Annotated in this window: 37 protein-coding genes, 2 tRNA genes, 3 rRNA genes, 1 pseudogene and 1 riboswitch (1 of these 44 running past the window's edge); of the genes and pseudogenes, 15 read left to right on the top strand and 28 right to left on the bottom strand. The window is 45.5% G+C overall.

Annotation, left to right across the window (positions count from 1 at the left end; translation table 11 throughout):
* The 13 genes from NQ518_RS00215 to NQ518_RS00155 all read left to right on the top strand — a co-directional run.
* A protein-coding gene (locus NQ518_RS00215; protein WP_227961405.1) for a M16 family metallopeptidase crosses the window boundary here: on the top strand, window positions 1-463 show its final stretch. It extends 2,381 nt beyond the left edge of the window; only the last 463 of its 2,844 coding nucleotides appear in the window; its start codon lies beyond the left edge, outside the window; the stop codon is at window positions 461-463.
* On the top strand, window positions 447-1,340 hold the full coding sequence (locus NQ518_RS00210) for a ChaN family lipoprotein (protein WP_227204825.1): 894 nt from the start codon (window positions 447-449) through the stop codon (window positions 1,338-1,340). The genes NQ518_RS00215 and NQ518_RS00210 overlap by 17 nt, the downstream gene beginning before the upstream one ends.
* Window positions 1,341-1,437: 97 nt before the next feature.
* Window positions 1,438-1,857 carry a hypothetical protein gene (locus NQ518_RS00205; RefSeq protein ID WP_227961407.1) on the top strand — a complete coding sequence of 140 codons (420 nt, stop codon included), beginning with the start codon at window positions 1,438-1,440 and terminating at the stop codon, window positions 1,855-1,857.
* A 40-nt stretch (window positions 1,858-1,897) separates the two neighbouring features.
* Window positions 1,898-2,830: a fibrobacter succinogenes major paralogous domain-containing protein gene (locus NQ518_RS00200; protein WP_227961409.1), complete on the top strand. Its 933-nt coding sequence runs from the start codon at window positions 1,898-1,900 to the stop codon at window positions 2,828-2,830.
* Between the two features lie 268 nt (window positions 2,831-3,098).
* Window positions 3,099-4,487, top strand: coding sequence for an MATE family efflux transporter (locus NQ518_RS00195; RefSeq protein ID WP_227961410.1), 1,389 nt, complete (start codon window positions 3,099-3,101; stop codon window positions 4,485-4,487).
* The gene (locus tag NQ518_RS00190; protein ID WP_227961412.1) at window positions 4,459-5,112 is read left to right on the top strand and encodes a cytidylate kinase-like family protein; all 654 of its coding nucleotides are present in this window, start codon (window positions 4,459-4,461) and stop codon (window positions 5,110-5,112) included. Before NQ518_RS00195 ends, NQ518_RS00190 begins: the two co-directional genes overlap by 29 nt.
* A complete protein-coding gene (locus NQ518_RS00185; protein WP_004349809.1) occupies window positions 5,109-5,615 on the top strand; it encodes a metallophosphoesterase family protein in 507 nt (168 codons plus the stop codon). Before NQ518_RS00190 ends, NQ518_RS00185 begins: the two co-directional genes overlap by 4 nt.
* Before the next feature lie 7 nt (window positions 5,616-5,622).
* Complete coding sequence (locus NQ518_RS00180) at window positions 5,623-5,889, top strand: hypothetical protein (RefSeq protein ID WP_227204815.1); 267 nt, start codon at window positions 5,623-5,625, stop codon at window positions 5,887-5,889.
* On the top strand, window positions 5,886-7,034 hold the full coding sequence (gene rfbB, locus NQ518_RS00175; protein WP_227204813.1) for a dTDP-glucose 4,6-dehydratase: 1,149 nt from the start codon (window positions 5,886-5,888) through the stop codon (window positions 7,032-7,034). The genes NQ518_RS00180 and rfbB overlap by 4 nt, the downstream gene beginning before the upstream one ends.
* 13 nt (window positions 7,035-7,047) lie before the next feature.
* The gene (locus tag NQ518_RS00170) at window positions 7,048-7,449 is read left to right on the top strand and encodes a sugar 3,4-ketoisomerase (protein WP_227204812.1); all 402 of its coding nucleotides are present in this window, start codon (window positions 7,048-7,050) and stop codon (window positions 7,447-7,449) included.
* 2 nt (window positions 7,450-7,451) lie between these two features.
* The gene (locus tag NQ518_RS00165) at window positions 7,452-8,390 is read left to right on the top strand and encodes a GNAT family N-acetyltransferase (RefSeq protein WP_227204810.1); all 939 of its coding nucleotides are present in this window, start codon (window positions 7,452-7,454) and stop codon (window positions 8,388-8,390) included.
* Window positions 8,387-9,496: a DegT/DnrJ/EryC1/StrS family aminotransferase gene (locus NQ518_RS00160; protein ID WP_227961414.1), complete on the top strand. Its 1,110-nt coding sequence runs from the start codon at window positions 8,387-8,389 to the stop codon at window positions 9,494-9,496. Before NQ518_RS00165 ends, NQ518_RS00160 begins: the two co-directional genes overlap by 4 nt.
* 185 nt (window positions 9,497-9,681) lie before the next feature.
* Window positions 9,682-10,305, top strand: coding sequence for an outer membrane beta-barrel protein (locus tag NQ518_RS00155; protein WP_227961416.1), 624 nt, complete (start codon window positions 9,682-9,684; stop codon window positions 10,303-10,305).
* A 42-nt stretch (window positions 10,306-10,347) separates the two neighbouring features.
* Here the strand turns inward: NQ518_RS00155 and NQ518_RS00150 are convergent, their stop codons facing one another.
* The 3 genes from NQ518_RS00150 to NQ518_RS00140 form a co-directional block, all read right to left on the bottom strand.
* Entirely contained in the window at window positions 10,348-10,983 is a 636-nt protein-coding gene (locus tag NQ518_RS00150; RefSeq protein ID WP_227961418.1) for a trimeric intracellular cation channel family protein, read from the bottom strand.
* A gap of 76 nt (window positions 10,984-11,059) precedes the next feature.
* A complete protein-coding gene (locus tag NQ518_RS00145) occupies window positions 11,060-12,049 on the bottom strand; it encodes a D-2-hydroxyacid dehydrogenase (RefSeq protein WP_227961420.1) in 990 nt (329 codons plus the stop codon).
* Between the two features lie 8 nt (window positions 12,050-12,057).
* Window positions 12,058-13,356: a replication-associated recombination protein A gene (locus NQ518_RS00140; RefSeq protein ID WP_227961422.1), complete on the bottom strand. Its 1,299-nt coding sequence runs from the start codon at window positions 13,354-13,356 to the stop codon at window positions 12,058-12,060.
* Between the two features lie 1,024 nt (window positions 13,357-14,380).
* Here NQ518_RS00140 and NQ518_RS00135 point away from each other — a divergent pair.
* Complete coding sequence (locus NQ518_RS00135; RefSeq protein ID WP_227961424.1) at window positions 14,381-15,181, top strand: hypothetical protein; 801 nt, start codon at window positions 14,381-14,383, stop codon at window positions 15,179-15,181.
* Between the two features lie 90 nt (window positions 15,182-15,271).
* Complete coding sequence (locus tag NQ518_RS00130; protein ID WP_227961426.1) at window positions 15,272-15,877, top strand: hypothetical protein; 606 nt, start codon at window positions 15,272-15,274, stop codon at window positions 15,875-15,877.
* 186 nt (window positions 15,878-16,063) lie between these two features.
* Here the strand turns inward: NQ518_RS00130 and rrf are convergent.
* The 25 genes and pseudogenes from rrf to dnaA form a co-directional block, all read right to left on the bottom strand.
* Window positions 16,064-16,176: ribosomal RNA gene (gene rrf / locus NQ518_RS00125) — 5S ribosomal RNA — on the bottom strand.
* A gap of 96 nt (window positions 16,177-16,272) precedes the next feature.
* Window positions 16,273-19,181 (bottom strand): 23S ribosomal RNA (locus NQ518_RS00120).
* A gap of 241 nt (window positions 19,182-19,422) precedes the next feature.
* Window positions 19,423-19,496 (bottom strand) — tRNA-Ala (locus NQ518_RS00115).
* Window positions 19,497-19,677: 181 nt separating this feature from the next.
* Window positions 19,678-19,751: transfer RNA gene (locus tag NQ518_RS00110), tRNA-Ile, on the bottom strand.
* 276 nt (window positions 19,752-20,027) lie between these two features.
* Window positions 20,028-21,559 (bottom strand): 16S ribosomal RNA (locus NQ518_RS00105).
* Together the 16S, 23S and 5S rRNA genes with 2 tRNA genes alongside form the textbook arrangement of a ribosomal RNA operon.
* A 989-nt stretch (window positions 21,560-22,548) precedes the next feature.
* Window positions 22,549-23,298: a hypothetical protein gene (locus NQ518_RS00100; RefSeq protein ID WP_227961428.1), complete on the bottom strand. Its 750-nt coding sequence runs from the start codon at window positions 23,296-23,298 to the stop codon at window positions 22,549-22,551.
* Window positions 23,299-24,049: 751 nt separating this feature from the next.
* Window positions 24,050-26,116, bottom strand: a complete 2,067-nt coding sequence (locus NQ518_RS00095; RefSeq protein WP_227961431.1) for a TonB-dependent receptor — start codon at window positions 26,114-26,116, stop codon at window positions 24,050-24,052.
* Window positions 26,117-26,376: 260 nt separating this feature from the next.
* Entirely contained in the window at window positions 26,377-27,945 is a 1,569-nt protein-coding gene (locus NQ518_RS00090) for a helicase HerA-like domain-containing protein (RefSeq protein ID WP_227961433.1), read from the bottom strand.
* A 151-nt stretch (window positions 27,946-28,096) separates the two neighbouring features.
* The gene (locus NQ518_RS00085) at window positions 28,097-29,299 is read right to left on the bottom strand and encodes an ROK family transcriptional regulator (RefSeq protein WP_227961435.1); all 1,203 of its coding nucleotides are present in this window, start codon (window positions 29,297-29,299) and stop codon (window positions 28,097-28,099) included.
* 953 nt (window positions 29,300-30,252) lie between these two features.
* Window positions 30,253-32,247, bottom strand: coding sequence for a family 20 glycosylhydrolase (locus tag NQ518_RS00080; RefSeq protein WP_227961437.1), 1,995 nt, complete (start codon window positions 32,245-32,247; stop codon window positions 30,253-30,255).
* A gap of 55 nt (window positions 32,248-32,302) precedes the next feature.
* Window positions 32,303-33,700, bottom strand: coding sequence for a sugar porter family MFS transporter (locus tag NQ518_RS00075; RefSeq protein WP_227207644.1), 1,398 nt, complete (start codon window positions 33,698-33,700; stop codon window positions 32,303-32,305).
* A gap of 18 nt (window positions 33,701-33,718) precedes the next feature.
* On the bottom strand, window positions 33,719-34,813 hold the full coding sequence (locus NQ518_RS00070; protein ID WP_004348674.1) for a DUF4434 domain-containing protein: 1,095 nt from the start codon (window positions 34,811-34,813) through the stop codon (window positions 33,719-33,721).
* A 76-nt stretch (window positions 34,814-34,889) separates the two neighbouring features.
* Window positions 34,890-36,314: pseudogene (locus NQ518_RS00065) on the bottom strand (sialate O-acetylesterase); the annotation flags it as partial.
* Entirely contained in the window at window positions 36,311-38,992 is a 2,682-nt protein-coding gene (locus NQ518_RS00060; RefSeq protein WP_227207648.1) for a calcineurin-like phosphoesterase C-terminal domain-containing protein, read from the bottom strand. The gene NQ518_RS00060 and the pseudogene NQ518_RS00065, both read right to left, overlap by 4 nt.
* Window positions 38,993-39,009: 17 nt before the next feature.
* Window positions 39,010-40,395 (bottom strand): alpha amylase family protein, encoded by a 1,386-nt coding sequence (locus tag NQ518_RS00055; RefSeq protein WP_227207650.1) that lies wholly within the window; start codon window positions 40,393-40,395, stop codon window positions 39,010-39,012.
* Between the two features lie 153 nt (window positions 40,396-40,548).
* Window positions 40,549-42,222, bottom strand: coding sequence for a DUF5018 domain-containing protein (locus NQ518_RS00050; protein ID WP_227207652.1), 1,674 nt, complete (start codon window positions 42,220-42,222; stop codon window positions 40,549-40,551).
* A gap of 22 nt (window positions 42,223-42,244) precedes the next feature.
* Entirely contained in the window at window positions 42,245-43,873 is a 1,629-nt protein-coding gene (locus NQ518_RS00045) for a RagB/SusD family nutrient uptake outer membrane protein (RefSeq protein WP_227961441.1), read from the bottom strand.
* A 13-nt stretch (window positions 43,874-43,886) separates the two neighbouring features.
* Window positions 43,887-47,027 (bottom strand): SusC/RagA family TonB-linked outer membrane protein, encoded by a 3,141-nt coding sequence (locus NQ518_RS00040; protein ID WP_227961443.1) that lies wholly within the window; start codon window positions 47,025-47,027, stop codon window positions 43,887-43,889.
* Between the two features lie 29 nt (window positions 47,028-47,056).
* Window positions 47,057-48,127 (bottom strand): DUF4434 domain-containing protein, encoded by a 1,071-nt coding sequence (locus NQ518_RS00035; RefSeq protein ID WP_227961445.1) that lies wholly within the window; start codon window positions 48,125-48,127, stop codon window positions 47,057-47,059.
* 8 nt (window positions 48,128-48,135) lie between these two features.
* Window positions 48,136-49,329, bottom strand: coding sequence for a n-acyl-d-glucosamine 2-epimerase (locus tag NQ518_RS00030; protein ID WP_227207660.1), 1,194 nt, complete (start codon window positions 49,327-49,329; stop codon window positions 48,136-48,138).
* 18 nt (window positions 49,330-49,347) lie between these two features.
* Window positions 49,348-51,228, bottom strand: coding sequence for an FAD-dependent oxidoreductase (locus NQ518_RS00025; RefSeq protein WP_227207662.1), 1,881 nt, complete (start codon window positions 51,226-51,228; stop codon window positions 49,348-49,350).
* Between the two features lie 840 nt (window positions 51,229-52,068).
* On the bottom strand, window positions 52,069-52,731 hold the full coding sequence (locus NQ518_RS00020; protein WP_227961447.1) for a thiamine diphosphokinase: 663 nt from the start codon (window positions 52,729-52,731) through the stop codon (window positions 52,069-52,071).
* Window positions 52,728-53,312, bottom strand: coding sequence for a nicotinamide riboside transporter PnuC (gene pnuC / locus NQ518_RS00015; RefSeq protein ID WP_036873419.1), 585 nt, complete (start codon window positions 53,310-53,312; stop codon window positions 52,728-52,730). The genes NQ518_RS00020 and pnuC overlap by 4 nt, the downstream gene beginning before the upstream one ends.
* A gap of 265 nt (window positions 53,313-53,577) precedes the next feature.
* Window positions 53,578-55,884: a TonB-dependent receptor gene (locus tag NQ518_RS00010; protein ID WP_227961448.1), complete on the bottom strand. Its 2,307-nt coding sequence runs from the start codon at window positions 55,882-55,884 to the stop codon at window positions 53,578-53,580.
* A 79-nt stretch (window positions 55,885-55,963) separates the two neighbouring features.
* Window positions 55,964-56,063, bottom strand: a riboswitch (TPP riboswitch).
* A 195-nt stretch (window positions 56,064-56,258) separates the two neighbouring features.
* The gene (gene dnaA / locus NQ518_RS00005; protein WP_102698127.1) at window positions 56,259-57,671 is read right to left on the bottom strand and encodes a chromosomal replication initiator protein DnaA; all 1,413 of its coding nucleotides are present in this window, start codon (window positions 57,669-57,671) and stop codon (window positions 56,259-56,261) included.

Genomic DNA, 57,671 nt, shown 5'->3' with positions numbered 1-57,671 from the left:
AATGCGTGACTTGTTGCAAGAACGCGTTATTGATATCCTGCGAGAAAAGCTTCACATCGTATATTCACCTTACGTCGACCTATTTTACGATGGATACCCACAACAACGAGCATATTTACAACTTACCATTGATGCAGAAAAGAACAATCTGGAAAAGGTTGAACAAACTCTCTGCAACATCGTCACACAATTTCAAGACACTGCAGTAAGCACAGCTAATCTTGAAAAAATGAAGCGATCGTTTTTGGTAGCTAAGCAGCAAGCTCTATCCAACGACACACCCATAGAGTGGAAAAATGCACTCACATTATTGATAAAAAATGATGAGAGCATTGCTGACTTCAACCATTACGAATCTATCTTGCAACAAATCACACCACAGGAAATACAACAAATGTTTAAGCAACATATCAAATTAAACAAACGAATAGTACTAATAAAGACAGATGAAACAAACAAATAAATTTCTATCCTTTCTACTTGTTATAGTAGCAGCAGGATCCATGTTCGCAAATGCGCAACAGAAAACTTATGATGCGTATCGATTATACGACAACAATGGCAAAACTATCGATTATCAACAAATGGTGCGACAACTATCAAAGGCAGACGTCGTATTTTTAGGCGAGATACATAATTGTGCCATTACTCACTGGTTAGAGTTACGCATTCTGCAATCACTCTATTTGGTACATGGAAAAAATTTGGCATTAGGTATGGAGATGTTCGAAGCCGACAATCAACTCATTCTTAATGAATATTTGCAAGGACTTATTTTCTCTGACAGATTCGAAGAAGAGGCGCGTATATGGCCCAATTACGTTACAGATTATGCGCCAATTGTCAACTTCGCTCGTGAAAACAAGATACCAACTGTGGCAACAAATGTACCAAGAAGATATGCGGCAATGGTTAAAGAACACGGGTTAGCATTCATTGATTCACTTTCTAAAGAAGCCAAGGAGTTTTTCCCTCCATTACCCATTCCCTACGAGCCAAACCCACAAGCCGAACAAGGATTTGCCATGATGAGAATGTTGGGTGGTGGAAAATCAAATAAAGATAACAGCCACCTTTCTGAAGCACAGGCACTCAAAGATGCAACAATGGCATGGCATATCGCACAAACCTCCACTCCTAAGATGTTGCATATAAATGGAAATATCCACACTGATGGCAACAGTGGCATTATCACCTACCTAAGGAAATATGCCCCCAAGAAAAAAATAATTACTCTGCGTACTGTGCGACAAGAAGATATTACATTTTTAGATGATACATACAAGGGATTAGCAGATTATTACCTTTGTGTGCCGGAGGATATGACAAATACATATTAGATAAACAATTATAATAAAATAAACAACGTATAAAATGAAAATCAATTACAAGCTCGTACTGTCATGCGTATTGTTCATGATTACGCCTTTCCGAACAATGGCAACAGAATATTTGATCGTTGAGTTTAAGGACAAAAGTTTTGTTACCTTTGGAATGGACAAACAACCCGTCATTTCTTTTAAGGGTGGAAATTTGGTGATTACTGACAATTTCAATGAAACAAAAGAAATTGTCACCAATCAAGTCGTACGCTATTATTTCTCAAAGCAGCAACCCACGACAAACATTGAAAAAGAACGAACAGTTGCACAGAAACCAATTGTTCTCAATGGTCATGTGATGTACCAAGGGCTCACAGCATCATCTGTCGTAAGAGTTTTTACCCTCAACGGAGTAGAAGTAGCACATTACAAAGCCGATTCGCAAGGTTCTGTGAATATTGATGTCTCAACCATGCCACATGGCGTTTACATTTTCCAATCAAATAAAAATGTAATTAAAATTGTAAATAAATAACTTTTATAGAAAACAATATAAACCATAATTCACAAGAAATATGAAAAGAAAAATCATTCTCTCGTTTGTTTTATCAGCTATTGCGGTAAGTATCAATGCTCAAGAATACAACATGAAGATAAACAAAGTAAACGGTGAAGTTCTTACTATTGCAACAAGCGAAATCAAAGATGTCATGTTTGAAGAGATAAAAGGCAAGGAGGAAGAGCCACAAGATGAACCACGCTTTATTACCATGGGCGATAAAAAATGGGCAATGGGGAACCTTGTTTATGATAATGGAAAGTGGCGAATTGCTGCCAACCAATGGGAGTACTTCAATGCTGTCTATGGAAAAGCTGGCGAAGGAAATACCAAATGTAAACTCAGTGATACGCAAGTAGATCATTTCAGATGGGGAGTATTAGGCAATGCAGCCATAACACAGGGAGCAGACGCTGTAAAGGCCTTTGGTAATGGGCCTTGGGATATTTACAACATCTCTGGAAAAATGTATAAAGATATTGATTGTAAAGATGAGACCAAGAACTTCGACGAAGCAAAATATGGTGATTTGGCATTTTGGGCTACGAAAGGTAAATGGCGCATGCCGTCTAAATCCGATTGGAATTACTTAAAAGATGGGTGCGATTGGCAGTTAGGTTATATTACATTAAATAACGGCAAGCAACTTTATGGCTGTCTGATTACAGAAGCGGCAGGAGATTTTGGCGAAACAAATACCATAGCTAAAGAGTTCTCGAAAGCTGAAGTAGAGAAAAATCTCTTTTTGCCATTAGCAGGGTATCGCTTTGAAAACAAGATAAAAAATGCTGGATATGGTGGTTATTATTGGACAAGCCAACTGTTCAATAAAACAGATAATTATGCTTTTGAAGTATCGTTCGACCGCGATGGATTCTACATTAATCAAAATGGTGGCGATGCTAATAATGGAAACTGTATCAGACCTATCTTGGTAGAAACCAAATAATAAAAGCTGTTTCAAATAATAATGAAACAACTCTTTATGGCCCCTTGGAAGTAAGAAACTTTCTGACGGAACGTTTCTTACTTTCATTTTATAATACCGACTCTCTTTATTCGGATAAACACACATCAATTTTTACATGATATCTATCGCCCTAACTGCTACGGTTTTGAAATGAAAGGACAACAGGTAGTTAGTTTTATCTTCATATTAACGTCTAAAGTATAGAATATTTTCGTACTTTTGCAAAGATAAACATGGAGATTTTTGAATGGGTAATAAAGCAGCAACATTAGAATTAGGAACCAAACCTGTTGGCGCTCTACTGATGCAATACGCCATGCCGGCCGTGATTGCCATGACGGCATCATCGTTATATAATATGATAGATCGCATTTTCATCGGTCAGGTGGTGGGTCCGTTAGCTATTTCAGGATTAGCTATTACCTTTCCACTCATGAACTTGTCTGCTGCTTTTGGTGCTGCTGTAGGTGTAGGATCGTCTACTGCTATTTCTGTGAAATTGGGACAGAAGGACTACGATATTGCCGAGAATGTATTGGGCAACTCTGTTACATTAAATATTATTATAGGACTTGCCTTCGGAATTATCTGCTTAATCTTTTTAGATCCCATCATTTTATTTTTCGGAGCCAGTGAAAACACCTTGCCTTATGCACGAGACTATATGCAAGTTATCTTAATTGGTAACATCATATCGCACATGTATTTTGGCATGAACAACGTGCTGCGGGCGGCCAGCAAGCCCAAGCACGCCATGTACGCCACCATGTTTACCGTGGTTATGAATATTATCCTCGATGCCATCTTTATCCTTTGGTGGGGCTGGGGTATTCGAGGAGCCGCTTTCGCAACGATTATTTCACAAGCCATGGCATTGGTTTGGCAGCTCAAGTTGTTTAGCAACCCCAATGAGTTGTTGCATCTTAAAAGAGGTATCTATCGCCTTAAGTCCGATTTGGTGAAAAATATCATCGGCATTGGCATCTCTCCTTTCTTGATGAACGCTTGCGCTTGCATCATTGTTATATTCATGAACAATCAGTTTGTGCGCTATGGAGGTGACATGGCAGTAGGAGCTTATGGCATCGCCAATAGTATCGCCGTAGTTTTCATCATGTTCGTTATGGGCATCAATCAAGGAATGCAGCCTATTGCTGGCTACAATTACGGTGCAATGCAGCTGGATCGGGTGATGAGGGTTTTACAGTTATCCATTATAGCTGCCACGGTTATCATGACAGTTGGCTGGGCTATCGCCATGTTCATACCCTATTACTGCGTGCGTCTCTTTACAAGCGACCCGACACTCATTGAGATGTCTATCAAAGGTGTGCGCATTGACCTGCTGATGTTCCCTGTTGTCGGGGCGCAGATGGTTATTACCAACTTTTTTCAGTGTATCGGAAAAGTAAAAATTAGCATTTTCTTGTCTTTATCCCGGCAGCTACTTTTCTTATTACCTCTGCTGGCTATCCTACCTCCCATGTTTGGAATAGATGGCGTATGGGCCTCACTACCTGCTTCAGACCTTGTTGCTGTCATCGTGGCTGTGACGATGATGACGATTTATATGAAGAAATTCAAAATACAACATAAAGAATCTACCAATGGAACACAAAAAGAAGATAATCATTAACATTGGCCGACAAGTGGGCAGTGGTGGACGCATTATCGCCAAACTGCTTGCCGATGAGTTTGGATGTCAGTTTTATGACAAAGAGATACTCAATTTAGCTGCTAAGGAAAGTGGGTTCAGCGAGAAGTTTTTTGAGCAGAATGATGAGCACAAAGGGTTTTTCCAAACCCTCTTTCACACGCATGCACCCTTATTAAGTGATAATAACTTCTACGACAATAAGTTCTCACAAGAGAGTCTTTTTCAGTTCCAAAGCGAAGCCATCATGAAGGCTGCCGATGAAGGTAGTTGTGTTTTTGTGGGACGAGCCGCCGACTATGTGCTGCGAACTTATCCAAACGTGGTGAACATCTTCATCACTGCTGACATGAAAGACCGCATCCAACTGGTTTGTGAACGGCAGAAATGTGACGAAGAGGCTGCCAGAAAACTGATTATCAACAAGGAGAGCGACAGGTCTTCGTACTACAATTATTACACGGGAAAGAAGTGGGGACATAGCAGTAGCTACGACCTTTGTGTGAACTCGAGCATCATGGGTCTGGAGAAAACAGCAGATATCATAGGCTGTTTCATTCGTCGGCGCTTTGAACTCGATAACACAGAAAAAGGAAGGAAGCCATGAAACGAATTGGTATCATCAGTGACACGCACGCCTATTGGGACGACAAGTACGAGAAATACTTTGCCGAATGTGATGAGATATGGCATGCTGGCGACATTGGCTCATTGGAAGTGGCACAAAAATTGGCTGCCATCAAGCCGTTAAGGGCTGTTTGTGGTAACTGTGACGGTGGTGACTTGCGACGAATGTACCGTGACAAACTGCGTTTCAAGTGCGAAGATGTGGATGTATTGCTGACGCACATCGGCGGCTATCCTGGCAATTACGCCCCACAAATACGCAGCTTGCTGTTTGCTTCGCCACCTCAATTATTCGTTTGTGGACACTCGCATATCCTGAAAGTGCAATACGACAAAACACTCAACTTGCTGCACATCAATCCCGGTGCGGCAGGCTTACAAGGCTGGCATCGTGAAAGAACGCTGATAAGATTGACCATAGAAGGCAATAAATTCACCGATTGTGAAGTTATTACATTAAGTGATAAGAACCATCATCCATAAAACACAGATGAAAAAAGCACATACCTATTTATTTCAATTTATTGTACTGACCGGCGTTTATTATGGTTTACAACACCTGTTCGATTGGGGTAGTGAATATCATTGGCAAAATTTTATGATTGAGAGTGCCTCGTTTGGATTTATCATGACGTTGCTCAACATCTATTCTGACTACAAAGAACAGAAAAAACGAAAGGAAAAGAATCAGGAATACAGGGAAACTTACGACAAAGTGGTTAAAGACAAAGATCATAAAAAACAACAAGAAATATGAAAACATACTTAGTGACAGGAGCCGCAGGCTTCATCGGAGCCAACTTCATCAAGTATCTTCTTGACAAAAAGTACAAGAACGAAGACATCAAGGTGATTATACTGGATGCACTGACCTACGCAGGCAATCTGGGTACTATCAAGAATGACATTGACAACAAACGTTGCTTCTTCGTAAAAGGCGACATCAGAGACAGGGCTTTGGCAGACAAGTTGTTTGCTGAACACGATATAGACTTTGTCGTAAACTTTGCCGCTGAGAGCCATGTGGACCGCAGTATCGAGGACCCACAATTGTTTCTTTCGGTGAACATACTTGGCACTCAAAACCTCATGGACGCTGCCCGAAGGGCTTGGGTCACGGGCAAAGATGCACAAGGTTATCCCACTTGGAAAGCTGGCAAACGCTATCATCAGGTTTCTACCGATGAGGTTTACGGCTCATTGGGCGCAGAAGGATTCTTTACAGAACAAACTCCGCTGTGTCCGCACAGTCCCTATAGTGCGTCAAAGACCAGTGCCGACATGATTGTCATGGCTTATCGCGACACCTACCGCATGCCCGTGAGCATCACGCGATGCTCTAATAACTACGGTCCTTATCACTTTCCAGAGAAGTTGATACCGCTCATTATCAAAAATATCCTTGAGGGTAAGCAACTTCCTGTATACGGCAAAGGCGACAATGTGCGCGACTGGCTCTATGTAGAAGACCACTGCAAAGCCATTGACATGGTGGTGCGAGAGGGTAAAGAAGGCGAGGTGTACAATGTAGGTGGGCATAACGAGATGAAAAACATCGATATTGTGAAGCTCACTATCAAGACCATTCACGACATGATGCAGCAGGATAAAGACCTGAGAAAGGTGCTGAAGAAGCAAGAGGTGGATGAACAAGGCAACATTAAGATTGATTGGATTAACGACAGCCTGATTACTTTTGTTGCTGATAGATTGGGACACGACCAGCGTTATGCTATTGATCCTACAAAGATAAAGAACGATTTGGGGTGGTATCCTGAAACTATGTTTGCCGATGGAATTGTGAAAACCATTAAATGGAACCTACAACATCAGGATTGGATCAACGAGGTAACCTCTGGAGACTACCAAAAATACTACGAACAAATGTACGGTAACCGATAAGAAACACGAGCAATTGGAAGCGAAAATCATTGACTTAGTCAAGATAATAGACCCCAGAGGAAACCTTACTGTTGCCGAAGGTTGCAAGGATGTACCCTTTGATGTGAAGCGGGTGTATTGGGTGTACGATGTTCCGGCTGGCGAAAACAGAGGTGGACACGCCCACAAACAATGCCAAGAGTTCATCATTGCTCTCAGCGGCAGCTTCCATGTAACGCTCGACAACGGTCGGGAGCAGGTGACGGTCTTGCTGAATCACCCCTATCAAGGGCTTTTTGTCGACACGAGTACCTGGCGAACACTCGACGATTTCTCGTCGGGTGCCGTGTGCTTGGTATTGGCTTCTGAGAGCTTTGACGAAGCTGATTATATAAGAGAATATGATGCTTTCTTGGAATACATCAAGCAAAAGTAAGCATGTTTGACATTCGTAGATACACCAAAGCTGATGAAGAACGATGGAACGGCTATGTAGCAAAGGCAAAAAATGCCACGTTCTTGTTCGACAGAAGCTACATGAGCTACCACGAAGACAGGTTCAATGACTATTCGTTGATGTTCTACAAAGACGAAAAGCTGTATGCCATGCTGCCCGCCCATCGTGTTGACGACACCCTGTATTCGCATTTTGGACTGACATACGGTGGTCTCATCATGGATCAACAAGTGAGAACCGCCGACATCCTCGTGCTGTTTGAAGAGCTTAACCAACACCTTCGCAATCATGGATTCAAGCAAGTGGTGTACCGTCCCACACCTTCTATCTATCACCTGATACCTGCCGAAGAGGATTTGTACGCACTCTTCAAAGTCTGCAACGCCCAATTAGTGGCACGAAGCATTTCTTCTGTCATTGATTTGACGCATCCCCTAAAATGGAGTGAGAACCGTAGACGCGGTGTTAAACAATGCATGAAAAATGGCATCGAAATCAAACTTAGCAACGATTTTGCCGCTTTTTGGCGGGTGTTGGATGACAATTTGATGAACAAATACGGTGCGAAACCCGTTCATAGCTTGCAGGAAATAGAACTGTTGCACCAGCGTCTCCCCCATCACATTCTGTTATATGTGGCATGCAAAGATAACATGGTGTTAGGAGGAACCGTTCTTTATCTCACGCCCAACGTGGTGCATACGCAATATATCTCGGCATCGCCCGAAGGAAAGCAACTGCGTGTCATCGATGGGCTGTTCCATTTCTTACTCCATCAGTCGTGGGACAAACGACAATATTTTGATTTTGGCACGTCTACCCTGCAAGATGGGCATCTGCTCAACGCCTCCCTCATTCATCAAAAAGAGGGGTTTGGCGGTCGTGCTATATGTTATGACACTTATCAATGGGATATATGATACCCTATTTATCTTTACAACGAGTAACCAATGAACACCTGGCAGTGATAAAACAAGCTGTCAATAAAGTAGTTGAGAGTGGTTGGTATCTGCAAGGTCAGGCGGTACAAACGTTTGAAAAACAATATGCCGAATACATTGGCACGCAACATTGCGTGAGTTGCGCCAACGGACTGGATGCGCTCACCCTCATACTCAGAGCTTACATGGAGCTGGGCGAGATGCATGAAGGCGATGAAATCATCGTTCCATCCAACACCTACATCGCCACCATTCTATCGATTACGGCCAACCATCTGGTACCCGTACTGGTGGAACCACGCATAGACACCCTTGAAATTGACGACAACTTGATAGAGCAGGCCATCACCGAACACACCAAAGGCATCATGCTGGTGCACCTGTATGGACGTTGTGCATACACAGAAAAGATAGGTAAGCTCTGTCAAAAACATCATCTGAAGCTGCTGGAAGATAACGCACAGGCACACGGTTGCCTGTACAGTGAGGGGCATCGCACCGGGTCGTTAGGAGATGCAGCGGCTCATAGCTTTTATCCCAGCAAGAACTTGGGCGCATTGGGCGATGCAGGAGCCGTGACAACCGATGATGCCAAACTGGCAAACGTCATCAGATCGCTGGGCAATTACGGCTCATCACGAAAATATGTCTTTGACTATAAAGGAAGAAACAGCAGGATGGACGAGCTGCAGGCTGCCGTATTGAGCGTAAAACTCAAGTATCTGGATGAGGAAAACACAAGAAGACAAGAGATAGCCCACTACTATCTCACGCACATTCACAACGCAGAAATCACGCTTCCTTCACACGATTCAACCGGAAACGTGTGGCATGTGTTCCCCGTGCTGACACAATATCCAGACGAACTGCAAAGACACTTAAACAGCATGGGCATACAAACCAATATCCACTACCCCATACCTCCCCACAAACAGCAGGCATACAAAGAGTGGAACGACCGCTCCTACCCCATTGCCGAAAAGATTCATCATCACGAAGTGAGCATTCCGTTGAACCAAACGCTCACGAATGATGAGGTAAAAACCATTGTCAACGCACTGAACACGTATCACTTGAAAAAATAATGGATAGTCCCAAGGCCGCCAATTGATACGGGTAAGAACCAATCATTGAATCAATCATACCACCAAACTTAACTACCCTCTATAAACAAAGAACATGCATTCCCGCTAATTTTTATGCTAAAATAACAAAACACTTTGTCATATCATAAAATAATTGTATTTTTACAGCACAATTGTAAAACGATATGAAAAAAGGTTTTTTGGCACTTTTTCTTGTAGCCTTTGCTGCTATCACCTGCTGGGGACAAAGCACTTTCAAGCCCAAATTCGAACGCCAACCATGGGATACCTACGTGGGAGTAAAAGGTGGCGCCATCTATTCTAATCTGACAGCTTTGCATGGTGAAGCCAAGATCACCGGGATGGGAGGAATATATACCGAAGCCTTCCTTACCAAATCGTTTGCCATCCAAACCGAATTGACCTTTTCTCACCATGGCAGCCACAATGCCATCTCCTTAGCTTCACCAGAGGCAGGGGCCACATTCGACTATCGATTGAACTATATCAATACCGACTTTTTATTCAAGCAATACATCGCAGACAGACTGGGACTATACACCGGTATTCATGCAGCATACGCCATCACGATGGAATGCAACGGAAAAAGCATCAAAAAAGAATTGTACAGGAGTGACGTGACCATCCCCGTGGGACTCTGCTTCGTATGGCACAACGTATGTCTGGATGCCCGTTACCAATATCCTTTCAGAAAACTTGCCAAGACTGACAAAGCAAAGGCCATCATGGGAAACAGCAGAAACTCCTCCATCATCCTCACGCTTGGCTACAGGTTCAGGGTTTTCTAACGGCAATTGTCAACCGTTCCCTGCTTGCCTGCACGCACACACCTATTCTTCTAAGCGCAAACGAGGCAAGGAAAGATGATACCTAACGGCCAAAAATCGGATGACACACACCACCAAGAACGAAGAAACTACCGTGATGCTCACATCAACGCCTAAACTGATGAGAACCCAATAAACCAAGCCCCCAAGGATACTGGCCATGGCATAAATCTCTTTTTGGAAGATAATGGGTACGTTATTTAGCAACACATCGCGTATCACGCCTCCGGCCGAACCTGTGATACACCCCATGATGATAGCTACCCAAAAAGGGAAATCATAGGCCAAAGACTTCTGGATGCCGGCAATAGTAAACAAGGCCAAGCCCAATGTATCAAAAACGAACCAGGTATTATCCAACCGCCTCAAAAACTTTGAAAAAACAATGACGAACAGTTGAGCCAATACTGTACAAATGATGTAAATGCTCGACGTCATCCAAAATGGCGTTACACCAATCATGACATCACGAATGGTTCCGCCACCGATGGCAACGGCGATACCACATACAAAACCACCGAACCAATCAAAATTCTTGGCTGCTGCGTGTCGAATGCCAGATATCGCAAAAGCAAACGTCCCAACAAACTCTATACCCTGCTGTATAGAGTGGACTATTTCCGGATTTTGATAGAACATATTCTTTTAAAACGCACTTAGATGCGATTTTTATTATACTCATCAAAAAGGATTGCAGCAATCTCTTGCGCACCCATCAACAGTTCACTACGTTTTGTGCAGCCCCTTCCAGAAAGCACTTCACGTTGTCCAAGGCAATGTTCATCAGTCTGCTGCGCGCTTCAACGGTAGCCCATGCAATATGAGGAGTGATGAAGGCATTGGGTTGTTTCAGTAATGGATTGTCGGCAGCGGGTGGCTCCGAGCACATCACATCAGCTCCGTAGGCGGCCAACTGACCGCTTTCCAAGGCTGCGGCAACATCAGCTTCGTTGACCAAGGGGCCTCTTCCGGTATTGATCAAGATGGCGCCATGCTTCATTTTGCGTAAGTTATCAGCCTTGATGAGTTCACGCGTGCGCTCTGACAAAGGACAATGTAAAGACAGGATGTCACTCACCGAGAACAAGCCGTCAAGGGTTGTCTTTTGGATGCCCGATGGAAGATCCACCGAATTCTTACTGGTATAGGCATATACCTCCATGCCAAACTCACGAGCGATGCGTGCGACCTTCATCCCGATGTTACCCAATCCGACAATTCCCATCGTCTTTCCAGCCAATTCAAGCAAAGGCGTGTCCCAGTAACAGAAATCACTACGCTTTGACCACTGCCCCTCGCGTGTCTGCTGGGCATAATGCTCTACCCGGTTCGTGATGGTAAAAATGCTGGCAAATACCATCTGAGCCACACTATATGTACTGTACGACGGAATGTTGCACACCATCACGCCATGTTCTTGGGCGGCCTTCACATCGATGTGATTGAAGCCTGTTGCTAACACACCGATATATTTCAGCTTGGGTAATTGCGCAATGATGTCGGCCTTCATGGACACCTTGTTAACCAAAACAATCTGCGCATCCTTCGCACGTTCTACAACTTCTTCGGCTTTCGTACGTTCGTAAACGGTGAGACGGCCCAGCTCTTTGAATCCATCCCACGACAAATCACCGGGATTGACACAATGTCCGTCCAGAACAACAATGTTGACAGTGGGTTTCTTCTCGTTTGTTTCCATAAACATTCTCCTTTCTATGATTCATTTTGCGACGTGGAAGTCTCGTCATAACGCGATCCCCAGCACTGACGCATCCATTGATATAATTTTTCTTCAGCCGCACTATGCTGCGCGTGCCACATACGCCTGTCCTTCACGGCATCAGGCAGATATTGTTGTTCAACAAAGTGTCCGGGATAATCATGACTGTACAAATAGCCGTCATGATAACCCAGTTGCTTCATCAACTGTGTGGGCGCATTGCGCAAGTGCAGGGGAACCGGCAAATTACCCGTCTCCTTGACCAACGCCAGCGCAGCGTCGATGCCCAAATAACTAGAATTGCTCTTCGGACTGGCAGCCAGATACACGGCCGCTTCGGCCAGCGGTATTCGGCCTTCGGGCCATCCCAACTTCATGACAGCGTCAAAAGCTGCATTAGCCAGCAACAGCGCATTGGGATTGGCCAGTCCCACATCTTCGGCCGCACTGATAACCAGTCGGCGGGCAATGAATTGTGGATCCTCGCCACCTTCAATCATCCTCGCCATCCAATAGAGCGCCGCATCAGGGTCGCTGCCACGGATGCTCTTGATGAAGGCCGAAATGATGTCATAGTGCATCTCGCCACCTTTGTCGTATGCCAGTGGGTTTTGTTGCAGCTGAGTCTTAACCAGTTCGTCGGTAATGACCACCTCTTCGGTAGCTGAAGCACCAATGACCAAATCCAAGATATTGAGTAATTTACGGGCATCACCTCCACTATATCGCAAAATGGCGCCCGTTTCTTTCAAAGTGATGTGACGCTGTTTGAGCACTACATCCTCATAGATGGCGCGATGAAGCAGTTCCAAGAGGTCATCTTTTTCCAAAGACTTGAGCACATACAGCTGACACCGCGACAACAAGGGGCGGATGACCTCGAAAGAGGGATTCTCAGTGGTGGCGCCGATGAGCGTGACAACGCCTTTTTCGACAGCACCCAACAGCGAGTCTTGTTGCGACTTGCTGAACCGATGAATCTCGTCGATGAACAAAATAGGCGATGCGGAATTGAAAAAACTGCTGTTTTTAGCCCGTTCAATCACCTCGCGCACATCTTTCACCCCGCTGGTAACGGCACTTAACGTATAAAACGGCGTTTGCAACATGTTGGCAATGATATGAGCCAAGGTGGTTTTTCCCACACCCGGTGGCCCCCACAAGATGAAAGAAGAAATCCTGCCAGCCTCAATCATCTTGCGCAACACAGCACCCTCTCCTACCAAGTGCTGCTGCCCCACATATTCGTCGAGCGTACGAGGACGCATTCTTTCTGCTAAAGGTTCACTCATAATCCATTGTCAACAAACACACAGGCTCGAAAATCGTCATTGGACTGTAAATTCAAAGCACTCTGTGTACATGCAAAGATAATAAAAGTTTCGTGAACCAACGGTGCACATGGTGTTTTTTTACAACTATTCTATCCGCCCTAAGAGCGTATCTATGTGGGAGGAACTAATGGCTGCTTGCGTAGGCAAGCCATCGAAGCGTCCATGTGTCACCTTACGTTTGTTTGTCCGAATAAATGACAAAAAATGGGCACTTGTAAAATGGTAAAATAGAAAAAAATAATAGGTAAATGAGGAGCATCACACCCTCATTAGAGAACGGAAATTGCACTGTCTGGACAAACACTATGAGTTAAGCGGTCAAAGAACATGCTTTTGCCGCCCAACAAACATGTAATTGAGCACTAAGGTCATATCAATAACAGCGTTAAAAGCATGCTTTTACCAAGAAAAGTTAAGTGAAACTGGCGTCATGAACTTGTATGAAACGCAGAACAACTTACACATCAACAAGATACGAACTTCACTGATGCTTGCGAAATTTGAAAAAATTGGAAGGTTGGTGGAGAATATGCGAAGGATAAAGAGTGGTTTGTCAAGAAAAATGTTTCATTATTTTTCGATGTTTTCTTGCCGATATACTGCTCACAAGTGAGGATGCTATGATGGGTAACCTAAATTTCTATCGTCCCTACACGCATTTACTTGTTGACAGAAAAATGACATCGACAGTCTGGTTTTGTATCATCTCCATAACTCGCAAAGTTTGTAATCCCCATGCGTGATTACCACGTTTTTTAGTTTACCTCAAATATTTGCAAAAAAGTTTGTCAATTAAGAATTAAGTATTTATTTTTGCAGCCAAACAAACAGGATAAGACAACACTGTTCTTTGACTGCTACAAACAGCCAACAAATGGATGAACGGCATCTCATAGAAATAGGCACTGGCATCCAAACTGTTGACGCTATTTGCGCAATCGCATGGCAATTCAATCAAAGATAAATGACCACTAAAAAAGATATGAAACAAAAAAACGCTTTGTCCCTCAAGACATTGACCAAGAGTAGTGTTTGGGAATTACAGGAAAATGATGTTTTCAGGCTATGGGAAGCGGCTCAGAAAGATGCTGACCTCAAGGATAACATGCGTCATTATCTTGACATTATTAAAAGTGCTTTCGAGACCGAGGAAATCAAAGTTGACAAACCTGAAGTCATTAAGAAATACGAAGAACGAGGCTTTAAGGTGGGTAAGCTGCGCACTGACGAAGCATCAAAGCAAAAGTGGGCTGTTAAGAAAAAGCCTATCGTACGCGTAACCGACCTTACATACGAGAACATCCGCCACATATCGGCAGCAAAACTCATTGAAGTACTGGACAGAAACTTTGGTGGTGGCTGGGACTCGCTGTCGCAGAGCATTAAAGACATCATTGAAAGCGGCTTCGACATCAGTACGACAACGCTTCCGCAAAACAGACTTCACAACCCCAGCGGCATGTATGAAAAGAAGGTCAACGATGGATTTGAAGTTCTTGAAATTCCAAAAGGATCATGGGTAGAGGCCATTTTTGCAAAGGAAAAGCCAAAGACGGAACTCAGTAAAAACAAGCTTTCCAGAGGAAAAGCTGCACTGGATGAAGACTTTAACGAGGAGGATGAAGACTTGCCAAAACTACAAAATGCAGATGATGACAAAGACGATGACGACTCTTACGATGACGACAAACTGACGGAAGAAAGCTATCGCACCACTTTCGAGACAAATCCGGAAGATTTAGACTTGGAAGCAGCAGACGTTTCGGATGAAGACGAATACTAATGCTGAAAATCCATATAGACAACAATGATAGAAAAGTGGGGCTACTGAACAAAGCCCCGCTAAACTCCTCTCCGGTTGGTAAAATAATGAATGAGAAAAGCCAAATTGCGCATAACAGGTATTGTCATCATTCCACTCTTGTTGTCTTTCTCGACTAACCACATCAATGCACAATCATCATTCGATGAAAAAGAAGGATGCCTCAATGTTGTCAACACAACGGTCACCAAAGGAACAGGCGAGTATGGAGACGATACCTTTAGCATGAACTACCAACACGAAAGGTTCATCAGCGAACAGTGGAGTATCGGAGCTGGCATTGGCTACAATTATCATCACCAATACAGATTGGCGATTGTGCCAGTATTCGTCAGTAGCACATTCTTTTTCACCAATACACGATGGGCACCCTTTGTCAACGTCCAGATGGGTTCCTTTGGGATCATAAGGAAAGGCAACATAGATACAAACACGAAATATTCTACAACTCTCAAAAACACAGATTTTAATCTGTTGATGTCGCCAAGCATCGGCATGAAACTCCACTTATCATCCCACATCGGACTCATGACCTCAATCACGAATGAGAATATCCTCCTTAAAGTCTACAATGACAAGCAAAAAGCATACACTAACAAGATTATCAGTAGCATAGGCATAAGCATCGGATTATACTTTCAAATCAACGGTTGGTAATGGCTAACTTCTAAGATGCAACAGAAGAATCAAAGTAAATATTGTATGGTATCATTAGGCCAATTAGCCTAATAAGCCATATTAGCCTAATAAGCCCAATAAGCCTTATTGGCCTTATTGGCCCAATTGGCCTAATATCAAAAAAAGCCTCCAAGACAATTTAGTCCTGAAGGCTCTTAGTTTGAAAAAAGGCGGCTACCTACTCTCCCGCATTGCATTGCAGTACCATCGGCGCAAGCAGGCTTAACTTCTCTGTTCGGAATGGGAAGAGGTGGAACCCTGCCGCCATAACCACCTGATAAGGGGATGACGTATCGATACAAGCGAATCTAAGGTCATGATTCAATCATGACAAGTAAAACTCAAAGCGCCCAGCTGAAAGAATGGGCCTTGCGGAAAGAAAGTTATTGGGCAATTAGTAGTGCTCGGCTTTGCCATCGCTGGCTTTACACCTGCACCCTATCAACGTCGTAGTCTACGACGACCCTTATGTGGAGTTCTAATCTTGCGGATGGCTTCGCACTTAGATGCTTTCAGCGCTTATCCTAACCAGACTCAGCTACCCAGCGGTGCGCCTGGCGGCACAACTGGTAAACCGGAGGTCTGTCCATCACGGTCCTCTCGTACTAGTGACGGCACCACGCAAAACTCCCGCGCCCACGATAGATAGAGACCGAACTGTCTCACGACGTTCTGAACCCAGCTCGCGTGCCACTTTAATGGGCGAACAGCCCAACCCTTGGGACCTTCTCCAGCCCCAGGATGTGACGAGCCGACATCGAGGTGCCAAACCACCCCGTCGATATGAGCTCTTGGGGGGGATCAGCCTGTTATCCCCGGAGTACCTTTTATCCTTTGAGCGATGCAGTTTCCATACACTTGCACCGGATCACTATGCCCCAGTTTCCTGCCTGCTCGGCATGTCTGCCTCCCAGTCAAGCGCCCTTATGCCATTGCACTCTAAAAGGTCGGTTACCAATCGACCTGAGGGCACCTTTGGAAGCCTCCGTTACGCTTTTGGAGGCGACCACCCCAGTCAAACTACCCACCAAGCAGTGTCCGCACTTACCGCGCGTTAGACCTCAGACAGCCAAAGGGCCGTATTTCAAGGATGGCTCCATCACCGCTGGCGCGGCAACTTCAAAGCCTCCGGCCTATCCTACACATCGGATGACCGAGGTCAATGCTAAGCTATAGTAAAGGTTCACGGGGTCTTTTCGTCCCATCGCGGGTAATCGGCATCTTCACCGATACTACAATTTCACTGAGATCATGATTGAGACAGTGTCCGGATCATTACACCATTCGTGCAGGTCGGAACTTACCCGACAAGGAATTTCGCTACCTTAGGACCGTTATAGTTACGGCCGCCGTTTACCGGGGCTTCAATTCAAGGCTTCTACTAATGTATGACCTCTCCTCTTAACCTTCCGGCACCGGGCAGGTGTCAGACTGTATACATCAACTTTCGTGTTAGCACAGCCCTGTGTTTTTGTTAAACAGTTGCCTGGACCTATTCTCTGCGCCTCGTCACGATGACGAGGACCCCTTCTCCCGAAGTTACGGGGTTAATTTGCCTAGTTCCTTAACCATGAATCTCTCAACGCCTTAGTATGTTCAACCCGACTACGTGTGTCCGTTTGCGGTACGGGTGCTGCATGACTGGAGCTTAGCGGATTTTCTCGGGAGCATGATTACCCACACTATTGCCCTTCCCCGAGGGGATGGGCATACTATCAAGATTCAGCTCTCATGGTGGATTTGCCTGCCATGATCAGCGCCTAATCTCTTCAACGGGCTATTCCGTCAGCCCGCGGCGGTGTCACTTCTCCGTCTCCGCAATCGCATCATGCAGCAGTCACGGAATATTAACCGTGTCTGCCATCGCCCTCGCCATTCGGCTGAGGCTTAGGACCCGACTGACCCCGGGCTGATTGGCATTGCCCGGGAAACCTTGGTCTTGCGGCGGGAGGGAATCTCACCCTCCTTATCGTTACTTATACCTACATTTGCTTTTCCATGCGCTCCAGCCAGGGTCGTCCCCCAACATTCGACGCACATGGAATGCTCCCCTACCGATACTTTTAATATACATTACTATCCCGCACCTTCGGTGCCTGCCTTATACCCGATTATTATCCACGCCCGGACCCTCGACTAGTGAGCTGTTACGCACTCTTTGAATGAATGGCTGCTTCCAAGCCAACATCCTAGCTGTCACGGGGACCGGACTTCGTTAGACTAACTCAGGCAGAACTTCGGGACCTTAGATGGCGGTCTGGATTCTTCTCCTCTCGGGGACGGACCTTAGCACCCGCCCCCTTACTGCAGGGCTGCAGTGCATGAGCATTCGGAGTTCGTCAGGTCGCGATAGGCGGTGAAGCCCTCTTGACCTATCGGTCGCTCTACCTCTCATGCAGATCACCCCACGCGGCACCTAAATGCCTTTCGGGGAGTACGAGCTATCTCCAAGTTTGATTGGCCTTTCACTCCTACACACACCTCATCCAGAAGCTTTTCAACGCTTATTGGTGCGGGCCTCCATTCCGTGTTACCGGAACTTCACCCTGGACATGTGTAGATCACTTGGTTTCGCGTCTACCCCCTCTGACTAGATGGCCTGTTCAGCCTCGCTTTCACTGCGGTTGCGTGGGTCATACCACTTAACCTCGCCAGAGATGGTAACTCGTAGGTTCATTATGCAAAAGGCACGCCGTCACTGCCAAAGGCAGCTCCGACCGCTTGTAGGCGCATGGTTTCAGGATCTGTTTCACTCCTCTCGTCGAGGTGCTTTTCACCTTTCCCTCACGGTACTGGTTCACTATCGGTCTCATGGGAGTATTTAGCCTTACCGGATGGTCCCGGCAGATTCGCGCAGAATTTCTCGTGCTCCGCGTTACTCAGGATACCATTATGCCCGGGAATGCTTCGTGTAAGGGGCTATCACCCGCTGTGGCCGCAATTTCCATTAACGTTCCACTCACATTCCAGGTACAATGACACGGTCCTACAACCCCGGCGCCGCATTGCTACGGCGACGGTTTGGGCTCTTCCCCGTTCGCTCGCCACTACTGGGGGAATCATTCATTTATTTTCTCTTCCTGGAGGTACTAAGATGTTTCAGTTCCCTCCGTTCGCCTCACTGATTGACAGTGATAACTGCCTTGTGGCAGCTGGGTTGTCCCATTCGGAAATCTCCGGATCAAAGGTTATTTGCACCTACCCGAAGCTTATCGCAGCTTATCACGTCCTTCATCGCCTCCATGAGCCAAGGCATCCGCCATGCGCCCTTGTCTACTTTCTTTCGCCACAACCGAGCCTTCTATCGTCAATGAGCGCAATGCTCACGTCGAAAGTGGCTGGTTGGTCACTCATACTTTCAGCTGTATTGCTTTGATTATCAAGTCTTACGACTTGTGTTCTACTTTACAGTTTCGCTTGTGTCAATATGTCAAAGATCGCTGGGAAACTTTGAACTTTGAGATTTGAACTTTGAACTTTTCAACTAGTGAAGTTCTTTGTTCCTCAAAGACCATTCCCGTGAGTGGAGAATAACGGATTCGAACCGTTGACCCCCTGCTTGCAAAGCAGGTGCTCTAGCCAGCTGAGCTAATCCCCCAGGTTTTTAATTCATAATTGTTAATTCATAATTCATAATTATCATTAAATCAACAATTGATTGAATTATTTTTCAGAGGCAGAAGTTAATCCACATCAAGTCATACCATTCTAACTAACTATTCTAATTAGTTTAATTATGAATTATGAATTATGAATTGAGAATTATGAATTAAAGACTGTAGTCCCAGGCAGACTTGAACTGCCGACCTCCACATTATCAGTGTGGCGCTCTAACCAACTGAGCTATAGGACTGTGGTTCCCGGTGTTCATTCAAGTCGCAGGGCCGCGTACTCTTCTTCGCCCGGCTTCCTTTTTCTCTCTTATATTAAAAAACAGATGTAGCAGTACAAGAAATACCTTGGGTCACCATGTGGTAACTCCAGGCAGGTTCCTTACAAACCTTGATAAGAAATTTCACCTTATAAATCCTTCGTGCAATCCCTCAACCTCTTAAGTTTAGTTGATTTAATCATAAATTATGAATTATGAATTCTTAATTATGAATCGCACTCATCGTTTCGTCTCCAGAAAGGAGGTGTTCCAGCCGCACCTTCCGGTACGGCTACCTTGTTACGACTTAGCCCCAATCACCAGTTTTGCCCTAGGCCGCTCCTTGACGGTTACGGACTTCAGGCACCCCCGGCTTTCATGGCTTGACGGGCGGTGTGTACAAGGCCCGGGAACGTATTCACCGCGCCATGGCTGATGCGCGATTACTAGCGAATCCAGCTTCGTGGGGTCGGGTTGCAGACCCCAGTCCGAACTGGGAGACACTTTGAAGATTAGACCAAACTTGCGTTAAGCCAACACTCTGTATGCCCCATTGTAACACGTGTGTAGCCCCGGACGTAAGGGCCGTGCTGATTTGACGTCATCCCCACCTTCCTCACACCTTGCGGTGGCAGTATCTCCAGAGTGCCCAGCATTACCTGATGGCAACTGAAAAAAGGGGTTGCGCTCGTTATGGCACTTAAGCCGACACCTCACGGCACGAGCTGACGACAACCATGCAGCACCTCCACCAGCGCCCCGAAGGGCCTCAACATCTCTGTATCGTTCACTGGCAGTTCAAGCCCGGGTAAGGTTCCTCGCGTATCATCGAATTAAACCACATGTTCCTCCGCTTGTGCGGGCCCCCGTCAATTCCTTTGAGTTTCACCGTTGCCGGCGTACTCCCCAGGTGGGATGCTTAACGCTTTCGCTTGGCCACCCGCCACAAAAGGGCGGACAGCGGGCATCCATCGTTTACCGTGCGGACTACCAGGGTATCTAATCCTGTTTGATACCCGCACCTTCGAGCATCAGCGTCAGTCGCACTGCAGCAAGCTGCCTTCGCAATCGGAGTTCTTCATGATATCTAAGCATTTCACCGCTACACCATGAATTCCGCCTGCTTACCGTGCACTCAAGCCAGACAGTTCGCGCTGCAATTCACCGGTTGAGCCGGTACATTTCACAACACGCTTACCTGGCGGCCTACGCTCCCTTTAAACCCAATAAATCCGGATAACGCCCGGACCTTCCGTATTACCGCGGCTGCTGGCACGGAATTAGCCGGTCCTTATTCATGCGGTACCTGCAATGCACGACACGTCGCGCACTTTATCCCCGCATAAAAGCAGTTTACAACCCATAGGGCCGTCATCCTGCACGCTACTTGGCTGGTTCAGGCTCTCGCCCATTGACCAATATTCCTCACTGCTGCCTCCCGTAGGAGTTTGGACCGTGTCTCAGTTCCAATGTGGGGGACCTTCCTCTCAGAACCCCTACTGATCGTCGCCTTGGTGGGCCGTTACCCCGCCAACAAGCTAATCAGACGCATCCCCATCCATCACCGCTAAACCTTTAATCGTTATTTGATGTCAGCAAACGACGTCATACGGTATTAGTCCGTCTTTCAACGGGTTATCCCGTGGTCATGGGAAGGTTGGATACGCGTTACTCACCCGTGCGCCAGTCGTCGTCAAGGGAAGCAAGCTTCCCTCACGTTACCCTGCGACTTGCATGTGTTAAGCCTGTAGCTAGCGTTCATCCTGAGCCAGGATCAAACTCTACATTGTAAAATATAGTTGAAATGGATGATAGTATAATGTATAAGGCTCGCGCCAAAACACACATATCAATCCAACTTCGTTTTCTCTGTTCAGAACGAAACTCCAGAATTTAAAAGTATTCTCACCTTTGTTCGTTTCTAGTAAGAATTGAACGGTTCGTAAATGTTCACCCATGAGCATCTTTAACAATACTCATGCTTCTTGTACTACTTCTGTCTTTATGTAAATCTTTTCAAAGATCGCTTCTTTGTGTCGCTAACGCAACTTTTAGTGCGAAAGCGAGTGCAAAGGTAATACGAAAAGTAATACCTTCCAAACAAATGAGCAAAAAAGTTTGAAAAACAACAAGGATTTAACGTTTGTTTGTAATTTCACCTTTTATATATTATCATTTATGAGAATATTAGAGTGAAACGTAATGTATTACGAACCGAGGGAATTATGTACAAAATGTACATTTTTTATCATAAAAACAGCCCTAAAAACGGCTCTTCAAAACTGACAATATAGAAAAAATCAATAGGCAAAGAGGGAGCAAACAAGAGATGAGCAGGTAAGAAAAAAACAGTTTTTGATGTAAAAGCAATGAGTTATTCATTCCATCTACATCCTTTTGACGAGCAATTTACAGGCAATTACCAGTCAAAAGCATGGATATTACAGGCTTAACTCAATGCTTTTGGCTTCAAATAGTGAAGAAATGAGAGGGAAAACGACAAAATAAGACTGTAATTACCTGTGAATGAATGATATACAAAACTTGCTCATATTTGGCTTGTTTGCACACAGCATCGTGTCTGTTTGTCTACAAGCCAAGGATTCAACATCTTGCTGTTAAATAAAAATCATATTCAATCAGCACTTCTACTTCATGACGGCAAAAGGATATTACAATTGTAACAAACCCAAAACCAGCAAGAAAAGAAGCGGCTACCCCATTTGATCTGCAGAAAAAATTGAATGGCACGCCAGCCTGACATGTCGTCCGAGCCTCATTATTCGTCGCTGGTTTTAAATAAAAGGGCATCTTCGGCCATGACCTTCTGTAACTGCTTAGCATTCGGTTTGAACGACACATAGGTTAAATAGCCAGCCACAGCACCACCCACCACGGGGACAACCTTGCTCAAACGCTTGGTCAAAGAGCCTTTGGTAACTTTCCCACGCACCCATTTCGACATGCTTTTTACAAAGGGAAGCCAAACATTGGTAGGCACATTGACCTGTGGTAAATGAGACGCCATGTCCTCAGAAAGTGCGCGTGCAACCTCCTTGACAGCTTGATTAGCAACATCCGACCCCAGCATCGCTCCTAAGAAGATGGTCAATAAATCGTAAGCCGAATCCTTCATCTTTCCGTCTCGCTCTCTCAGGTCTGGATAGCCGTATAGATAGGCCAACTTTTGAGCAATAATCAAAGTGTGATAATAATACTGCACCAGGTCAATGGGTATGGCAACAAACACCGCTGCCCCACCAGGTATGCCTGTTACCGTGGAAACAAGGGTTACTCTCTTGGCCTCTTTGTCGATGTAATCACCAGCAATCTTTGCGATTAATTTTTCCGAAACGACATCAATCGGCCGTTGCAAAGCAGCCTTTTTGATTTCTTCGTCGGTGCAATGTGGGCGCAAAGCCTCCACTAAAAATTCAACTCTATCAACCTTAGCACCGGGTATGTTCAAGATGGCAAACATGAGTTTGTTCCACCTTGTCACTTCATTAGTTTCCTGATTTTCCATCATTCAATCGTTTTTTGCCACACTTTGACTCATCAAACCTACGCTAAACTTTAGGCCAACCGAATCATAGCGGCGAACATCGTTCAGCTACAAAGATAACAAAAAAACGATAAGCAGATACACCTATTAGCATAAATATTCGCAACTGTGCATCCTGTGAAGGTCATTTTGGCCCAAATGCCCATCTTGCACAACCGCCTATTACACTTGCTCAGTCGAACCTTATATTAATATGTGACTATCATGCTTTAACATGTTTTCATCTTGGTCATCATCAGGGTAAAGTTTTCTCATAAAGTATGAATGTTCCTTACTCGAGAGGTTGCGCAAGTATCCCCTAACCACGCCAATTCCAGAGAAATGAGCACTCTCTATTATGAAGTTGAATCTATTAAAATAAAAAAAATGTTTTTTTCTATGGTTTTCTAGAAAACTTTACTATATTTGCAAGCGACTATATGGGGATTTGTGAAAATCTCTAATTAGTTTAGTTAAGTCTAGTTTAGTTTTTGTGTTGGTTGGGGGTTACCGATTGGTAGCCCCCAAGTTTTTAATTGTCCTCGCAAGAGTTGTGTTTTATGGTTGAATGTCCCGAATATGGGCTAAAAGCGAGAATGATAGAAGGTTCATTCATTTACTTTCAACATACAATCTCGCAGCGTGGATAACACATCTGCGAGATTGTAGATATTGGTAGTGCGGTCTTTATACCATCGGTAGCGATGGCCATATTGATGATTACAGCCGTTAAAGTCTACAGCGTGATGGCAGCACCAGCCACCAGCCAGATTCCCGGTTGTGGCACATTGCCTGCATCCATGTATGTCTTGTTCAAGACGTTGTTGGCATTGAGGTACGCCTTCCAATTACTTTCGTTCCACGACAGACGTGCGTCCACCACGCTATAAGGCTTGTACGAGTGAGCTACTCCCTCTCTGTCCTTGTAGCTTCCCATACGGTCGAGATAGCGGCAAGACACGCCTAAATCCAATTTACCAATGAGATGTAACTGTGCATCAGCCACCAACTTGTGCTTGAGATATTCTAAGACATATTTGCTGACAATGCCTTTTTCCTCCTGATGGTCTTGATGGATAAACGAATATCCCAAAGACACGTTCTTCAAGAAACGCTGTGATGGCAAAATGCGCAAGAAATTAAAGTCGAAACTACTCTCAACACCCAACGAATTGATAACGCCAAAGTTGACACTTTTCCACACCAATTCATTTTTTTCATTGCGTGTACCGTCTTGTATCCAGTCTATCAGGTTTTTGTGATGATTGTAATACACGGCTGCCTTGGCGTTGATGTAAGGATTGTCATACTTGACACCTCCCTCAAGGGCGGACAGTTCCTCTGGTTTGAGGTGCTTGTCTGCCTTGTGACCACCTACAGAATAGAACAATTCCGTCATGGATGGCATGCGCAGTGAGGTGTTATACGAGGCATAAAGCTTAAAGGCATCACCGATGCGATAGCTCATATCTACCCCTGGATACACACGCATGTTCATGTTCGCCTGACTGTTTTTCACGGCAATCAAGCCCGCCGAAAGGGTAAACCTATTGAGTAGCACGTTATGTTCAAATACAAATTGTGTATTGGTGCGTTGCAATCCGTTGGTGTACTGACGGTCAGTGCCATGAATGTGCTGTGGGTTCTCGAGCTTCTCCCCAAGGTTTCCACTCATCAAGTCTTCATGTCTCAGTTCAGCACCAAAGGCAGTTCTACCTCCAACCCAATCAAAGTAGGCATTCAGATTGACGCCATACACGTCGGTTCGGTGGTAGTTGAACGGATATTTGTCAGGCTCGCCGCGAAACAACTCAAACCTATCCATGCCTCGGTTCCAATAAACAGAAGGGCGAAGATGGAATTTACCTTGCTTGTTTTCGGCTTGTATGGCTGTGAACGTCTTGAAAGTATGCTCAAACTGGTTGTCCCATTTCACGCCATAAAACGTGTTTGAGCCAAAATCTTTCAAGCTCATGCCTGCATGCCACTTCACATCAACCCAACTATCTTGATAGCTTCCTTGATAAAATGACTTGAGCGTACGGTAATCAGCGTTCAGGTTTCCTGCCTTACTGCGTGAATAACCATCGCTTCGAGTAGCCGAGAGAGAAAGCTGGTTGTTCCAGTTATTACGGGCGATATTGCCCCTTAGACCTGTGGAGAGATAGCCATACGAGCCACTTTCCATGCGAGCTGTGAGTGAAGTGCGGGCTGCCGCTTTGGTGACAATGTTAATGGCACCTAACAAAGAAGATGTGCCATAAACCCTACCAGCTGGACCTTCCAAGACTTCTATGCGTTCAATTTCACTCAAATCAACAGGAATGTCGAACGCATTGTGCGCGGTTTGCGCATCGCAGATATTGATACCATTCAACAGAATAGTGACCTGCTCCGAGTTTCCGCCACGGATACCCACGTCGGTCAATGCGCCCAATGGGCCTTTCTGGCGGACATCTACCCCTATTGCCAATTTCAATAGGTCATTAACACTTTGTACCGGAGCCGATTCAATATCCTTTCGGCTCAGTACAGTTACCATTCTCGATTGCTGACTGACGGTCAGCGGAGCGCGCGAGCCGGTGACAACCACCTCTTCGAGCTTCACTTCCTGGCGTGCGAGGCTGTCCCCTTCCAAGTCGTGGCGCACACTTACGCCATCGGCCTTCGCGTAAGTCAAGGTGCTTACGCTGAGGACACTAATCAAAACTTCTTTGCCAAGAGCAGCGAAGAGCGAATATCCTTTGCGGTTAAAATGCTTGAACCACAGCGGATTGCGCTTGTTAAACTGTTCTTTTACCATGTTTGTAAATTAAAAATCACGGCAAAGTTAATGAAAAAGGAACACAGCCCCACTTTTCAAAGGGTACAAAATAGGCGAAAAGTGGGACTTTTGTTGTTAGCTCCTTTCAAGATAATTGAATCAAATCTCAAATCATCTTTCAAGCCATTGTTCGCATAACACCTCGAATCCAGACATAACATAACCTGACCATCACATGTCAGAATCATGACAATCACATTGAAACTTAGTGATGAGCAAACTGAAAGAGCTACCTCAACCTACTTTACAATATTGCCCAAGATGCTGCGAGTAATCTCACGCGTCATGGTGCGAGTAGCAGCCGACGTGGCATTTTTAACAGCACGCTCAGTGGCTGTCTTGCGAGAACGCGATTTCTTACCCGTCACCTGGTTAGAAACTGCCGTTCCTAATACCGAGGCAAAAGTGGCTGTGAGGGCGGTGATGACCGATTTCAACACCTTGCTGATCAGGCTGCTGCCCTTACTTGTTGCGGCTTTCGGTGCTGATTTTTCTTCTTCTACAGGTGTTTCTTGCTGTGCCTGCTGTTCCATTTTGAGGAGTTGTTCGTAAGCACTTTCACGATCAATGGGCTGGTCGTATTTTCTTCCCAAGCTCGATTGAGCGATAATAGCTTTGCGCTGTTCGTCCGTGATGGCCCCAATTTGACTCAATGGAAACAGCATTTTGGCCCTTTCAACCATCTGTGGTGCCCCTTTCTCATCCAAGAACGACACCAAGGCCTCGCCGGTTTCAAGGTTTGTAATAGCCTCTTCGGTTTTAAAGGCAGGGTTCGTGCGGAATGTTTCCGCAGCACTTTTCACCGCTTTCTGATCTTTTGGCGTGTAAGCACGAAGCGCATGCTGCACCCGATTGCCCAACTGTCCAAGAATGTTGAGTGGGATGTCCGTAGGACTTTGGGTGATTAAGTAGATGCCCACGCCCTTGCTTCGGATGAGGCGTATCACCTGTTCAATCTTATCAATCAAGGCTTTTGACGTACCCTCAAACAACATGTGTGCCTCATCGAAGAAGAATACCAGCTTGGGCAGTGGCTGATCGCCCACTTCGGGCAACGTCGCATAGAGTTCAGAGATTAACCAGAGCAGAAAAGTGGAATAGAGTTTGGGTTGCATCATCAGTTTATCGGCGGCCAACACATTCATGATTCCTTTCCCTCCTTCGGTCTGCAACAGGTCATGAATATCGAAAGATGGTTCGCCAAAGAACAAGTCGGCGCCCTGACTTTCCAACTGGAGCAGGGCACGTTGGATGGCTCCGATGGAAGCAGAGGAGATGTTTCCATACCTCGTGGTGTACTCTTTGGCATGCTGCCCTACATAGTCGAGCATGGAACGCAAGTCCTTCATGTCTATAATCAGCAATCCACGGTCGTCAGCCACACGGAACACGATGTTGAGAATACCTGCCTGCGTGTCGTTGAGTTCAAGGAGACGCGTCAGCAGTTCAGGTCCCATCCCCGAAATGGTGGCACGCATGGGATGCCCTTGCTCGCCATAAACATCGAAGAACCGCACCGGACAAGACTGGAACTGCGGATTGGCGATTCCAAATTCTGCCATTCGTTTCTCAATAAAACCTGTGAGATGGCCCGTCTGACTGATACCCGACAAATCGCCTTTCATGTCAGCCATGAAGCAGGGAACGCCCGCCTGACAGAACGATTCTGCCATCACCTGCAGGCTAACGGTTTTTCCTGTTCCCGTTGCTCCAGCCACCAATCCGTGTCGATTAGCCATTTTGCCATTCATCACAATAGGGCCTTGTTGCCCATGTGCAATATATAATCCTTGTTCTTGCGTATACATGATGTGTTACTGATAAAATTATTCCGGGTAAAGAGTTCACTTTTTATTTGAAAGATAGATGGAAACACTCAAAACACGAGCGAATCACTATCGTGATTTCAGAACCAATATGTTGATGATTCAGATGATGAAGAGGCATCCATCAAGCACATTAATCTCTAACAACTTGATACCTGGCGACCATACAAGCACCTACGACGCCTGCTCTCTCTCGCAATATTGAGGTTACAACTTCCGAATCTTCATTTACGATGTTCAGTGAATATTTCTTGATAGCCATCTGAACCGGCTGTGTAATGTAATCTCCGGTCTGCGACAAGTCGCCACCGATAATCAACATGTCTGGGTTGAAGATGTTAATCATGCCTGCCAAATTGCGCCCTAACTGGTCAGCTATCTTCTGCAAAGTTTCGATACACAGCGTGTCCTCCTTCTGAATTGCATACAGAACATCTGATAGTGTGAGTTCTTTATTCTCTTTGAGCACTTTGTCTGAAAGGATGGAACGCTTGCCCTTCAACACGTTTTTCACTGTTTCGCGTAACAGAGCCATACCTGAAACCTCTGTCTCCAGGCAGCCTTTCTTCCCACAGCGACACAACACTTCATTATCATAAGCTTTCACATGACCGAACTCACCCGAGAAGCCTGATTTCCCATAATATATTTTGCCACCTACAATAATGCCGATTGCTATGCCCCAACTCGCATTGACAAACAGCACATTCTTGGCACTTTTGCAGCAACCTACCAAATATTCGCCAAAAGTCATGGCTCTGGTATCATTCTCAATGCACGTTGGAATGCCAATCTGATCTGAAATATACTTGGCTAAAGGCTGATCCAAGAAATCGAATATACTGTGACTAACACCGGTGAACGGATTCACTCTGCCCGACACGTTCATAGAAGCATGCAAGATAGATTCCTTTTGTATGTCAAGAGAGCCAATATATTCATTCACAAGATCGAGCAAGGTGTCAAGGCATTGCTGTGTATTTTCTAATTGAAAGGGAATCTTGTTTTTCTCAAAGACAATGTTTCCACTGAAATCACAAAGAGCCATAGCTAAAGAGTTATAACTGGGGTCGATGCCTAAAAAGTAGCCAGAATCGGTAGACAGACCATAAACCGTAGGAAGCCTACCGTGCGTCTGATCACGTTTTCCTTTTGAAGCCACAAACCCCTTGCTCATCAGATCTGTAATGATCTTTGTTGTAGTTGGAACGCTGATACCTATATGTTTCGAGATTTCCGGTATCGTACAGCCATCATGCAGCATCAGATACTTGAGAATTGTTTTATAATTGTCAGGCTTTCGGTGCAAGTATTCTAATTTTAGTATGGTCTTCATTTTTGATGTTGATTTAACCTATATAAATGACAGCAAAGATGTGTTGAGTTTCAAATCAAAGCACTTTATAAGGCAAAGATACAAATTAAAATCGAAAACTTGAAACATTTTTGTAGTATATTCTGCTTTAAAGTAAATACAAAAAAATGCAGACGTGTGCGGCTTGATGTCATGACAGTAATATGACCATTCGTAGAGAAACGATCTACAACAAATATAGCAGGTATGTGCGTAGCCTACTGGCCACATATAAGAGCATTATTGCGGATGATTTCGTTTGAAAAGAACCTATCATTTTTCTTGACAAACACCTCGTTATATTTCGCTTATTTGCCACTATGTCTCGAAGTTCTCGCAAATTTTGAAAATATGAGCAATCACAATATCTTCCTGCTTCTCAATACGTTAAGCGTTTCACGTCCAATATTTAAGCCTTTGTTTCGTGTTTTTACACGATTAAAGCATGCTTTTAACCGCATAATTGGTATGCTTTAAACGTGTAATTGCATGTTACTTGTGCACGAATAGCATATCTTTTAACTTCACAACTCAATGCTATTGGAGCTTCAGGCCTGTTTTCTGAATCCAGAAAGAGATAAATGTACCGCATTTACCTATCGATTTTCTCTATTCTGCACTTTTGCAAGTAGCTTTTTATTGTCATTTATACGAACAATTGTCCCAACTGACCAACGCAACAGACCATCTCCCACCCTATATACTTTGCTCCACATCTATAAGTCCAACCGCGGTGTGGGCAAAGCCAAGGAGATGAACTAACATTATCAGGCACTAAAAGAAAGAAGGCAAACACCCCATGACAGATGCTTGCCTCCGTTGTTGACTAATGTTGTTCAATGTGTCTACTCAGCCTTGCTGTTACCCAGCTTATATGTAAAACATAGTTCCAAACAATTTGGTGACTTGTGGGATACACATGGTCATGAATATTTTCATGGCTTTGAAGATGCAGCCATAGTCTGGGGTTTGGTTGGTAAGGGTTGGCTAGTTACCAACAGATTGGTTACCTTGCTTTTAAAAGAGCTTCCCGCTTTCATCAACGGAAAGACTAAGGTACGGAAATAATGCATCTGGTTGTAATCCACATTTCTCAATTTCAGCACGTTGAGCCTGCTCACCATTTGCCCGTTAACCCACAGTGAGGTCTCGGTGCGGTCGCCTCGAATTTTCATGTTGACCTTCTCGCCTGGCAATAGTTGGTAGTCGAAGTTGTAGAGATAGCCGTCCCTGCTGAACCCGATTAGTCCGTTGATGGGGTCTGACAGGTAGAAAGTGGCATCATCGGAGCTGAACAATATGGTTCCCTTTTCCTCGGATGCGTAGTCAATGTCGAACGCCACCTCGTAATCCCAGCCCACTTGGTCTATGGGCATGTGGTCTCCACGGTTCACTTGCGCCTGTTTCAAGATGGTGCCCTGTGGATAGTGGCCGGCCACGTTCAGTCCTGGGGCTTCATCTAAGGTCTTGCGCAGAGAGTCAAATTGCTCAAACGAGAACGAGGTGCTTATACCCGACCACGTTTTAGTGGAAAGCGTTTGCAAAGCGGGGAAGAACCTGTAGTGCACGTCTTGCGCGCTGATGCCGTTGCCGATGTGGTCGTTCCAAACGGCAAACATTCCACCTTTGATGCTTCGATGACCTTCGGGGAACACCACGTCGCCTATATGAGCGGGCGTCCAATTCTGGTATAATTTCTTGATGTCAAGATAATCCTGGTAGTAACCAGCCTTGGGTACAATGTACACTTGCCAGTCGGGGATGCTGATGATATCGTACCCCAAGCTGTCCATGGAGTGAGGATTGGCGTAGTTGTTGTTCCAAATCTGCATGGTGACATCTTTTACTTTGATGGGCGTGGTGCCTTTGGCATGTGTCTGCTGGCCCCATATCATAGCCTTCTTGCCGAATTTTTCCACATATTTAATGTATCGATCCGTGAGATACCTAAACTTCTCCACCACTTGCTTGTCCTCGTTGGCATATTCATCGGTGCCAATGTGCATGTATTTTCCGCTGAAAACTGGTTCGTCACCACTTAGATACTCTTTGAGCAATGCGTCCAAAAAAGTGTATGTTTCGGGATTGAACAAATCCAAATGGTCTTTCCCGTATTTCTTGCTGGCTAATTCAGGCTTGTAACGAGTAAAGGCGAGCGAGTGTGCAGGGAAATCAATCTCGGATATAATCTCCACCCCAAGACTGTCGGCATATCGTTGCAAGCTTCTAAATTCTTCTTTAGTATAGTGTCCGTCGCGCGCCGTCAAGCCTGGATAGGTGTCGCATTCCAACCTGAACGCCGCTGGCGTGCTGTCGAAATCGTCGTTGAAAAATTGGCGGTGTCCATTATCATTTAGATGAATATGCAGTGTGTTCATTTTGTAATAAGACAATATTTGCACGTATTGTCTAAGCACACGCATGGTGAAAAACTTTCGACCGCAGTCGAGCATGAACCCTCGGGTGGGATAGGCAGGAGCGTCTATGATGGTGCCTTGAGGCATGGTACATCCCTTGTTCTGCCTGCACAGTTGCAGAATGGTACGCGTGGCCCATTGGATGCCTTGGGGCGTGGCAGCTTCCACACGGGCGACACGCCCGATATTAATTTTGTAAGCCTCGTCGCCTGTGTTTGCCTTGGCCCCCTTTTTGGTGCTAACGGCAAATGCGAAATCACCTGCCCGCGCCTTGTCTTTCACGATGGGCAGCGAGGTATTGAACATCTTCTGGTAGTCAGCGGCAAACACTTCGAGAGCCATTGCCACACGCTTGTCATTCCCAGTATAAACGATGCGCGATGCTTTTGTAGGCACAAAAGAGCCTTTGCCACCGTACCAAGTCTTGAGTTCGGGAATCGTGAAAGGCTTAGGGTTGGCTGCATGCATCGAAAGCGAGCACGACAACAGTAACAGTAACAATATCTTTTTCATGTTGCTATGATACATTATTTGGGTATTATCCGTGAGTTTCACTTGAACAAACTGGTTATTTGCGTTTGGTCCAGTAGCGTTCTATTTCTTCCAATGACATGCCAGCGGTTTCCGGAATGTATTTCCACATGATGAACATGTAAGGCAGACACATGATGGCAAAGAATATAAACGTACCGGCAGGTGTCAGCGATGTGAGCATCCATGGTGTGAGCTGTCCCACAAGATAGGTTCCTATCCATAATGCGAAACCGGCGATAGACATGGCAACGCCTCTGACACTGTTGGGATACATCTCAGAAAGTAGCACCCAAACCACCGCACTGATAGAGATGGCGCAGCAAAACACATAGAAGAGAAAGAATGAAAGCATGAAATAGACCGAAAGGTTCATCGTCTCTGTGAATGCGAAATAGAAAGCGATCATCAGTAGCGACAGTATCATGCCAGACACGCCATAATAGATGAGCTTTTTTCTTCCTACCTTATCGATAATGCTCATAGCCAGAATAGTGGTGACACAATTGACGATGCCCACCAGAACTTGGCAGAACAAGGGATCGGTCATGCCTGCATCCTTGAAGATAGAAGGGCCATAATACAACACGGCATTTACACCCATGAACTGTCCGAGAATGGCGATGCACACTCCGACAACGACAGCAGTGAATATTCCCGGGCGCAGAAGTTGATGCCAGTCGGTCTTAACTTGCGAGGCCAGATTGGACTGTACCTGACTGACAACAGCATCCGCTTCTTTCTTTTCAGAAAAGAATTTTTCAAGAATGCGGGTAGCTTGAACGCTTTTGTTACGAACAACCAGCCACCTCGGACTCTCTGGAATGAAAAACAAAAGGATGAAAAAGAACAATGCTGGTATCGTTTCCATGCCCAACATCCCTCGCCACACCTCATCCACAAATATCAGTTGGAACTGTGAAGATGCGAAAGAATGGCTTTGAGATACACCCAAGAGCAAGAAGTTGACCAGATAGGCAGCCAGGAAACCAACTGTTATGGCCAACTGGTAGAGGGACACCATCCTGCCTCGGTATTGAGAAACAGAAACCTCTGATATGTACATGGGTGCAACTATTGATACCACGCCGATGCCAACGCCGCCCACAATACGATAAATCACTAACCAATTGAACGTAGGGGTGATGGCACACCCGATGGCTGAAACGGTGAACAAGATGGCGGACAGGAACATGGCAGGCTTGCGTCCAATCTCGTCACTTAACCAACCTGCGAAAGCCACGCCTATGATAGAACCAATCAAGGCACAACCTACATACCAGCCCTGCTGTAAAACGCTGAGCGAAAACTGACTCGTGACCTGGTCTATGGTGCCTGATATGACGGCCGTGTCATACCCAAAGAGCAGTCCGCCCAATGCCGCAGCCAGCGCCAGATAAAACACATATCCCAGTTTTACGGAAGAATCATTCATAATATGGAAAACTATTGATTACCTGATATTGAAATATTCTTTATAACGGTCGTACAGGTGATGTGCCTGGATATAGGCTGACTGTGGACTCATAAAGTGGGAGAATTCGAACGTAATGGCTTTGTCGTAATGACACCGCTTGGCAGCTTCTAGCTTCATTCGCAGCTTGTCGAATTTAATCGGCAAGAACCTGATGGGCATGTCACGGTCGAACGATTCGGCATTGGTCCAACATTGCATACCATACCTGTCGGCCAACTTTTTGTTCACTGAGAAGAAAGCATCCAGCTCATCATAGTCGATGTGCCCATCTTGGAAAGCACAGGCATCAACCACGTCGTGTATACCATCGAAGATCTCGTTCCATTCACGCTCATGTTCCTCCACGGAAACCGCTTGGGCTTTGCTGAGCTGCTGTGTACCCATCACCGCTTTCTTTCCGTCAATCCATGGAGAGATAAATACAGGTAAGCCATCAGAAACATCCTTACACTGCTTGCCAAGCGCATGGAACGTGGGAATGGCGCCTTTGGTCTGTCTACTAATCTCGGTGCTGATATACCACCCTTTAAAACTCTTGTGGTGACCGTATCGCTTCCATACTTCATCGATGACATATTTGTTGTCCTCAATCTCCCAAGACATATCGCCCGTGTCCCAGTATCGACCAGAATCGTAAAGGCCAAAGTAGAACTTCATGCCATATCGATCGGCCAGGCGGAGATACATGTCTATCAAATCGACAGACGGCATATAACATCCATGCTTCTTAACAAGATACTCAGAGGGATAGGTCATAAATTTACGGTATCCACAACGAATGACAATCACGGTATCAATGCCGATGGCCTTCATGTACTTGAAATCCTGATCCCACTCTTTTTCTCCCCAGTTTTGGTGAGGAATGTCATGGGATATCTCATCCAAAAAAGTACCGGTTATCTTCAGTCCGTTGTTCTTCGGAACGATGAGAGAGCCACTAACGCCTTTTCCTTGCGTATTGAGCAGATTCTCTGTTTTTGTCAGTTGGTTGGCTCCCTTTGCTATCGGGGCCATCGTTATAGCTGCTCCTGCGAGTGCCGTCTTTTTGATAAATTCTCTTCTATTGACCATTGTTATTTGATTTTTTATGAATATAAGGCAAAGTTAATGAATGATGCCGAACCACTGGCACCTTGATTTCGGATTATTTTATTTCAGCTCTGAAGGGAGAGGCCGGAAGTCCTGCATTGTTGCACAAATCAGCCTGCATATAGTTGCGGAAACAATAACGTACCTCAGTAGGCTGACGCACAGAGTCGTTCCACACTTTAACTTTGGCAGTACTATTGATGATTCTTGCATTGGCAGGATATATTTTTCCACCTGCGTCAACAAGCTCGAAGCCACGTATTTCTTGATTTTCAGGAATCATACCCTCTTGTCCGTGCTCAAATGTAACTTCCACAACGCCATCTTTAAGCGTACACGATTTGTAAATCGGCCCAGAATAAAGAAAACCACTGCGACCGTATGTCTTTGTCAACGCCCAATAGGCGAGACGCTCGCCTACCTTTATTTTATATGGTGGGTGTATAAACAGCTCACTGCCGGCATCGGTTGTGGTCACCATACCTACGTTGGGTACCTCGCTCATCAGCTCCAATTGGCACTGGCGAAACCATGCCCATTCGAGTTTATCCTTGCCGCCAGCCTGATAGGGCGCAATCTGCACGTAATAGATGGGCATGTCTTTATTTTCAAAAAAGGTTCTCCATTGTTGCACCATCGCTGGAAAAAGGCGTTTGTATAGGGCTGGATTGGAAACGTTGGCCTCACCTTGATACCATATCACGCCTCGTACGGGGAATCCTTTCCAAGGGTTTACCATGGCATTCCACAGCAGTGTAGGTGTACCAGCTTCCCATCCAAACTTGGACTGGTTGACATCAGGCAATTTTACCTCATTGAATTGCTGTAGCGTTTGTCGGCTCATCCACGCCTCGATTTTGGATGCGCTCCACGAGCTGTGAATCAATCCTACCGGTACGTTGATGGAGCGTTGCAACAAATCTCCGAAGAAATAGGCCGTTGCGCTGAAGTCGCCTACCGCCTGTGATGACAATTCCATCCATTGTCCTTTCACACCCTCGGTCTTGGGTGTGGTACTCCAATCGCGCTGAACGGTGTAGAGTCGCAGCTGCCTACGTGGGTTAGCCGATACAATGTAAGGCTGGCAACCATAAACCGGCTGCCCCCTGAATCCGCGCACGGGCATTTCCATGTTAGACTGTCCGGAACAAAACCAAACCTCGCCAAGGAGGATATTTCTCAGGGTTAACACCTCGCCATCAGAGAATGTGATGGAGTATGGGCCTCCCGCCGAGATGGTATGCAGTGTGGCTTGCCAACGGCCGTTACTGTCGCTTTGCGTCATGATGCGTTTGTCACTCCACGATGCTTTAATCGTTATTTTACTGTTTTTCTTGGCAGTGCCTGTGAACCTGACATCCGCCTGTTGTTGCAGCACCATGTTGTCTCCCCATATTGAGGTCAAGGTCACCTTGGCAGTAGTGTTGCTTGGTGTTACACAAGCTACAAGGAGTGCGGCACAAGATAAAAAGAATTGTTTCATTTTCGTGTTATTTCTTCTTGGTAAACATTTCCGAAACGGTCGGTCACTCGCACGGCCAATTTAGATTTGGAATTGCGAGGCGTGGCACGGAACATGTGTTTGGTGGGCAGGGGCGCAATCCAGCTTTGCATGGTCTTGCGATGGTCCTTAACCATTTTTACGGCTGCTGGGTCCAGACCGGTGTATTGCGTCATCACACCCATCGGCTTACCGTTTTCCAGCCATTCTACTTTCCATTGGTCGTCATAATTCCACACATTGGCGATGATATCCTTAGGATATTCTTTCACCGTTCCAGGTGCATACGCCCTGAATTGGTATGTCTTGGGATAGCCCGTACTCTTGTAATACCAACTTACCTTCTTGCCATCCACCTCAAAGACCTGACATCCCTGTGGCGTACCGTCAAGGCACAATGGGACGTGCCACCATGTTCCACATACGGCTCCGATGTTGTGTTCCATCTGATGGTTGTTGAAGATGACGTTCGAATTGGTATGCATGTGTCCTGTGAGGAAATGCGATTCGTAGCCTTCAAGCAGTTTGAAGAGCGACTCTGCGTTGATGGTTTCGCCCCCTAAGTATTCGTAGGTGTAAACAAACGGTTGTTCTTTCACCGTGGATCTAAAAGGAATATGCGCCGCTACAAACACTACGGTGCCTTTGGGAACGTATGAAAGATCTTGTTCCAACCACTTGAAGGTATTCTCATCGATGTATCCTACATAGAAGTATTGTCGTCCAACGTAAAAGCAATTATTGATAACGATATAGTGTGCGTTGCCTTTGTTGAAAGAATAGCATGATGGTCCGAAATGTGTTTCAAACGATCGGTAGGATGTTTCGTGCGTTCGGCCATTGTAGTCCATGTCGTGATTTCCAATCACTCGATAAAAAGGAAGGTCGATGCGCTGTGCCTGTCGCATGTAATCCTCAAAGAATGTTGTCGGCGTGTCCCAACAGATGTCACCGCATGACAACCCAAACGCATCTTTGTCAGGGGTTGAGGCCAACAACTTGCGATAGTCGTCCACTACTGGGCCGTATTTCAACCAGTGCTCTTTGGAGTTGGCTTGCACGTCGGCCTCTACGATGGCGATATGTCTTGTGTCGTCCTTGGGATTTTTCTTGAGCCTGAAATTGTATTCCAGCTGTTGTTTCTGATGGTCAATTTCTTGATAAAACAGTGGTATTCCCCTGTTTGTTTCGGTGAGAAACCCGGCAGGTGTGGATATGTACACAAACCGTGTGTCACCCACGTTTGGTATGCGATATACCCCGTTCTTGTCTGTCGTTACACAGCGTTTCCCATCTGTCACCACAACATTGGGTACGCCCTTGCCTTCGCAAGTGACCGATCCATACAGCTCGTGTGGATTAGGCACATGGTCTTCGTCCAACGCTTCTTTCAGCTCTTTCCACCAATCATAGAGGATGATGTGCACGATGTCGAATATCATGACACCGTCAGACTCTTGGAGGTTCATGCGGACAGCTTTCTGAAACTGCAAGGGGTTTTTCCGGTAGTCTTCTACATATAGGCCTCCATAGAATGGCTTGGCACCCTGCAACAGCTGCCTTGTGTACTTGCATCCGCCTTCCACGCAGAGGTATTCACCAGACGAGGCTTCGCTGTCGGTCTCGTTCTTGTACAATCCTGACGACTTGTAATAATCGTCTATGGTTACATTTTTATAATAATTACCGTTGGTGTAGAAGTCTATCAGTTCTGCATAGCCATATTTGCGATACTCAGGCGTGGCCCATGGGAAATCCTTTGAGGGGTCATACTTGTTGCTTGCCCAGTTCACACCCACCTCATAATAGGTAGGGTACCATGCCCCCGTGTATGAGGCTAGTATACATTGGGAATCTATTTTTTTTATAGCGGATCTGACATCATTTATAAAACCATAGATGACAGAGGCACGCCACTCTATCCATTTCTTGTAATACGGACCGGGAACCCTGTCGAACGAGCCCTTGTCGTTGGCTTTCCATTCGTATATGTCTTCTGGATACTTGTTTAGTTTTTCACCGATGTATTTTTCAAACAAGGTGCGCGATGCTTCCGAAAAGTCTGATTCGATGCAATCATAGCGCGCCCTGTCCAACATGATACCGTCAAACTTAAAACGTTTTACCACTTCTTTCACGATGTTGATTTCATGACGTTGCACGTCTTTCAAGGCAGGGTTTAAGAACATGGACGTTTTTCCATTTAATTCTGTCACGGGAATGAGTCCTTTTCCGGGAACGTAATTGATGGATTGCCATTTCTTGTTTTTCCCAAAGACAGCTCCTCTTAACTGACCGTGCGCCTTGCTTCCGTCAGCGAAGATGTTCATGCCGGCAAATATAACCATGCCACGCTTGTGAGCTTCAGAGATGAACGTATTGATAAAGTCAAAATCAGGACGTGTAAATCCCTTCCACGTTCTTTTCCTCGATGTGTACTTACTGTCGTAAAGCACCTCACCGGTGTTATCCTTGATGTCTAATACTAAATGCGTGATACCAGCCTCATGGCATTTGCCAACGTAATACCTGATGGAGTCAGGATAGCTGAATCGCTCGAAGTTGGCCGAACAATCCAACCACATGACCTTAGGTTTGGTCGTGGCAAAAGTCAGTAAGGTGGTGCACAATAGGAGTAGTGTGAGACAGGCTCTTTTCATAAGTCGTATATTATTTGTTATTGATTTGTTTTTTCGATGGCTTTAGCGATGCCTTCCTTGGCATATTTCCATTGATTGGCTTTCTTAAGATGAATCATGTCGAACAGAAAATAGCCGTTACAAGCATCCATGCATGCCTTGACAGATTGCACGATGGCTTGGTTTTCCTGCTCTTGGGTGGCTTTATTGGCCGTGTCCCAATTACCGACATCAGGTCCTCCCACTACTTTGGGGCAAGAACCTTTTATCTTTGACATGGCCTGTAAACAGAATCCCTGCATGGTCCATTCCGTATTGCCATAAACAAGCAATGGCGAGGCGTAAGCACCAATGAGCATTTGATCCATCAAGTCAGCGTATCCGAAGGAGTGATAGTTTTTAGTTGCCCATCTATAATAATCAGAGGTTTTAAAATTAGGGGAGCCCCAATTCACACCCACAGTGTAATAGGTGGAGTACCAACCACCGACATACACGCCAAATTGTATGTTGGAGTTGACGCTCTTGACAGCGTTTCGTGCCTTTTCCATAAAGTCGCGAATGGTTTTGGCCCTAAACTCCAACCATTTCTTTGTGTAATCAGAAGATTTCCCCGATAGCTTTGTCGCGCCTTTGGGAAGAATGTCTTCCGGGAAATTGGAGATTTTACTTCCCATATACGTTTCAAATTTTTTGCGGGACAGATCAGAGAAGTCAGCGCGCAAATCCAAATATCTGCCTCGATCCAACACAATACCGTCAAGGTCATATTTCGCAAGATCTCGCAACAAGTTGCAAAGAAAAGTTTGCACTTCCGGATTGGCTGGATTTAGAAACTTGGTAGGCTCAGCCTCTTCCATGATACTGACAATACCCTGAGCTGTACTCATCTGTGTTGTCCATGCCCTCTTGTTCTCGTCACGATACACCATACCCGTTCCGTTGTTCATGGTGTTTCCTCCCACAAAGGTGTTAATGCCTGCGTGAACTTTCAAATCCAATTTTCGTGCAGCATCTATAAATGCTTGCAAATAGTCCCACGTAGCCGTGCGGTCTATCTTTGTATAGCCTGTAGATGTCCATGCGTATTGATATTTCACTTGTTCTACTGTGGAAGTCTTGAACAATACGTCTCCGCATGTTGGGCGCACGTCTACCACGATATCCGTGAAACCTGCGTCTTTGGCCAGGGTCAAATCTCGTGTTATGGCCTCTTTGCTATTGGCGAAATCTGGAAAATTCGCTGCTGCGTCAATCCAGATATATCTTGGTTTGTCGGTCTTATTTTCTATTTCTTTGTTATTTTCCTTTTCTTCCTTTTGTTTGTTTTGTCCCCAATAATCTATTGGATCTTTTGATCCACATGCTACAAAAACAAGTAGAGTCAGGAATAAAAGGCTGATAGTACAATGTCGTTGTTTCATTCGTTGTCCCTTATTATTTTATTCTTTCCATTAAATATACGGTTCTTTTTTCATCATCCAACAAGATGAATCTGTTTTTTTATCAACCGTGAACGATAAAAGCCATCTCAATGCAGTGACATGGTCAAAGCATTGAGATGGTTGAATGAAAGATTACAAATCCAAACAGTCGCAGCGCACGCAACCAACATATCCGTTGGTAAACATGAAGTAGATGTACAGATAGTATCCGTCGTTCGATACTCTCAGTGCGACGTCGCCTGTTCCATTTGCGTTTTGTTTTCCTAATGCCTTGCCTCCATACTTGCCATTGATATCCAAGCCTTTTGAAGAGAAGTCAAGCACCTGCGTGTCCAAATTGCCACCACCTGTGTCGAACAAGTAGATGCAATCGTCTGTACCCCATGTCCAAAGGTTCACAGAGTTAGAAATGAAGTAGTGTGCTTTGTTAAATATGGTATAGTCTACCGCATTCTGAAGCCAATTAGATGTAATTTCAGGTCCCTTGGCCTTGATGGAATTGGTTTTGCCGTCAAACAATGAGGCATGCCTTGGTGCGGCATAATATGCAGCAAAATAGTCACTTGTGGGGTCAGTTGGATCGCTGTATATTACGTCTGCGTTAGTACCCCAGTTACCTAAGCCTTGGGCTTGAACCATGACTGGCGTGGTAGAAACCAGCTTTCCGGCTTTCACCTGCCAGCGTGCGAATTGTCCTGCAGTAGCATATATAGGTGCAGTAATAATAGCATCACCGTCCAAGCTACCAATAACAGATAGTTTACGTCCCATTTGTGCGCTTGTGGTATATTCTAAATACTTTTCAGGCTTGCCCTTGACACCCTTTACTCTCCAGATAACGAACTTACCATTTTTCTGGTTATTGAGGTTACAGAACAATATATTGTCGTTATCATCGGCCGTGGCATACATGTTTGTCACGCTTCCAGCAAATTCGCTGATGTCGATATGGCCAGCTATCTCTCCAGTTTTGGCGTTGAGATATACAGCTTGTCCATTGCCTCTCTCGTTCACAACAACATAGTTGTTAAGAGCAGCGATACCGGTGGTCATGTGGTTTTGGGTTAGTCCGATGTCCACAAGTTTCTTTACCCACAACAGTTGGGCGCTGCTGGCGCGCAATCCATTGTTGATTTTTTGTGGAATTTCTTTTTTCACAGTGTACACCATCGAGGTAACGCCATCTTGCGCCGTAACCTTGATTTGTTGCTCCTGGTCATAGTCAAGAGCTACGACTGTTGGGTCAGGAGAAATGGTGGCTCCGTGAGAGATGCTCACCGTAGCAAGTTGTTTGCCAATCTCGTCAGCAGAGACAAGGGAGATTACCTTGTCTGCTTCCTTCACAAGGCCACTTAAGTTAGCATTCGGGAGGTCAAACTTAGTGATGGCACATTCGTTGCTTTTTCTTATTTCGGCCACAACTTTATAGTCTGCCTTCCCGCCGTTCTGGTCGGTTACGGTAATCGTGTTCTCCTTCGTCAGATCCATAAAGTACAGCTTAGGTGTCACATACACGTTGTTTTCAAGACTTGCGAACACCCGCATCTTTTTGAGCGACGATTTGTCGAGAACATTGTCAGACAGCCGTGGGTAGTTATAAGGAAACACGACGGTAATCACTTTGTTTTGATAGTCTATCTCACTTGTGAAGTTGTTTTCATCCCTGTCGTCATCAATAAATCGTGCTGTGAGATTCGTGATGCCGTTTCGCTCTATATTAGGGTGAAACTCCTCGGGCTCTTGGCAACCTACCCATGTAAAAATAAGCAGCAGGTTGCAGGCTAATGTCAATATTTTGGTTTTCATATTTGTCAATACTTAAAGGTTGTTATTTCCATTCATCAAACTGTTTGGCCAACTTATTGTTCTTCAATTCGGATGTAGGAACAGGCAGCCTGTAGAGTTTTGACGAGAACTTACGGTCTTGACCGTCACAATCAACATACTCGTATGTGCCGTTGGTAATCTTCATACCGTGACAGCGGTAGTTGTTATACTCAATATGAGCCAGTTTCCACCTGCGCATATCCCAGAACAGATGTCCTTCGTAAGCTAATTCCACTTTACGCTCGTTGCGGTAATCCTTAAACCAAGCGTCACCGGTAGAGGTTTTCGCAGGCAGTCCAACACGTGCCCGCACGCGGTTCATGAGCGTCTGTGCCTCACTGGTTTTGCCCAATCTGAAGGCAGCCTCGGCTTTGTTCAACAACACCTCGGCAAAGCGTATTTCTACCCATGGTTGCGAGCTATGTTGTCCCTTGATATCCGTCAGCTTTTCGTCGAGCAGCTTACGAAGAAAATATCCTGTGGTGGTTTTGCCGAAAGAGTAGGCCTGCTCACGATAAGCCATGAACTCACCGTTCTTTCCTCCTACGCTGCAATCCATCTTGCGTCCCTTCCATTCGCATCCCGCATATATGATAGTTGCGGCAAATCGGGGTTCAAGCTGGTCGTAAGGAGGCTTTTGGTTGGTCGTTTCATGCCATGGTGTCCAATCCACAGTTTTACCTTCCTTGGTTTCATAGCACTCCACCATTTCCTGCGTGGGTGTTCCCGTAGCACCAAAATCGTATCCGTCGCACTGTGGCACATAGTATTGGTCAAAACTGTGGTAGGGTCCACTGTCCTTGTTGTACCTGAACGCCAAAATGCATTCGTTGTTGTTGCCACTCCATGCGTCAGCGTAATTGGATGCCAAATCGTAAAGCCCGAGCTTCTCTACCTTGTCGGCTGCGTCGTATGCAGCCTGCCATTGTTCTGCGTAAAGCATGGCTCGTGACTTCAGCGCATAGGCTGCTCCTTGAGTTACCCTGCCTTTTGCATTGGGATCTGCCCACTCCGCAGGAAGGTTAGCTGCCGCAAAGTCAAGATCATCACCGATAAATTTCCAAGTTTCTTCAGCCGAACTTAGTGCTTTGTCGTTGCTTTCTGGCAAGTTATCGTAGATAATGACGCTACCATGCCGTTTAGCCAACTGGAAGTATAGGTATGCGCGGAAGAAGCGAGCCTGAGCCTCCCAGCGTGCGTTTTGCTCCTCAGAAAACTTCGAATATTGTTTTTGCATGGCTAAAAACTGGTTTATCTGCCTGATACTTCCGTAAGCAGCTCCCTCGCTCCATACATTATATAGACAGCCATCGGGTGTCACTACTGATGGGTCGGTAACGTAAACATTGGGATGCCCTGCGCGATGACCCAATGATACCGAGCCATATTTGAAGGCGTCTGTAAGGCTTTCGGTCAAGCTACCGCCAAACTGCGTCTCTCCAAACTGGCCGTATCTGTGCAAAGCGGTGTAAAAAGCATTCACGTTTTTATCAACGTGCTTTGCGTCTTGCCAAACAATCTCATCACTTACGGTCGCTGTTTGAGTAACGCCATCCAGCCAATCGTTACACGATGTCAAGGGCAAGACTGCGCAAAATGCCACCGCTATATTAAAACATATATTTTTCATACTGTCAAATCTTTTAGAATGTTAGTTTTATTCCCATGGTATACGTCCTCTGTTGCGGGTAGTAACCGTTGTTTACAGAAGGAGACTCAGGGTCTATGTTGTATTTGGTTAGACTGCTGAATGTCAACAGGTTGAAACCTTCCACATATATTCTTGCACCCTCAATGCCTATGTTAGTTAGCCATTGCTTGGGGAAGTTGTAGCCAATTTGCGCTGTCTTTAACCGCATGTAATTGCCCGAACGATACCAGAACGTGGAAGAGAAACCGTTGTTATTGCTTGGTCCTGAAATCTCAAGACGCGGGAACTCTGCGTTGGGGTTGTCGGGTGTCCACGATTTCTCTACCAAATAAGTTGGTGAGTTACCACCGTGGTAGAATGGCTTTGTATAGGACGTGTTGTCTTGGATGCCCGAACCACTATACAGTCCAGTCAACGCCACAACATTGTCCAAGCCCCAAGAGAACAGCAAGTCAAAGTCGAATCCCTTCCAATCGCCAAACAAGTTGAACGATCCTGTGTGTGTTGGGGTTGAGCTTTTTCCTACATAGCCTTGGTCTTGGGCAGCGGTTATCACACCATCTCCATTCCGGTCCACATATTTTATATAGCCCGGCAGTGCTTTATAACCAACGACAGTCGGCGAATTGGCTATATCTGCCTCGTCCTTGAACAGTCCTGCGTCCATGAAACCATATTTGGCACCGATTTGTTTACCTGTGATGCGTTGGTATTCAGGAGCATTGTCAGTATCGCCTGCGTATTTCAGCCAACGTCCATAAGCGTACGACCATATCAATTTTCCACCATAATTAAAATTCCCAATGTGGTTGCGATGGGTTAGAGCCACCTCAAATCCCTTGTAATCAGCTTTGTTTATATTGGCTGAGTTGTGATAGTATCCACCTCGTGATGGTGGGAACGCACCCACGACAGACGAAATTTTGTCATACTCATATTTATAGAACACGTCAAACTCGATGCCTAAAAGGCCATTCCATAAGGTTGCGTCTACACCGAGGTTGTAGTTCATACATTGTGCCCATCGTAGGTCAGGATTTCCTAAAACGCTGGCATACATCATCGACTGACTTCCGCCTCCCAGCACCAATGCGTTTTTCACCAATGTCATCGCGTTGCGCCATTGAAATGCGTTCAATCCGCTACTTGTTCCTGTTTTACCAACACCTGCACGCAGTTTCAGGTTGTTCACCCAGTCTGCGTCAAACCATTTTTCGTTATTGATACGCCAACCCAATGACAAACTGGGTAAGAACACCCATCGGTTGTTCATGCCACCAAAAAGGTAGCTACCATCATAACGTGCCGAAGCCTCCAAGTAGTACTTGTCATCATAGTTGTAATTGAGCCTACCGACAAATCCAGCCACCCGCGTAAATCCGCTATAACCACCAATCGTAGGCATCTTTTCTTTGCCATCACCGGTCAAGTTGGTAATCTTGCTAAGCTCGTCAAGCTGCAAGAAGTCCAATCCTGTACCAGTTGCACTCAGGGCGTTGCTCTTGTTTTCGCGCGTCTCGGCCAATAACAACACGCCCACGGTGTGCTTGTCAAACCTGTTGTCGTATGTCACACTGGTTTGTGTGGTAAAGTTGTAACCCTTGCTGGCGGCCTCACTCAGTGACACGCTGTTTCCTTGGGCATCGTAAGTCTTGTAATAATTCAACGTCTTGGATGCGGAGGTGGGCAGACTCATCTGCATCACCTCGAAAGGATTGCTTAGCACTTTGTTGAAATAGAAATTAGCATCGTAAGCTCCTTGAAACTTCACACTTAAGCCTTTCAGCCAAGGCGCATCATATTTCAGACTGAAATTGGTCTGTACAAACGAGCGATTAGACTTGCTGTATCCTGACTCATTGATGGATGCCAATGGGGCAACTGGTGACGAAGCGGTTGGTGTAGATACGGCGTAAGTCTTTCCCTGATATTCCATAGTTTCCGGAACGTATGGCATAGCCCTAATGATCTGCTGTGGAATGTTATGCCAATCGTTTGGGTTGGCTGAGTATCTGGGTGCATTGCGCTTCTCTATACGCCCGGCAATGCCCAGCGTAAAAGTAAGATTGTCGGTTATCTTTGCGTCAATGTTTGAACGTAGATTCAGACGGTCATAATCGAAATTGTCAATATTGCCGTTTTCTTTCAAATAACCCATCGATGCGAAAAACTTCACCTTGTCGTTTCCACCCGATGCGGACACATTGTGGTGCATACGGTTTCCTGTTCCAAACAATTTTTTGTACCAGTTGGTGTTACCCCATCCGTCAACTCCTTCACGCATCTTTTGTACCATTTCATCTGTAAAGACGGGGGCGTCGCCCTGCAATTCGCGTGCTTTGTTGTACCAATAAGCGTACCCGGGGCCGTCAAGCCACACCTGATTTTGTGCGTTCTCGCTAATTCCAAAAGCTCCCGTGTAGGAGATGGACGTCTTGTTTTTGCTACCTTTTTTCGTGGTTACGATAAACGCTCCGTTGGCATCCAGACCATAGACAGACACGGCGGATGCGTCTTTCAAGATAGACACCGATTCTATTTCATTCGGGTCCAATCCATTAAAGTCGGCTGAGGTGCGTCGAATACCATCAATAACGTAGATGATACCCCCTTGTCCACGCATGGTGAGCGCAGCGTTATCACTACCAGGCTGCCCGCTTGATTGCACGGCTGCCACACCTGCGATGCGCGGTCCGATGATATTACTGATACTCATGGTCGGTGCTTTTAGTATCTCTTTGTCAGATACAGTGGAGATAGCGCCCGTAATGCTTCCTCGCTTTTGTGTGCCATAGCCCACCACTACGACCTCACTTAAAGCGGCGACATCCTCCTTCATCGTAATGTCAATCGTCTTGCGATTGCCCACCTTCACTTCTTGCGATACCATACCGACACTTGCGAAAGTCAGTATGTCATTGGCTTTAGCCTCAATTTGGTATCGTCCATCAATGTTAGTAACCTGTCCTCTCGTCGTTCCTTTCACAACGATAGACACTCCTACCAAAGGCTCACCGTTCGTGTCGCTGACTGTTCCTGTTATCACATTTTGCGCATAGCTTGCTGCCACACATGTGACTGTTAGGATCAAGGACACAACAAGCCTCCTGATACACCATCTAATTTGTTCCATTAATTATGATTTTTAGGTTAGTGAATAATTTAAATATTAAAATGCTCACAGTATCTACGATACAAGTGACCAGCTTGCAAATATGCGGAATTGGGACTCATGAAGTGTGAAAACTCAAAGGTAATGGCGTTTTCCATTCCGGCTTTTCGTGCAGCTTCAAGTTTCAACAGCAGCTTCTCCCATTTGATTGGCAGGAAGCGGATGGGCATGTCGCGGTCAAACGATTCAATGTTTGTCCAGCATTTCATTCCGTATCTGTCTGCCAATTTTTTGTTCACCACAAGATAATCGTACAGTTCGCCATAGTCTACCTGGCCGTCTTGAAATGCCAAGATATCCACAGCACCCTTGACGTTGCCCAAAATCTCGTTCCATTCCTCTTCATGTTCTCTCACGGTGAGAGCCTTGTCGCCACTCATCACTTGGTCGGTCTTCACGCCGTGAATATAGGGCGAAACCATGGTCGTGAGGTTGCCCGACACGGCTTTGGCGTGCTTGCCAACCTCTGCATATATGCGTGACATGTTCTTTGTTCGGCGACTGATTTCTTGTGACAGATACCATCCCTTGAAAGAGGGATGCTTACCATATTTGGCCCACACTTCATCTATCAAGCTTAGGTTCAGGTCTATCTCTTTTTGAAACAGCCCCTCTTGCCAATACTTGCCGGAATCATACATGCCGAAGAAGAAATTCATGCGATACTTGTCGGCGAGTGTCAAGAACATTTCTACCAAATCAACTGGCGGATAATATACATCTTCTTTACCGATGAGAGTTGAGAATGGTGCGGCAATCCACTTTCCCAGTCCAGCACGGATGAGAACAACCGTGTTGATGCCCATCTTTTTCATGGCCTTGAAGTCTTGATCCCATTCTTTCTTGCCCCAGTTTTGGTGTGGAATGTCCCAACTTATCTCATCCAGAAATGTAGCTTTAATAGGCATGCCCTTCATGGCGTGCGGTGTAGCAAAAGTCTCACCATCCTCGTGCTGGGCAAAAGTGTTGTCCACCTTGGTGTAAGAAGACAGTATTTTGCTACCCATCACAAGCGTTGAGGCACCCATTATTTGCTTGATAAAGTTTCTCCTGTTTGTCATGGTTCGCTTTATTTGGTATCGTTTGCCTTGACTATTTCTTCCAACGTGGTCCAGCATTGGTACATTCCTCTGGGTACATGGAAACATCCTTTCCATTTTCCACCCTTCAATGGCAACAGCACTTCGCCGCGCCTGTTGAGGTATCCGTACCATTCAGCATACTCGTCATCTCTGAAATGTGTCCATGCATATTCGTGTACCTTCTTAAACCAGTCCATACACCTCTTGTCTCCCGTGAGCTGATAGCCCTTGAGCATAGAGATAAGGGTTTCGATGTGTACCCACCACAGCTTCTGATCCCATTCCAATTGCTGGGGAGGACAGCCATTGCGATCCATGAAATAGTACAGACCACCAAACTCCTTGTCCCATCCATACTCCAACATGGTAAGTGCGGTGTCCTTGGCTTTTTCTATCAGTTCGGGTCTGTCCAAGCGTTTGCCCAAGTCCATGATAAACCACATGGCCTCTATGGCATGTCCCGGTGTTACCTGTCTGCCCTCGAAACAGTCTACCAAGTTGCCGTCGGCACCTACGTTTTCCACAATGATGCCGCCAAGGTCTGGTCGGTAAAACACGTCCATCACTTCATGGATGCACGTTTCCATGGTCTCGAGTAGATAGTTTTCGTCAAGAAGATGCTCTATCTCCAAGGCCAAGTTGCAGAGTATCATGGGCAGTGCAAAATTTTTCATGTTGCGTGTTCCCGGATGTATCTTGTTCCACTTACCTTTGGGATTGTCTACCTTCGACAGAATGATATCGAACGTTTTCTTGGCGATGGTGGCATATTCGTCATTGCCTGTAGCCAAACTTAGCTGTCCGAAAGCCATGGCTGCGAACGTGTACGAGAAGATGTTGTAAGGCTCAACCAATGGTTTGCCTGTCCTATCCAGCGAGAAATACCAGTTGTACTGGCCGTCATGTCCATGCTTTTTTAAAAACTCTGCTCCTTGGATGGCACAGTTCAACCATTCCTCGTTTTTCTCTACCTTGTTATATAGCATGGCGAACAACCACACCTCACGACACTGCAACCAAATAAATTTGTCGGTGTCAAAAACATTTCCTTTGCGATCCAAGCATGTGAAGTATCCACCATACTCTTCGTCTTGTGACTTCTCAAGCCAAAAAGGTACCACTCTTTGTAGCAATTCACTTTTGTACAAGTCGGCTAATTCTTTCAATTGATCTATATCCATAGCTATATGATTTAAATATTAATTCATGAAATTTCCCTGTATGTCAACTTCTTTCCAGTGAAAGGGATCGAGCATTTGGTCTATCAGTACGGCCATTTCACCTCGTGTAATGACGTGTGCCTTGTCTGTTGCCTTAAAATGGTATTTCGTTAACAGTGGTTCCCAATTTGCTTTGATGGGCATTCCCTCTGACTCAGCTACGTTTTGAATAACACGCAATGCGTCCCCCAATGTCATCACCGAGTCTGTCAACATGGCACCTGTTTGCTTCCATCGTGGGAAAATGTCACGCATACCTTCCAGTTCGCGTCCTTTTAATGGTTGGTCGGTCCTCAGCCATGTTTCATTCTTCCAATCTACATTTTTGCCAACCCCTTTCAAAATACCCGTTGAACCAATGTGTTGATAAGGTATGAATCGAGGATCTTGTTTCTGAACATCCAGATAGGGAAGCAAATATCCGCCCGCCTTCAATATTTCATCTTGCACATCCCTTACAGATACGCCCGATAAAGGCGTTCTTTTCTTGAGTGAGAGGGCCGCCAATGCACCAGCTGCCTGACCTATCTGCATCACCACAGGCTGCAAACGTGTTGCACCATTGGCGATATTAGACACGGATATGGATTTCTCTGCTACTATCAAACCCTCGACTCCCTGTGGAATGAGTGTTCCTAACGGCAGCCCAAATGACGGAACTGGATAGAAGTGTATGTCGGGCAGCGTGTGACTTTCTTTGTAGCGCATGTGGTGATGGTCTACAGGATAGTCGCCAACAGCGATGCTGGTTCGGTACAAAGGAGCTGCTTGATTGTAAGGTGACACCATGTGATTGAGTGTAAACCGAACCGCTCCATGAATTCTCCTGGATTCACGATGATAAGGAATGAAAGGCAGAAGATCTTTTGTGGGATATTCGTCGTCGGCAAGTCCTATATGACGGAATCCTAATTCGTGCTGAATAAAATAAAGAAAACACAAGGTATGTTCTTTCGCTTTCTTCAAAACTCGTCTGCGTTGCTTGTCAGACATTTCCACCAAATTGACGTAATAGTCATTTCCGTTGATAGGCCAATTCAGCATAATCTTGCCATTGGGAAGCTGTCCATAGCTCATCATCTTGTCTGCCGGCCACATTCTTTTTGGCTCATTGCTGGATATGCACAGCGGGTTGATGCAGCAACAGGCAAAGACTGAAGGGTCATAACCCTTCGGCTTTCGCATGGAAACATCCTTTTTATAATCCTTCAAGATGGCAACATAGGTAAGGTCCTGAATAACATTGTTGCCTTTTTCCAAAGCAATATCCTCCTGCGTATCATGGCGACTATCCATGCCAACATCATAGCCTACCCCACACTTGGCTGCCACATCTCCTAATTCAGTAGCATCAATGAGCATTGGTGTTTTAACGATCACGCTTTTACCTTGCTTTTTAATCTTCAAGTTCCATTCGCCTTGCTTTTTGCTGATGCGTCTGATACTGCTCTCTTTCCACACTTCGATATTTTTCTCTTGTGCCACCATGTCGTTCAAAACCTGGTTGCCTACCGAGGGTTCGAAGAGAACTCGGCTTACCCACCCGGTGTTCAAGGCTTCAAGACTGCCGTAATGCTGGGCAAGACGATTCCTAAATTCACCAAATATGCCAGCAGGCATATTGAAGTTTCCGTCGATGGCACTGACACCTGCGCTTGTTAGCATGCCACCCAACCATGTACTTTCCTCAATCACGAGTACACGCATACCCATACGAGCTGATTGCAAGGCAGCAGATACGCCACTGGCACCACCTCCTGCTACGACAATGTCTGGATGTAGATTGCCACCTAAAAGCGATTTGGGCAAAAAGAAGAGATACAAAACCAGTATCAAAAAATAAGATCGTTTTTCTTTCATTAGTCGGTTAGATCTACGATTCATTAGGTTAGGTTTAATATTTAAAGAGTACAGTTCGTATTGAACCGTGACAAAGGTAAATATATATTTAAGAATAACCAAATAAATAATTATATTTATATGTCTTTTTAATTATAAAATATTTAATAATTATTTGTTGGTTATTTAATAAGTTTTTTATTTAATCATGCATCTATTATTATAATGTTTATCGTACAGACAGCAACTGTACATGCTGTATGGGTTCATCGCTGGGCGAACGGAAGACTGCTGTCTACAACCACAGCGCTTTTAATGAAGAATGATAATTTGCATTTTTTAGTTCAAACGGAACGTTCTTCGGTAAGATTTCTTCAGCTGCAACGTCTTTTTTAACACAAATGCCGGACGTTTTTTCAACCAACCTGTTCATGTCACGGAAATATGTGAAATATGAGAGAGTTTTTATTAGCAAGTTGATTATTAGCAGGTTATAGGTTTTTTGAGCCTGAAATGCAAACTAAAAAAAATGTGTTTGGTACGAAAAATCCCTTTTTCGTGCAAAAAAGCCCTGCTATATGATGCATATTGGGCAGGTAAAGCATAACAATTGGATGGCAAAAGCATACCTATTGGGCGGCAATAGCATGCTGATTGCGGATTTGTTGTATGTGAATGTGGTAAAAGATGATGCTTTTAAGGTTTTGAACACCTTAAAAATCCCCTTGTTTTATCTATTTTGCAATTTTATTTTGTCAAATAAAATGAATCGACTTAACAAATGAAAGGTCTGTTAACACAAGAGAGTATCATTGCTTGAAAGCCCAGAAGTGCGCATTATTACCGAATAGAAACACGAGGCTATTGCATGGCCGATTTTGCTTCGTGGGTGCGATAAACCAGGTAATGGCCATCGGCATGGAGGGTAAAGACATCGGCAAGCGACTCGTTGAGCGTACCTTGCCACCAACTTTGATAGGCGTACGACTGCCAACGCAAGCCCTTGTTTTCGATACGGTGGCATGAAATATTAAAAATACTTACTTGCTGTTTGGCAAACGACTCAAAGGTGCAATCGCCATGGCAAGGTACAAACGTGCCGTAATCGGTCACCATGACAGGCTGCACACCGTAGGTTTGAAAATAACGCAGCAAGAGGGAGATGTTTCCCATGGTATGATCCTCACGCTTGCCCGTTGCTCCCAAATAGGCGATACGGCTATAGTTGCGGCTGACACAATAGCGGGTAGCCTTGGTAAGGTCGTTGTCTGCCTGTTCATGCTCAACATGCAGCACGTCATGAAATTGTAGTTTGGCAGCATCAGACATCGAATCACCGTCGCCAACCACGGCTTCCACCTTATTATATAACGAGGGATGCAGCAACTCGATGGCGCTGTCGCAACACACAATGCGAGGCGCTTGCTGCAAGATTTGGGTGGGAACGGCATGCTGCGGATAATCTCCGCCCGCTAAAACCACCACGTCGAAATTGGTTGATGAGTTGATGAGCTGATAGTTCATGACGCTGCTTGCTTCATCATCGACTTCCACTTGAAGTACCCTAACACGGCAATGACGACATAAAGTCCGTACAGTCCTGCCTTGAAAGGAATGCCCTTGTACACATATAGCGCAGTGCAAACCACATCGACCGCAATCCAAAAGAGCCATTGCTCTACATACTTGCGTGCCAAAGCCCATAAGCCAACGAAACTGAGTGCATTGGTAAAGCTGTCTAACAAAGGTACGTTGCTGTTGGTAAAGCGCACCAAAACATAATAAGTAACGCCCCACGCCAAGGCGAAGAACGCGAAAGTAGGCAAATAATGCTTGCCAGGCATGTGCGTAATGGGCAGTTCTTGCTTTTTTTGATTGAAGAGTTTGCTGCCCCACTTCCATGCAATATATCCATAAATGGCAGCCAGCGTGTAATATACTGCCATGCCCGCATCGCCGTACAAACCGTGTCTCCAATACAAAAACACGTCCATGGCAGGCATCACGATGCCCACTATCCACAGCCAAATGCTAGCTTTATATTCCAAATAGATATAGACAAGTCCCAAAATGGTGGTGACTATATCCAACCAATCGAATGTCATGTTATTATTTGTTAGAATGGGAGTTAAAGGGAGTAAATAGGGAATTAGGTCAGGAGTTAACAGGAGTTACAAGGGGAGTTAATGGGAGTTATCGGACAAATGCTTTGCAATGGAAGGCAGAAATTGTTTTTTTCTATCTCTATCAATAAGGTAATGTCCGTTAACTCCCTACGTAACTCCCCTTAACTCCCCTTAACTCTTAATCAACTTCCCTTTTCTCCCTTATAACTTCCATAAACTCCTACTCCTCTCCCATCAACTCTTATCAGAACGTCAATGACAAGTTTGCCATAAAGTTGATAGGAGCCTGTGGCGCAAAGCCAGCCATATACTGTCCGTTTTTGCCATAGGTAGCTACGACGTTGCCTTGTGCATCCTTCTTAAAACTAGGTGCTGCCCAGCCGTTATTGTCGTATTTGGCACTGAAAAGGTTGTAGACAGTACAGCCAACGGTAGCCTCTTTCAAGCCCAACTTGTGACAGGCAAAGGTGTAAGCCACATTGAGGTTGGTAGTAAAGATGCTGCCCAACATCATGCTCACGTCAATGTCTTGACGGTTGTCGTCTTTGGTTTGATAGCTTTTCAGTCCTGTATTGGTGAGATACTGCTCACCGATATACTGCGTATGAACATTGGCAGACAACCCTTTGTAGTTGAATGAGAAGATGTTGTTGAAGATAAGATCTGGAGAAAAGCTGGTAGGTGTGTCGCCCAAAGAAACGTTCTTCTTGTCTTCCAACTTCACCATCCAGTCCTTAACACGGTTCTTGCTGAAGGTGGCATTAACGTTCCAAGTGAACCAGTCGACAGGCTGCCAAGCCGATTCCAATTCAATACCCATGCGATAGCTACGACCTGCATTCTTTGTCTTCATCTCACCGATGGCATCCAGTTCGCCAGTGAGCACAAATTCATTGCTATAATTCATATAATATAGGTTGACACCTGCGCTGTATTTGGCACAGGCAAACTGGTAACCTATTTCCAAATCGCCTAATTTCTCTGCCTCCAACTTGGTGTCAAGGTTTTGCTCAAAACTGTTGCGGGTAGGCTCTTTGTGCGCAATGGCATACGATGCATACACGCGGTTGTTGGCATCAGCCTGATAATTGAGTCCAAACTTAGGATTGAAGAAATTGAACTTTTGGTCAAGATTGAAGACAACCTGCTTGTTATTGTCATCCCATGCATCGGAAGGACCTGTCATCTTAATGCCCACATGACGATATTGTAAGTCGGCAAAGGCACTCAAACCCTTTACGAACTCCCAGTTTACCTTTCCGTAAACATTGCCGTCCACCTTCTTGGCATCGTTGTTGTAATACTCGTTATCAGGCTCCAATGTGGAGGGTCCCATCTGATACACCTTCTTCTTATTGCCGTTGGCATCTTCTATCTGATAGAAAGGGGCACCCGTCCAAATGACTTTTCCAAAGTGGCCGCCCACATATTTGTTCCAACCGCCACCGATGTTGGCTGTCAAACCACGCTTGTTGTCATAGTTAATGGAACCTACAGCACCATAAAAATCGTTGTCCATCTTCTTTTGGCGCACTAAGTCGCCCAACAACTTGGTGTCTTTAGACAGATGATATTGATACCAATTGCCTTTTCCTTTGTACTGCTCGTAGTATCCGTCACCCTTAGTATAATGCAAGGCAACGTTGAGTTTCCATTGGTCACCAAGTAGTTGACTCCAATGCAGCTGGTAGTTTTGCTGATGGTAGTTATCCGTTTGTCCGTCGTAATATTTCACCTTGCCCTCGGCATCGGAATACTCACCGCACGAATTGTAGGTGCGTCCGTACAGACTTTGTTCGTACTTGGAAGCGTAGTTCCATGCGTGATAAGTACGCTCCATGCCATTGAAGGTGACAAACTTCACCATGGTGTTGTCCGAGAAATAGCCCGCTTGGATGAAATACGAATTGAGTTTGGTGGAAGCTCGGTCCAAATAGCCGTCGCTACCGATATCTGAAAGGCGTCCTTGTATGCCCCAATGTCCCCCGATAAGTCCTGTTCCGAAGCGCAAAGTCTCCTTGTGCGAACCGTAACTGCCGCCCGAAAGGTCGATACCGAAGAATGGTTTGGTACCGATGTTCTCGGTTTGCATGTTCAAGGTAGCACCAAAAGCACCCGCACCATTGGTAGACGTACCAGCTCCTCGTTGCAGCTGCATGCTCTGCACACTCGAGGCAAAGTCGCTCATGTTCACCCAGAAGAGGGTTGCACTCTCGGCATCGTTCATCGGAATACCGTTTGCAGTAATGTTCACACGCGAGGGATCGATGCCACGCACACGCAAGGAGGTGTACCCAATACCATTACCTGCATCGGAAGTAAGGGTAATCGATGGCAACGTAGACAACAAGAATGGAATGTCCTTGCCATGGTTCATCTGCTTGATTTGCTTTTGTGACAAGTCCGAATGCGCCATAGGCGTTTTCTTGTTGGCACGAGTAGAAATTACTTGTACATCCTGTAACTCGTAAGTATGCAAGGTGTCAATAGGTTGCACCGCATACACATTGGCGGCAGTCATCGCAAACGCTGCCCATAAAAACTTTTTCATTGTTTTTTTTAGCGATCAAAAAAATAAATGAATAAGGGAGAGAGCAAGTGCAAAGTTTTACTGTTGAAGAACTTCGCCCACTTGGCTTCTTGGTCAATTCCTACGCTGGTATTACCCAGATCAGGTCAGAAGGTTTGTTCTCAGCCCACGAATAAAAGTGAGCACCCTTAGCTTACTGTTTGTAAACCGACGGCAAAGGTATGACTTTTCAACAAGACCAGCAAAGAATATTCGCAAAAAACAACCTTGCGACTAACAATTCGATAGAAATGGACTCAAGGCAAAAAAAAGTCCAAAGCTCGAGGGCCTTGGACAAGATGTCTATTTCATTTTAAATATTAAAGTGGACGACAAACAGGGATTGATACTGCCGGTTATTGCTTCAACTTGAACGAATTCTCAATGCTCATCACCTCGTTGGAGAACATGGAGTCCAACTTCAGGCGCTGTTCGATGCGCGAACAGCTATGAATAACGGTGGAGTGATCGCGCCCGCCCACCAGCTTTCCAATGCGAGAGGCTGGCATCTTGGTGTACTTTTGCGCCAGATACATGGACAATTGACGCGCCGTTACCAACTCTTGCTTTCGACTCTTGCTGTTCACTGCCGATACAGTGACGTTGAAATGTCGGCAAACGGTGTCGAGAATCTCATCGATGGTGAGCGGTTTGTCATCGATCTTCACGGCACGCTGTATGACTCTTTGTGCCAAACGCATATCCACCACGCTGTTGTAAACCACCGAATAGGCCAGTAACGAGTTGATGACGCCTTGCAAATCACGCACGCTTCCATTGGCCGTCTGTGCGATATACTGTACCACGTCGTCTGGAATTTGAAGACCGTCGCGCTGTATCTTACTATTCAGGATGTCGATACAAAGTTGCAAGTTGGGTTTCTCCAACTCGGCAATCAGTCCGCATGCGAACCGTGTCAGCAGCCGTTCGTTCATTCCTTTCAAGTCAACAGGTGGTCGATCACTGGCCAAGATGATGCGCTTACCATTGCGGAACAGGTGGTTGAAGATGTGAAAGAAAGTGTCTTGTGTCTTCGTTGCCGTCATCCACTCTTGTATGTCGTCGACAATCAACAAATCAATGGTTTGATAAAAGTTGATGAAATCGTTCACAGAGTTCTGCAAAACGGCATTGGTGTACTGCACCTGAAACAAGCGTGCACTAACATACAGCACCCTTTTCTGCGGGTATAGCTGCTTAGAGAGCATGCCGATGGCGTTGATCAAGTGGGTCTTTCCACAGCCCGATGGACCGTAGATGAACATGGGATTAAACTGTGTTTTGTTGGGATGTTCGGCAATAGACATGCCAACCGAGCGCGGCAACTTGTTGCTGTCGCCTTCAATATAATTATTAAAAGTAAGGTGTGGATTCAAATTTGGGTCCAACTGTTGCGGCTGGGCGGCGTCAAGAGCTGACGGAGGTTGATTGGCACGGGTTTTCTTCTGTGGCTTAACGCCAGTCACATCGGTCTGTTCTGCCTCTACATCCTGTGTTAAATGATGCTCCTGATCGGTGACAATACGGTATTTCAAACGAATGTTGTCGCAAAAAGAACGCCTGAGCACCTTGCTCAATAAGTCGATATAATTCTCTTCCAAGTACTCGTACACAAACGGACTGGGTACTTGTATCAACAACGTGCGGGTCGCTTCGTCGAACGACTCGTAGGTGATGGGCTGAAACCATGTATCATATTGTTGCTTGGAAACATTCTCACGGATGAGCGCAAGGGCTTGGCCCCAAGCTTGATTAGGACTTACATTCAT

Source organism: Hoylesella buccalis ATCC 35310 (assembly GCF_025151385.1).
GTDB lineage: Bacteria > Bacteroidota > Bacteroidia > Bacteroidales > Bacteroidaceae > Prevotella > Prevotella buccalis.
The sequence above is the reverse complement of the archived record's forward strand: the minus strand, read 5'-3'. Positions and strand labels throughout refer to the sequence as shown.

What these genes read in the sequence shown, in the direction of transcription:
- NQ518_RS00210 (WP_227204825.1), top strand. Translation starts at nt 447, where the DNA reads ATGAAACAAACAAATAAATTTCTATCCTTTCTACTTGTTATAGTAGCA.
- NQ518_RS00205 (WP_227961407.1), top strand. Translation starts at nt 1,438, where the DNA reads ATGGCAACAGAATATTTGATCGTTGAGTTTAAGGACAAAAGTTTTGTT.
- NQ518_RS00200 (WP_227961409.1), top strand. Translation starts at nt 1,898, where the DNA reads ATGAAAAGAAAAATCATTCTCTCGTTTGTTTTATCAGCTATTGCGGTA.
- NQ518_RS00195 (WP_227961410.1), top strand. Translation starts at nt 3,099, where the DNA reads ATGGGTAATAAAGCAGCAACATTAGAATTAGGAACCAAACCTGTTGGC.
- NQ518_RS00190 (WP_227961412.1), top strand. Translation starts at nt 4,459, where the DNA reads ATGGAACACAAAAAGAAGATAATCATTAACATTGGCCGACAAGTGGGC.
- NQ518_RS00185 (WP_004349809.1), top strand. Translation starts at nt 5,109, where the DNA reads ATGAAACGAATTGGTATCATCAGTGACACGCACGCCTATTGGGACGAC.
- NQ518_RS00180 (WP_227204815.1), top strand. Translation starts at nt 5,623, where the DNA reads ATGAAAAAAGCACATACCTATTTATTTCAATTTATTGTACTGACCGGC.
- rfbB (WP_227204813.1), top strand. Translation starts at nt 5,886, where the DNA reads ATGAAAACATACTTAGTGACAGGAGCCGCAGGCTTCATCGGAGCCAAC.
- NQ518_RS00165 (WP_227204810.1), top strand. Translation starts at nt 7,452, where the DNA reads ATGTTTGACATTCGTAGATACACCAAAGCTGATGAAGAACGATGGAAC.
- NQ518_RS00160 (WP_227961414.1), top strand. Translation starts at nt 8,387, where the DNA reads ATGATACCCTATTTATCTTTACAACGAGTAACCAATGAACACCTGGCA.
- NQ518_RS00155 (WP_227961416.1), top strand. Translation starts at nt 9,682, where the DNA reads ATGAAAAAAGGTTTTTTGGCACTTTTTCTTGTAGCCTTTGCTGCTATC.
- NQ518_RS00150 (WP_227961418.1), bottom strand. Translation starts at nt 10,983, where the DNA reads ATGTTCTATCAAAATCCGGAAATAGTCCACTCTATACAGCAGGGTATA.
- NQ518_RS00145 (WP_227961420.1), bottom strand. Translation starts at nt 12,049, where the DNA reads ATGTTTATGGAAACAAACGAGAAGAAACCCACTGTCAACATTGTTGTT.
- NQ518_RS00140 (WP_227961422.1), bottom strand. Translation starts at nt 13,356, where the DNA reads ATGAGTGAACCTTTAGCAGAAAGAATGCGTCCTCGTACGCTCGACGAA.
- NQ518_RS00135 (WP_227961424.1), top strand. Translation starts at nt 14,381, where the DNA reads ATGAAACAAAAAAACGCTTTGTCCCTCAAGACATTGACCAAGAGTAGT.
- NQ518_RS00130 (WP_227961426.1), top strand. Translation starts at nt 15,272, where the DNA reads ATGAGAAAAGCCAAATTGCGCATAACAGGTATTGTCATCATTCCACTC.
- NQ518_RS00100 (WP_227961428.1), bottom strand. Translation starts at nt 23,298, where the DNA reads ATGATGGAAAATCAGGAAACTAATGAAGTGACAAGGTGGAACAAACTC.
- NQ518_RS00095 (WP_227961431.1), bottom strand. Translation starts at nt 26,116, where the DNA reads ATGGTAAAAGAACAGTTTAACAAGCGCAATCCGCTGTGGTTCAAGCAT.
- NQ518_RS00090 (WP_227961433.1), bottom strand. Translation starts at nt 27,945, where the DNA reads ATGTATACGCAAGAACAAGGATTATATATTGCACATGGGCAACAAGGC.
- NQ518_RS00085 (WP_227961435.1), bottom strand. Translation starts at nt 29,299, where the DNA reads ATGAAGACCATACTAAAATTAGAATACTTGCACCGAAAGCCTGACAAT.
- NQ518_RS00080 (WP_227961437.1), bottom strand. Translation starts at nt 32,247, where the DNA reads ATGAAAAAGATATTGTTACTGTTACTGTTGTCGTGCTCGCTTTCGATG.
- NQ518_RS00075 (WP_227207644.1), bottom strand. Translation starts at nt 33,700, where the DNA reads ATGAATGATTCTTCCGTAAAACTGGGATATGTGTTTTATCTGGCGCTG.
- NQ518_RS00070 (WP_004348674.1), bottom strand. Translation starts at nt 34,813, where the DNA reads ATGGTCAATAGAAGAGAATTTATCAAAAAGACGGCACTCGCAGGAGCA.
- NQ518_RS00060 (WP_227207648.1), bottom strand. Translation starts at nt 38,992, where the DNA reads ATGAAAAGAGCCTGTCTCACACTACTCCTATTGTGCACCACCTTACTG.
- NQ518_RS00055 (WP_227207650.1), bottom strand. Translation starts at nt 40,395, where the DNA reads ATGAAACAACGACATTGTACTATCAGCCTTTTATTCCTGACTCTACTT.
- NQ518_RS00050 (WP_227207652.1), bottom strand. Translation starts at nt 42,222, where the DNA reads ATGAAAACCAAAATATTGACATTAGCCTGCAACCTGCTGCTTATTTTT.
- NQ518_RS00045 (WP_227961441.1), bottom strand. Translation starts at nt 43,873, where the DNA reads ATGAAAAATATATGTTTTAATATAGCGGTGGCATTTTGCGCAGTCTTG.
- NQ518_RS00040 (WP_227961443.1), bottom strand. Translation starts at nt 47,027, where the DNA reads ATGGAACAAATTAGATGGTGTATCAGGAGGCTTGTTGTGTCCTTGATC.
- NQ518_RS00035 (WP_227961445.1), bottom strand. Translation starts at nt 48,127, where the DNA reads ATGACAAACAGGAGAAACTTTATCAAGCAAATAATGGGTGCCTCAACG.
- NQ518_RS00030 (WP_227207660.1), bottom strand. Translation starts at nt 49,329, where the DNA reads ATGGATATAGATCAATTGAAAGAATTAGCCGACTTGTACAAAAGTGAA.
- NQ518_RS00025 (WP_227207662.1), bottom strand. Translation starts at nt 51,228, where the DNA reads ATGAAAGAAAAACGATCTTATTTTTTGATACTGGTTTTGTATCTCTTC.
- NQ518_RS00020 (WP_227961447.1), bottom strand. Translation starts at nt 52,731, where the DNA reads ATGAACTATCAGCTCATCAACTCATCAACCAATTTCGACGTGGTGGTT.
- pnuC (WP_036873419.1), bottom strand. Translation starts at nt 53,312, where the DNA reads ATGACATTCGATTGGTTGGATATAGTCACCACCATTTTGGGACTTGTC.
- NQ518_RS00010 (WP_227961448.1), bottom strand. Translation starts at nt 55,884, where the DNA reads ATGAAAAAGTTTTTATGGGCAGCGTTTGCGATGACTGCCGCCAATGTG.
- dnaA (WP_102698127.1), bottom strand. Translation starts at nt 57,671, where the DNA reads ATGAATGTAAGTCCTAATCAAGCTTGGGGCCAAGCCCTTGCGCTCATC.